The organism is Shewanella sp. H8, assembly GCF_040285065.1.
GTDB lineage: Bacteria > Pseudomonadota > Gammaproteobacteria > Enterobacterales > Shewanellaceae > Shewanella > Shewanella polaris.
Genome location: NZ_CP157213.1, coordinates 1 through 57,671, shown reverse-complemented (window position 1 = coordinate 57,671; position 57,671 = coordinate 1). Strand labels below are relative to the sequence as shown.

Annotated in this window: 43 protein-coding genes, 1 tRNA gene and 3 rRNA genes (1 of these 47 running past the window's edge); 20 read left to right on the top strand and 27 right to left on the bottom strand. The window is 41.0% G+C overall.

Going from position 1 to position 57,671, the window contains the following annotated elements; all coding sequences use genetic code 11:
- From ABIS04_RS00235 to hemN, 3 genes are all read left to right on the top strand, one after another.
- Window positions 1-1,191, top strand: partial view of a metal transporter gene (locus ABIS04_RS00235; RefSeq protein ID WP_350432200.1) — the 3' portion only. Its footprint begins 372 nt before the window's first position; only the last 1,191 of its 1,563 coding nucleotides appear in the window; its start codon lies off the left edge, out of view; it ends in the stop codon at window positions 1,189-1,191.
- A gap of 54 nt (window positions 1,192-1,245) precedes the next feature.
- Window positions 1,246-1,995: an NRDE family protein gene (locus ABIS04_RS00230; protein WP_350432198.1), complete on the top strand. Its 750-nt coding sequence runs from the start codon at window positions 1,246-1,248 to the stop codon at window positions 1,993-1,995.
- A gap of 214 nt (window positions 1,996-2,209) precedes the next feature.
- Window positions 2,210-3,586 carry an oxygen-independent coproporphyrinogen III oxidase gene (gene hemN, locus ABIS04_RS00225; protein ID WP_350432196.1) on the top strand — a complete coding sequence of 459 codons (1,377 nt, stop codon included), beginning with the start codon at window positions 2,210-2,212 and terminating at the stop codon, window positions 3,584-3,586.
- A 70-nt stretch (window positions 3,587-3,656) separates the two neighbouring features.
- On the opposite strand, the gene add is transcribed toward hemN, so the two are convergent.
- On the bottom strand, window positions 3,657-4,658 hold the full coding sequence (gene add, locus ABIS04_RS00220; RefSeq protein WP_350432194.1) for an adenosine deaminase: 1,002 nt from the start codon (window positions 4,656-4,658) through the stop codon (window positions 3,657-3,659).
- Between the two features lie 214 nt (window positions 4,659-4,872).
- On the opposite strand from add, the gene ABIS04_RS00215 reads away from it, so the two are divergent.
- Together ABIS04_RS00215 and ABIS04_RS00210 are read left to right on the top strand one after the other, a co-directional pair.
- Window positions 4,873-6,681, top strand: coding sequence for a DUF885 domain-containing protein (locus ABIS04_RS00215; RefSeq protein WP_350432192.1), 1,809 nt, complete (start codon window positions 4,873-4,875; stop codon window positions 6,679-6,681).
- Between the two features lie 60 nt (window positions 6,682-6,741).
- Window positions 6,742-7,716 carry an alpha/beta fold hydrolase gene (locus tag ABIS04_RS00210; RefSeq protein WP_350432190.1) on the top strand — a complete coding sequence of 325 codons (975 nt, stop codon included), beginning with the start codon at window positions 6,742-6,744 and terminating at the stop codon, window positions 7,714-7,716.
- Here ABIS04_RS00210 and ABIS04_RS00205 read toward each other — a convergent pair.
- From ABIS04_RS00205 to ABIS04_RS00185, 5 genes are all read right to left on the bottom strand, one after another.
- Window positions 7,682-10,165, bottom strand: coding sequence for an EAL domain-containing protein (locus ABIS04_RS00205; RefSeq protein WP_350432188.1), 2,484 nt, complete (start codon window positions 10,163-10,165; stop codon window positions 7,682-7,684). The genes ABIS04_RS00210 and ABIS04_RS00205 overlap by 35 nt on opposite strands.
- A 1,108-nt stretch (window positions 10,166-11,273) precedes the next feature.
- A tRNA-Asp gene (locus ABIS04_RS00200) sits at window positions 11,274-11,350 on the bottom strand.
- 105 nt (window positions 11,351-11,455) lie between these two features.
- Window positions 11,456-11,571: ribosomal RNA gene (gene rrf / locus ABIS04_RS00195) — 5S ribosomal RNA — on the bottom strand.
- Between the two features lie 134 nt (window positions 11,572-11,705).
- Window positions 11,706-14,609 (bottom strand): 23S ribosomal RNA (locus ABIS04_RS00190).
- A 383-nt stretch (window positions 14,610-14,992) separates the two neighbouring features.
- Window positions 14,993-16,552 (bottom strand): 16S ribosomal RNA (locus ABIS04_RS00185).
- Together the 16S, 23S and 5S rRNA genes with 1 tRNA gene alongside form the textbook arrangement of a ribosomal RNA operon.
- A 561-nt stretch (window positions 16,553-17,113) precedes the next feature.
- Here ABIS04_RS00185 and ABIS04_RS00180 point away from each other — a divergent pair.
- A complete protein-coding gene (locus ABIS04_RS00180; RefSeq protein WP_350432186.1) occupies window positions 17,114-17,659 on the top strand; it encodes a gamma carbonic anhydrase family protein in 546 nt (181 codons plus the stop codon).
- Between the two features lie 415 nt (window positions 17,660-18,074).
- Here the strand turns inward: ABIS04_RS00180 and ABIS04_RS00175 are convergent, their stop codons facing one another.
- From ABIS04_RS00175 to ABIS04_RS00160, 4 genes are read right to left on the bottom strand one after another with little or no spacing between them, the layout of a single operon-like run.
- Window positions 18,075-18,332, bottom strand: a complete 258-nt coding sequence (locus tag ABIS04_RS00175; RefSeq protein ID WP_137224043.1) for a DUF1488 domain-containing protein — start codon at window positions 18,330-18,332, stop codon at window positions 18,075-18,077.
- Window positions 18,332-19,165 carry a shikimate dehydrogenase gene (gene aroE, locus ABIS04_RS00170; protein WP_350432184.1) on the bottom strand — a complete coding sequence of 278 codons (834 nt, stop codon included), beginning with the start codon at window positions 19,163-19,165 and terminating at the stop codon, window positions 18,332-18,334. Before aroE ends, ABIS04_RS00175 begins: the two co-directional genes overlap by 1 nt.
- Before the next feature lie 56 nt (window positions 19,166-19,221).
- Window positions 19,222-20,448: an amidohydrolase family protein gene (locus ABIS04_RS00165; protein ID WP_371833656.1), complete on the bottom strand. Its 1,227-nt coding sequence runs from the start codon at window positions 20,446-20,448 to the stop codon at window positions 19,222-19,224.
- Window positions 20,449-20,480: 32 nt separating this feature from the next.
- Window positions 20,481-21,863, bottom strand: a complete 1,383-nt coding sequence (locus ABIS04_RS00160; protein WP_350432181.1) for an amidohydrolase — start codon at window positions 21,861-21,863, stop codon at window positions 20,481-20,483.
- Between the two features lie 159 nt (window positions 21,864-22,022).
- On the opposite strand from ABIS04_RS00160, the gene ABIS04_RS00155 reads away from it, so the two are divergent.
- Window positions 22,023-22,457, top strand: coding sequence for a group II truncated hemoglobin (locus ABIS04_RS00155; protein WP_137227376.1), 435 nt, complete (start codon window positions 22,023-22,025; stop codon window positions 22,455-22,457).
- A 24-nt stretch (window positions 22,458-22,481) separates the two neighbouring features.
- Here the strand turns inward: ABIS04_RS00155 and hemF are convergent, their stop codons facing one another.
- The 6 genes from hemF to ABIS04_RS00125 form a co-directional block, all read right to left on the bottom strand.
- The gene (hemF, locus tag ABIS04_RS00150) at window positions 22,482-23,414 is read right to left on the bottom strand and encodes an oxygen-dependent coproporphyrinogen oxidase (protein WP_350432179.1); all 933 of its coding nucleotides are present in this window, start codon (window positions 23,412-23,414) and stop codon (window positions 22,482-22,484) included.
- Between the two features lie 4 nt (window positions 23,415-23,418).
- On the bottom strand, window positions 23,419-23,985 hold the full coding sequence (locus ABIS04_RS00145) for an L-threonylcarbamoyladenylate synthase (protein ID WP_140232875.1): 567 nt from the start codon (window positions 23,983-23,985) through the stop codon (window positions 23,419-23,421).
- A 37-nt stretch (window positions 23,986-24,022) separates the two neighbouring features.
- Complete coding sequence (locus ABIS04_RS00140) at window positions 24,023-24,586, bottom strand: topoisomerase DNA-binding C4 zinc finger domain-containing protein (RefSeq protein ID WP_137224055.1); 564 nt, start codon at window positions 24,584-24,586, stop codon at window positions 24,023-24,025.
- 59 nt (window positions 24,587-24,645) lie between these two features.
- Entirely contained in the window at window positions 24,646-25,119 is a 474-nt protein-coding gene (locus ABIS04_RS00135; protein ID WP_140232873.1) for a DUF494 family protein, read from the bottom strand.
- A 2-nt stretch (window positions 25,120-25,121) separates the two neighbouring features.
- Window positions 25,122-26,138 (bottom strand): DNA-processing protein DprA, encoded by a 1,017-nt coding sequence (gene dprA / locus ABIS04_RS00130; protein ID WP_137224059.1) that lies wholly within the window; start codon window positions 26,136-26,138, stop codon window positions 25,122-25,124.
- Between the two features lie 83 nt (window positions 26,139-26,221).
- A complete protein-coding gene (locus ABIS04_RS00125) occupies window positions 26,222-27,328 on the bottom strand; it encodes a LysM domain-containing protein (protein WP_350432178.1) in 1,107 nt (368 codons plus the stop codon).
- A gap of 126 nt (window positions 27,329-27,454) precedes the next feature.
- Here ABIS04_RS00125 and def point away from each other — a divergent pair, with 126 nt between their 5' ends.
- Genes def through ABIS04_RS00100 form a run of 5 tightly spaced genes read left to right on the top strand, consistent with a single transcriptional unit; the run spans window position 27,455 to window position 33,092 of the window.
- Window positions 27,455-27,967, top strand: coding sequence for a peptide deformylase (gene def / locus ABIS04_RS00120; RefSeq protein WP_350432177.1), 513 nt, complete (start codon window positions 27,455-27,457; stop codon window positions 27,965-27,967).
- A gap of 8 nt (window positions 27,968-27,975) precedes the next feature.
- On the top strand, window positions 27,976-28,932 hold the full coding sequence (fmt, locus tag ABIS04_RS00115) for a methionyl-tRNA formyltransferase (protein ID WP_350432176.1): 957 nt from the start codon (window positions 27,976-27,978) through the stop codon (window positions 28,930-28,932).
- Window position 28,933: 1 nt separating this feature from the next.
- Entirely contained in the window at window positions 28,934-30,217 is a 1,284-nt protein-coding gene (rsmB, locus tag ABIS04_RS00110; RefSeq protein WP_350432175.1) for a 16S rRNA (cytosine(967)-C(5))-methyltransferase RsmB, read from the top strand.
- Window positions 30,218-30,233: 16 nt separating this feature from the next.
- Window positions 30,234-31,643, top strand: a complete 1,410-nt coding sequence (gene trkA, locus ABIS04_RS00105; protein WP_350432174.1) for a Trk system potassium transporter TrkA — start codon at window positions 30,234-30,236, stop codon at window positions 31,641-31,643.
- 6 nt (window positions 31,644-31,649) lie between these two features.
- Complete coding sequence (locus ABIS04_RS00100; protein ID WP_350432173.1) at window positions 31,650-33,092, top strand: TrkH family potassium uptake protein; 1,443 nt, start codon at window positions 31,650-31,652, stop codon at window positions 33,090-33,092.
- Between the two features lie 179 nt (window positions 33,093-33,271).
- Here ABIS04_RS00100 and hemG (ABIS04_RS00095) read toward each other — a convergent pair whose 3' ends face one another.
- Window positions 33,272-33,817: a menaquinone-dependent protoporphyrinogen IX dehydrogenase gene (gene hemG, locus ABIS04_RS00095; RefSeq protein ID WP_137224074.1), complete on the bottom strand. Its 546-nt coding sequence runs from the start codon at window positions 33,815-33,817 to the stop codon at window positions 33,272-33,274.
- Window positions 33,818-34,017: 200 nt separating this feature from the next.
- On the opposite strand from hemG (ABIS04_RS00095), the gene ABIS04_RS00090 reads away from it, so the two are divergent.
- Complete coding sequence (locus ABIS04_RS00090) at window positions 34,018-34,323, top strand: metalloregulator ArsR/SmtB family transcription factor (protein WP_011635510.1); 306 nt, start codon at window positions 34,018-34,020, stop codon at window positions 34,321-34,323.
- A 276-nt stretch (window positions 34,324-34,599) separates the two neighbouring features.
- Here the strand turns inward: ABIS04_RS00090 and hemG (ABIS04_RS00085) are convergent, their stop codons facing one another.
- From hemG (ABIS04_RS00085) to pepQ, 4 genes are all read right to left on the bottom strand, one after another.
- A complete protein-coding gene (gene hemG / locus ABIS04_RS00085) occupies window positions 34,600-35,130 on the bottom strand; it encodes a menaquinone-dependent protoporphyrinogen IX dehydrogenase (protein ID WP_137224076.1) in 531 nt (176 codons plus the stop codon).
- The gene (locus tag ABIS04_RS00080; RefSeq protein ID WP_140232863.1) at window positions 35,130-36,587 is read right to left on the bottom strand and encodes a TrkH family potassium uptake protein; all 1,458 of its coding nucleotides are present in this window, start codon (window positions 36,585-36,587) and stop codon (window positions 35,130-35,132) included. The genes hemG (ABIS04_RS00085) and ABIS04_RS00080 overlap by 1 nt, the downstream gene beginning before the upstream one ends.
- Window positions 36,588-36,660: 73 nt before the next feature.
- A complete protein-coding gene (locus ABIS04_RS00075; protein WP_350432171.1) occupies window positions 36,661-37,275 on the bottom strand; it encodes a YigZ family protein in 615 nt (204 codons plus the stop codon).
- Window positions 37,268-38,587 carry a Xaa-Pro dipeptidase gene (gene pepQ / locus ABIS04_RS00070; RefSeq protein ID WP_350432170.1) on the bottom strand — a complete coding sequence of 440 codons (1,320 nt, stop codon included), beginning with the start codon at window positions 38,585-38,587 and terminating at the stop codon, window positions 37,268-37,270. Before pepQ ends, ABIS04_RS00075 begins: the two co-directional genes overlap by 8 nt.
- A gap of 235 nt (window positions 38,588-38,822) precedes the next feature.
- On the opposite strand from pepQ, the gene fadB reads away from it, so the two are divergent.
- From fadB to ABIS04_RS00045, 5 genes are all read left to right on the top strand, one after another.
- Window positions 38,823-40,973, top strand: coding sequence for a fatty acid oxidation complex subunit alpha FadB (gene fadB / locus ABIS04_RS00065; RefSeq protein ID WP_350432168.1), 2,151 nt, complete (start codon window positions 38,823-38,825; stop codon window positions 40,971-40,973).
- Window positions 40,974-40,995: 22 nt separating this feature from the next.
- Window positions 40,996-42,159 carry an acetyl-CoA C-acyltransferase FadA gene (gene fadA, locus ABIS04_RS00060; RefSeq protein ID WP_350432167.1) on the top strand — a complete coding sequence of 388 codons (1,164 nt, stop codon included), beginning with the start codon at window positions 40,996-40,998 and terminating at the stop codon, window positions 42,157-42,159.
- A gap of 245 nt (window positions 42,160-42,404) precedes the next feature.
- Complete coding sequence (gene tusA, locus ABIS04_RS00055) at window positions 42,405-42,650, top strand: sulfurtransferase TusA (protein ID WP_137224084.1); 246 nt, start codon at window positions 42,405-42,407, stop codon at window positions 42,648-42,650.
- A gap of 3 nt (window positions 42,651-42,653) precedes the next feature.
- Window positions 42,654-43,097, top strand: a complete 444-nt coding sequence (locus ABIS04_RS00050; protein WP_350432166.1) for an MOSC domain-containing protein — start codon at window positions 42,654-42,656, stop codon at window positions 43,095-43,097.
- A gap of 293 nt (window positions 43,098-43,390) precedes the next feature.
- Entirely contained in the window at window positions 43,391-46,573 is a 3,183-nt protein-coding gene (locus ABIS04_RS00045; protein WP_350432165.1) for an amidohydrolase family protein, read from the top strand.
- A 61-nt stretch (window positions 46,574-46,634) separates the two neighbouring features.
- Here the strand turns inward: ABIS04_RS00045 and ABIS04_RS00040 are convergent, their stop codons facing one another.
- Entirely contained in the window at window positions 46,635-47,198 is a 564-nt protein-coding gene (locus tag ABIS04_RS00040; RefSeq protein ID WP_350432163.1) for a DNA-3-methyladenine glycosylase I, read from the bottom strand.
- A 112-nt stretch (window positions 47,199-47,310) separates the two neighbouring features.
- Here ABIS04_RS00040 and glyQ point away from each other — a divergent pair, with 112 nt between their 5' ends.
- On the top strand, window positions 47,311-48,216 hold the full coding sequence (glyQ, locus tag ABIS04_RS00035; RefSeq protein WP_350432162.1) for a glycine--tRNA ligase subunit alpha: 906 nt from the start codon (window positions 47,311-47,313) through the stop codon (window positions 48,214-48,216).
- A gap of 9 nt (window positions 48,217-48,225) precedes the next feature.
- Window positions 48,226-50,310, top strand: a complete 2,085-nt coding sequence (gene glyS / locus ABIS04_RS00030) for a glycine--tRNA ligase subunit beta (protein ID WP_140232845.1) — start codon at window positions 48,226-48,228, stop codon at window positions 50,308-50,310.
- Window positions 50,311-50,395: 85 nt separating this feature from the next.
- Here the strand turns inward: glyS and ABIS04_RS00025 are convergent, their stop codons facing one another.
- The 5 genes from ABIS04_RS00025 to dnaA form a co-directional block, all read right to left on the bottom strand.
- Entirely contained in the window at window positions 50,396-51,442 is a 1,047-nt protein-coding gene (locus ABIS04_RS00025) for an HDOD domain-containing protein (protein ID WP_137224096.1), read from the bottom strand.
- A 116-nt stretch (window positions 51,443-51,558) separates the two neighbouring features.
- Window positions 51,559-53,976, bottom strand: a complete 2,418-nt coding sequence (gene gyrB / locus ABIS04_RS00020; protein WP_137224098.1) for a DNA topoisomerase (ATP-hydrolyzing) subunit B — start codon at window positions 53,974-53,976, stop codon at window positions 51,559-51,561.
- A gap of 15 nt (window positions 53,977-53,991) precedes the next feature.
- Window positions 53,992-55,074, bottom strand: coding sequence for a DNA replication/repair protein RecF (gene recF / locus ABIS04_RS00015; protein ID WP_137224100.1), 1,083 nt, complete (start codon window positions 55,072-55,074; stop codon window positions 53,992-53,994).
- Between the two features lie 91 nt (window positions 55,075-55,165).
- On the bottom strand, window positions 55,166-56,266 hold the full coding sequence (gene dnaN / locus ABIS04_RS00010; RefSeq protein WP_140232841.1) for a DNA polymerase III subunit beta: 1,101 nt from the start codon (window positions 56,264-56,266) through the stop codon (window positions 55,166-55,168).
- A gap of 19 nt (window positions 56,267-56,285) precedes the next feature.
- Window positions 56,286-57,671 (bottom strand): chromosomal replication initiator protein DnaA, encoded by a 1,386-nt coding sequence (gene dnaA / locus ABIS04_RS00005; RefSeq protein ID WP_137224104.1) that lies wholly within the window; start codon window positions 57,669-57,671, stop codon window positions 56,286-56,288.

Genomic DNA, 57,671 nt, shown 5'->3' with positions numbered 1-57,671 from the left:
ATGCATCGTTTACCGGTTGGTGTTGCTATTTGGTGGTTACTCAAGCCTCAAATTGGTACCCGATGGACCAGTGTTGTGCTCGCCGCGATGATGATATTAACGAGTATCGGTTACTTTGCTGGCGAACATTTATTGTCTCAGTTAAGTATTGAAAACACCGTTTACTTACAAGCTTTTGTAACGGGTTCTATTTTGCATGTGGTATTACATCAGCCTCATGTTCATCCCCAAGAAGATAAACAAGGTAAATATCAATATCAGGCAGGTATTGGCAGTTTATTTGGTTTAGGATTATTAGCACTGCTATTACTAATGGAAACTGGCGGCCACGAACATGCTCATCCAGAACATGGTTCAGAACAATTCGTCAGCTGGTTATTAACCATTTCACCCATATTACTAGGTAGTTATTTTATTGCTACTACCAGGTTTGCATTGGGATTAAGGCCTTCCAATACTTCCTTAGGACAACTTTGGCTTCAACGTTTAGCAGGTCCTGAAGCATTGTTAATTTCCTTATTGTTGCTAGGTCCTTGGTTTGCGCTTTATCAATCAATCGGTTTATTGGCCATTGGGTTATTAATGACATTGACTCAAGTCAATCTGACAGACCCACAACCAACGCTATCAGGATCAGCATGGCGTTTCGGTTTTAACCAATTAGTCGATCGTAGTGCTCCGTGGATTATTCTTAGCTTAGTATTAGCAAACCTCATCGGTCACCCGTCGGTTCCCTTAGAAAATCCGGCATTACAGGTGTTTATCTTATTATTGGTATTTTTACCGATGCGCTTTTGCAGCCTAGGCACCGTTATTTTAGCGCTTGCTTTGGCTTATAGTGGTTGGAGCCAAATAGCTGTCGCCTTTACTTTATTAGCCGCCCCAGTACTTAATATTGGTCAATTAAAATTAATGAACTGGAAACAAGGACTCATGTTAGGCGGTATTTTATTTGTAGGCTTAATGGTGGCAGATCAATTAACACTGGTCTCATCATTCACAGTGCAACTGCCTGAATCGGTCAATATCATTGGTTTAGTGGCGATTACCTTATTATTTGGTGCCAGCTTACTCCGTCTTGGGCCGAGGAAGTTTTTAAGCCGTTTGATGGTCAACTTAAAATCAACCCAGCATAATCATGATCACGCCCAAGATTCAGAAATAAAGGCTGCACATAACCATCATCACTGATAGCTCACCAATTAATGATGGTTGGTTAAGCCACGATATTAAAGGGGAAGAGAAATGTGTATTTTATTTATTGCCGTAGAAGCACACCCTGATTACCCCTTAATCGTTTGCGCTAACCGCGATGAATTTCACCATAGAGCAACAGCCCCAGCCTATCGTTGGACAACGACACCGGCTATTTATGCAGGGCAAGACAAACAAGCAGGCGGCACTTGGTTAGGGATTAATGAACAAGGCCAGTTTGCAGGACTAACTAACATCCGGGTAACTGAACAGCAAGATGGTGTGCGCAGTCGAGGCGAATTAGTCGTCGATGCGCTCACTAAGCAACAAATCAATAGCCAATGGTTAATTGAACACTCGGTAAATTACAATCCATTTAATTTGGTCTTTGAACAACACAATCAAATGTTTTGCTTTAACAGCAAAACATTAACGACTACCCAGCTTAAGCCTGGGTTTCATGCTGTAAGCAATGGCGCCTTAGATGATATATGGCCTAAAATGGCTAAAGGCCAGCAACAGCTACAAAGCTATATCAAGCAGATGAAATCACCTTGCATAGACCGATTACTTGATATTATGCATGATACCTCTCAACCAAAAGATCAAGATTTACCTCAAACAGGCATTAGCCTTGAATGGGAACGACGTCTATCCTCTATTTTTATTCAACATGAAGAATACGGCACCCGCTCAACCAGCATAGTATTGAAACATCGAAGTGGTAAGGTGCAATTTACTGAAGTGAGATACGATGGCAAGGCACGTAATTTAGGTATGCAACAATTTACGATTAACTGATTGCCAGTTTTGCCAATATGATTTGCGCACTACTTTCGTACAGCATAACAAACTGTGACTTACTCCTCATTCCAAGCAACATTTCATATAAGACACAGCTAAAGTGTATTTATTCCAGTAGGCAACATTCATTTTTACAACCTAGATCAAGGTTATTTGGTTATGAACATTGCATACTTCGGTTGTTGCTAATTTACCCCCTGGAGGACACGCCTTGAAGCAGCCCACTCAGATTAGTTGGGATCAGTCGATGATCGAAAAATACAATTACAGCGGTCCCCGTTATACTTCTTACCCGACTGCATTAGAATTTGACGATGCCTTTACTGAACAAGATTTACTGACATCAATTAAAAATAGTAAATCCGATAAACTATCGTTATATGTACATATCCCTTTTTGCGCCAAGCTTTGTTACTACTGTGGCTGTAATAAAATTATTACTCGCCATTCACATAAAGCGGATCAATATATTGAGTATCTGGCCACTGAAATTATTAAACGTGCCCCATTATTCAAAAATTACACCGTAACCCAAATGCATTGGGGCGGAGGAACACCCACTTTTTTAAGTCCTGAACAAATTCTTAAATTAACCACTCTAATTAAAGAGCATTTTAATTTTGCAGAGGTGGGTGAATACTCAATTGAAGTTGACCCTCGAGAAATCGAGCTAAGTATGCTTGACACCTTAAAAGAAGCTGGGTTTAACCGAGTATCTATTGGCGTGCAAGACTTCAATAAAGAAGTGCAAATTGCCGTAAATCGTGAACAAGACGAGCAATTTATTTTCGACTTAATTGCTCGAGCAAAAGAACTAGGTTTTGTGTCGACAAATGTTGATTTAATTTATGGTTTACCACTACAGACACCAGAAACCTTTGCGAAAACGATTGCGCGCATTATTGAACTGTCGCCAGATCGCTTGTCTGTCTTTAACTATGCACATTTACCATCACGTTTTGCTGCACAGCGTAAAATTAAAGAACATGATATGCCTGCTCCACAACAGAAATTAGATATGCTGCGCCAAACGATAGAATCGTTAACAGATGCTGGCTATCAATTTATTGGTATGGATCACTTTGCTAAACCTAATGATGAATTAGCCAAGTTACAAAATGCCGGTAAATTACATCGTAATTTCCAAGGCTATACCACCCAAGAAGAGTGTGATTTACTGGGTTTAGGGGTATCTTCAATTAGTCAAATTGGCGATTGTTATGCTCAGAATCAAAAAGATATTCGCCCTTATTATGAATCTATTGATGCCAATGGACATGCACTATGGAAAGGTTGTAGCTTAAATCATGATGACGAAATTCGTCGTGCAGTGATTAAGCAAATTATCTGCCATTTTGATTTAGACATGAACAAAATTGAACAAAAATTCGATATTAATTTTGATGAATATTTTGCTGAAGATCTTAAGCTGTTACAGACATTCATTAATGATAAATTAGTTGATATCACAGATCGTAAACTAACGGTTAGCACGACCGGTCGTCTACTGATTCGTAATATCTGTATGTGTTTTGATGTCTATTATCGTCAAAAAGCCCGTCAACAACAGTTTTCAAGAGTGATCTAGTCCACTAGTTATTGAGCACCACATACAAAAATAGCCAGCATTTGCTGGCTATTTTATTTACTAATATAAGCTATTTACTTAGCTTTTTAGCATATAGCGCTTTACGGTCACTGTCTGATATAAAAGCCATTTCAACACCATTACGTTGTAATGTTGCTAGTTGAGCATCACTGAAGCCCATCTCGTTTTTAACAACTCGATATTCATGGGCAATATCAATCGCACTCACGCCTGGATCATCAGTATTTAAGCCAATCAATACACCTGCATCCATAAATTTATCTAGCGGATGTACATCATAATTTGCGACTGTAGATGTATGTAAATTACTGGTTGGACATGACTCAATACCAATACGATGCTGTGCAAGATATTCCATTAACTTAGGGTCGTGGATAGCATTAACACCATGACCTATTCGCGTTGCACCTAATACGTTGATGGCTTGCCACATACTTTCTGCGCCAGCAGCTTCACCGGCATGAGCGGTGACTTGTAACCCAGCATCTCGCACTCGTTTAAAGTGTTCGGAAAACAAATCGCCAGGAAACCCAAGTTCATCGCCAGCTAAGTCCATCGCGACAATGCTGTCACGATAAGCCAGAATCCCTTCAAGTTCTAAACGACATTTTTCTTGGCCAAATGATCGCGACATAATACCAATAAGATTAATCTTAATATCATACTCTTTCACTCCAGCACGGACACCGTCAATAACCGCTTCAACAACCCCTTCAATCGGCAGGTTATGATTCATCGCCATGTAATAAGGACTGAAGCGCAATTCTGCGTAATCTAACCCTTGTGCAGCAGCATCGACAACATTTTCGTAGGCAACACGCTTCACTGCGTCAAGATCTGCTAATACAGCAACCATCCAATCCAGTTTCTTTAAAAAATCCACTAGGCTATTTTCTTTACCTTGGATCTGCACGAATGGTGCAAGCTCTTCTAAAGAATTAGCAGGTAATTTAATGCCATGTTGATGGCCTAATTCCCAAATAGTTTTTACATTAACATTACCGTCTAAATGCCGATGCAAATCAACCAGCGGAATAGTTGGATCTATCATAATTAACCCCTATAAACTTACCCTGCCATTTGTATGGTTTTGTTGGTCAGAGAATAAATTTCAGTTTAACATGTATTTAAATAAATTTTGATGACCTATATTTTTATGGGATCTAACACACTAAAAATACATATTAATTCGTGATGTGTTTTTTGTACTGAAATCGGGCATACTCTAATGCTGATAAAACCGATAAAGTAATAAAGGACTATCGATGCGCTTGCTGCTTCTAACAACCCTGATAATCTTAAATATAACGGCTTGTAATAGTCATACAAATACATCTCAGATTGATAAGCCTAGTACAAGCCAACAAACGCAAATCAATAGCAATTTACAAGCTATCATAGATCAGAGTTGGGCTGTCAATCTCGCATACTCTCCAGAGTTAGCTGCCAACTTGGGTGATGCTTCAGCGGCCGGAAAACTTGATGATTTATCAGTTGAAGCATTAGCGAAAAAAAATCAACAGACTCTCAACATTCTAAATAAACTTAAACAGCTTGATCGAAAGCACTTGTCTAAGTCCGATGTCATCAACGCCACAATATTGCAAGATCAGCTCCAAAATACAGTCGACATGTATCGTTTTCACGATCATTATTTACCGATAACAGCAGAAAGTGGTTTTCATGCCTATATTGCTTCTATTGCCAAAGGCCGCTTTAAAAATGTTGAAGATTACCAGAATTATTTAGCCAAGCTTAAGCAATTACCACGTTATTTTTCGCAACAAACATACTGGCTCAAGCAAGGTTTAGCCAGTGGAATAACGCCAGCAAAAATCACTTTAAAAGGTTTTGAAGACAGCATTAGTGCTTTTATTGTCCCGACAGAAGATAGCGGCTACTTTACTCCATTTACCCATTATCCAGATTATTTTAGTACCGTAGAAAAAACAGCATTAACTCAACAAGGTCTATCAATAATAGAGCAAACCGTATTGCCACTGTATCAACAATTCTATGATTTTATGACTCAGGAATATATTCCAAATGCACGTATCCAGATTGCAGCATCGTCTTTACCTGATGGTTCTAAGTTTTATCAAAACAGAGTGGAATATTACACCACACTGCCTATGACAGCAGAAGAAGTCCATCAACTTGGATTACAAGAAGTTGATCGTATAAAAACGGAAATGGAACAAGTTATTAAAGAAGTGAATTTTAAAGGTAGTTTTGCCGATTTTTTAAGATTTTTACGCACTGACCCGCAGTTTTATCCCAAAACAGCCGATGAATTACTGAAAGAAGCAGCATTTATTGCAAAAAAAGCCGATGCAATCTTGCCTAAGTATTTTGGGAAATTACCAAGAACACCTTATGGTATCGCACCTGTGCCAGCAGAAATAGCACCTAAATACACCACTGGGCGTTATTCTGGTTCAAACCGTGATGATGAACCCGGCTATTACTGGGTTAATACCTATGCCTTAGACAAAAGACCTTTGTATGAGCTTGAAGCGTTAACATTACACGAAGCGGTTCCCGGCCATCATTTACAAATTTCACTGAATAAGGAACTTACTGATTTACCTAACTTTAGGCGTTACAGTTATATCTCAGCATTCGGTGAAGGCTGGGGATTATATTCCGAATATTTAGGTTTGGAAGCTGGGTTTTATAAAGACCCATACAGTAACTTTGGCCGGTTAACTTATGAAATGTGGCGTGCGGCTCGCTTAGTCGTTGACACAGGAATGCACGCTAAAGGTTGGAGTCGACAACAAGCAATCGACTTTATGGCCAGTAATACCGCACTTTCAATGCACAACGTCACGACTGAAATAGATCGTTATATTTCATGGCCTGGTCAAGCACTATCATACAAAATTGGTGAATTAACCATAAAACGCTTACGCGCTAAAGCGGAGACGGCACTAGGACAAAATTTCGATATCAGACAATTCCATGATGCCATTTTAGAGAATGGATCAATTCCGATGTCAGTACTAGAGCAAATGGTTGATGAGTTTATTATTCGTCAACAAAAAATAATAAACGATGAAAGTAACGTATAGTAGTTTGATTAATACTTAAGCATAAATAATTTTAAGATTTTAACAATTTGGCATACAAGAATGCATTTCATGAAATTTTCATCAGAATTAAAGCTTGATACTGTTGAACAGCAATGTTTTTGGCAACAAGTACAGCAATCAAGTTTTTGTGCCTATGACGGTATAAATATTGCCTATGCAATGATCCAACATCCAAATAGTCAACGCGCCATAGTGATTAGTAATGGCAGGGTAGAATCCTATATCAAGTACCAAGAGTTGATGTTTGATTTATACCAACAAGGATTTAGTGTTTACGCTTTAGATCACCGAGGTCAAGGCTTATCCGACAGGCTAACGCATAATCCTCATCAGGGTTATGTTAATAAGTTTACTGATTACACTGCAGATTTTACTCAATTTATTGATCAAATAGTATTGCAACAGCAACATGATGAGTTATGTCTAATTGCCCACTCTATGGGCTGTGCCATCGCCAGTGATTACCTTAATCAATATCCTCACACATTTACTGCTGCGGTTTTTTCTGCCCCAATGTTTGGTATTAAACTACCGATTGCAAAATCAGTGATACGTTGGTTAGCAAAAAAATTAGATAATAATCGTCTCGAAGCAGGCAAAATCCACAGTAAGTTTGTGTTAGGTGGAACACAATACCAACCAGATAGCTTTAGGAGTAATCGGCTCACTCACAGCCAACAACGTTACCAATATTATCGAGATTTATTCGACAAAACACCCGCAGTGCAATTAGGGTCGCCAACTAATCATTGGTTACTTGAGGCTATGTCTGCAGCAGAGAAAAGTATCAACTATGCTAAATACAGTGAAACACCGATACTCATTTTACAAGCTGAAAAAGACTGTATCGTTTCTAATGAGGCACAAAACCAAGCGTTAAGTATCAATTGCCATAAAGTGGTCATTGAAGGAGCATCTCATGAAGTCTTCATCGAAAGCGATACCATGCGTAATCTAGCACTGTCTTATACTATTGATTTTATCGCACGACACTCAAAGATAGCTGCGTTTTAATTAATTGTATTATATCGTCCCGCTCTAAGGGGCGGCTAATAATATAACCTTGGAACCAAGTGCACTTAGCATGTGTCAATAAATTGAGTTGCTGTTTATTTTCCACCTGTTTCGCGACAACAGGAAAATGTAAGTTAGTAGCAAACTCAACAACGGCAGCAGCAATGTTAAAGATTTCCGGATTAAACTCAATATCCTCCAGATAGACAGCGGCTAACTTCACCTGTGAAAAACCAACTCCTTGTAATAGATGTACGGCACAAGACCCACCGCCAAAATTATCCATTGCAATATTGACTCCATACCGCTGTAATTCAGCAATTTTATTTCTTGCTACCTTAGCGTTGACAGCAAATACATCTTCAGCTAATTCAAATTGAAACAGTTTAGGTGATATTTGTGCTTTATTAATTCGATTAATAATCACATTTGTATAATGCTCTTGATGAAAATGACGTGAGGATACATTTAATGACATCAGAGGTACTGTTTCATTTTGTAGTTGAAGCTGTTGAATCAAATCACAAACTTGGTCCAGTGCCCAAAGTTCTAATTCAAAAATACAGTCAGATAATTCTGCAGATTCAATAAACTTCCGTGGACTTATATATCCATGTTGCGGATGATACCAACGCATTAATACTTCTACGCTATTGAGTTGTCCAGCCTGATCAACGACGGGTTGATACATAAGTGACATCTGGTCGTTATCAATTGCAAGCTTTAACTCATTTTGTAATTTGAATGGTTGAATCTGATCCTTATCTAATTCGGCTTGATAGATGGCACAACCATTAGATCGGCTGTCTTTGGCTTGCTCTAAAGCACTATCAACACGAGCTAGCAATATTTGAGGTTCTAATGACTCTATACCATCAAAAATCACTAGACCAATTCTGGCTGATATTGACAAGTTTTGATCTGAAATCATAAAGCTACGACCAATTAATTGCCTCACTTCACTCGCCAAAGCTAACGCTCGTTTATTGGCTTGATCTATGTCATGACCAAAATTCTTAGCTAAAATAACAAATTCGTCAGCCCCCAGTCTAGCAACAAGACCAGCACTGGAGAATGTCCCTGAAAGCCTGGCAGCTATTTGCATTAACAGTCGATCACCTAATTGATGACCCAAGGCATCATTAATTAACTTAAAGTTATCCAAGTTTATCATTAACAGCGCTGAAAACTGGCCAGTCTTACGGCTAAACACTTGTAAGTCATATAGCTCATCCGCAAGAACTTCGCGATTAATTAAATCGGTAAGTCCATTACTGCTTGGTTTTTCATTAGTAATATTCTGATTTTTAACATCACCAGAAACATCTGTTACTGTTCCGATAATCCGTAATGGTCGACCAGACTCATCCCACTCTACTATTTTCCCTCGATCTAAAATCCAAATAAAACGTCCATCTTTATGTCGCAAACGGTGAACACTTTCATAATACTCGTGTTGATTATTAATATAATTTTGTAAAGTATTTAAAACTTGTGCCTTATCATCACGATGTAGTCGAGATTCCCACACGGAATAGTCATTATCAAGCTCATAAGGTTTATAACCTAATATGTCTTTCCAGCGATCAGAAACAAACACATCTCCTGTAGCAATACACCAATCCCAAATTCCATTACGAGCACCTTCAACAGCAAAAAGCCAACGTTGTTCAGCATCGTTGAGACGTTTTTTACTTCGAGATAAACGGCCATTTACCTGATTAAGATAATCACGTAAATTAATCAATTCAGTGGAAGCACATATTATATCGGTATTAAAATCTGGTGAATCAATATTTTTTGCAGCTAAGCTTAATTGTGTTAAAGGCCTAATAAGTAGGTAGTGCAACATGACACAAAATAGTGACAACAATAAAGCGCCTATCCCCCAAACTTTCATGAAGCGCTTTAAAAGACTGTCGACAGCTTCCGATAGAGTATTAGCAATGTCATACTCTAAATAAATCAGCTCAACTGAGTTAGAGTAACTATAATTAAAGTTTGAATTTAGAGGGTAATAAACTTGGATAGATAAACGATCGAAATTTACCTTTAGGTACGGTTTATTGCTGGTAATGACACTTCTATGCAAACTGGCAGAATAGCCTTCCAACACATTCGTCGCATTACTTTCGCGCCAAATAATATGATTCGCGAAGCGAATTTTACTTTCGGCATCAAGTATGACGTACACCATCATATTTTGGTCTGTTGAAACTAAAGCCACTTCCTGTTCAAGTCGTTCATAATCTTGAGTTAACATCGATGATTCAACTACATGACGCATTCTGAACAAGTCTTTCTGGATTTGTTCTGACTGTCTGGATGCAAGTTGTTCATTGATTTCTGCATGCTCATAGACATACTCCCCACATACCAAACCAAGGTAAAGGATAAAGATAGATACAGGTACGAGAATAGACAAAGAGAGTGTTGGCAAACGAGGCAAAATAAACCCACCAAATTAAATATACAAAGATATGCTAACTGTAATCTTATCAATAAGTAAAGGAATAGTTATGAAAGCTAATCGCATAAAGAACATCAAAATGTAGTATTTATGAATAGCGATAAAATAATCTAAGCATTTCAAAATGTGATAAGACTACTTTACCTTGTTTAGCTTAGGAGTGTAATTTTATTTACATATACTATATGGCTGATTCAAGCGTTGATCGCTATATTTACGTGATATAAATAGCACTAATAATTGTCCAATTTCACTTATCCCATACGCATGAAAGATAATTGTAGATGATTTCTCTTAAACATAATCAGACAATTAACCATATTTGGCAATTTTTAAAATGCTGCAATTCATCGATTGACTAAAACACTTCCTCTTAAGTATTACTTATTTATTGAGAGTAATGAAGTAATGGAGTAATGGAGTAATGGTCAATAATTATATTTTGTTGATCTATCAAAGCGATTTCTAATGATAGCCCCCCCACAATTGTACTTAATAATTAACAGACATTGATAGTGTAAATAGTATGACTGGAATGATTATTTATAACTGATTTGTGGCGTCATTTGTTACCATTTTTATGTGTATTAGGTAACAAAGGTAATTGGTATTATTAACTAATTCAAATTTTGATAACCAAACACCCTCGCATGATTGCAGAAACTTTCAGTGAACGGCGCATATCAGATAAATATAAAACCTTGATGTACAAGGTAGACCACGATAATTTAGTCATAAATTTAAATCGCTATGATGGAAATAACTGACGTTCTATCCAACTGATTTGTTCCATGATGTGAAACAAATAATCTCGTCTATCTAATAGCAAGGCTTCGATTTGACTGGTGGATGCTAACCTACATCTGTCCAACATACGAGATGGGCCACTTTGTGTACCATTTCGTTGTTGCATTGTGGAATAACCATTCTTTTAACAATGCACCTCAAACTGAAAACCTGAGTGATTCTGATTGATTGAGCACATAATGAATGGAACTTGTATAACGGAAAATTAATAAGCTAAGCTGTTATCTTGTTTATTGCAGATACAAAAAAGCCTCGTCTAATGACGAGGCTTCGATGTAATTGGCGGAGCGGACGGGACTCGAACCCGCGACCCCCGGCGTGACAGGCCGGTATTCTAACCAACTGAACTACCGCTCCTTTAGCAAATTGCTTACGCACGATGCTAAATGCTTTTTAAGTCGCTAACATGTCATGGCTAGGAGACTCGCTTCATATTGAAGCTACTCTTTCGAGTTATTAGGCGCCTGGAAATGACCTACTCTCACATGGGGAGACCCCACACTACCATCGGCGATACTGTGTTTCACTTCTGAGTTCGGAATGGGATCAGGTGGTGCCACAGCTCTATGGTTTCCAGACAAATTTTGCTTATCTAACGCATTCTTTTTTATGCATTAAATAATAATTCGGAAAGCTGATTGCTTTTTGAGTCTCTCACACTGTCTAAGCGCTCTATTCTAACACTAAGGTCAGTAAAACCCATCTGGGTTGTATGGTTAAGCCTCACGGGTCATTAGTACAAGTTAGCTCAACGCCTCACAACGCTTACACACCTTGCCTATCAACGTAGTAGTCTCCTACGGCCCTTTAGAGAGCTTAAAGCTCTAGGGATGACTCATCTTAGGACTCGCTTCCCGCTTAGATGCTTTCAGCGGTTATCGATTCCGAACGTAGCTACCGGGCAATGCTATTGGCATAACAACCCGAACACCAGCGGTTCGTCCACTCCGGTCCTCTCGTACTAGGAGCAGCTTCCTTCAATCATCCAACGCCCACGGCAGATAGGGACCGAACTGTCTCACGACGTTCTGAACCCAGCTCGCGTACCACTTTAAATGGCGAACAGCCATACCCTTGGGACCGACTTCAGCCCCAGGATGTGATGAGCCGACATCGAGGTGCCAAACACCGCCGTCGATATGAACTCTTGGGCGGTATCAGCCTGTTATCCCCGGAGTACCTTTTATCCGTTGAGCGATGGCCCTTCATTTCAGAACCACCGGATCACTATGACCTACTTTCGTACCTGCTCGACGTGTATGTCTCGCAGTTAAGCTGGCTTATGCCATTGCACTAACCGTACGATGTCCGACCGTACTTAGCCAACCTTCGTGCTCCTCCGTTACTCTTTGGGAGGAGACCGCCCCAGTCAAACTACCCACCAGGCACTGTCCCGAACCCCGATAAGGGGCCGCGGTTAGAACATCAAAACTACAAGGGTGGTATTTCAAGATTGACTCCACTCAGACTAGCGTCCAAGCTTCAAAGTCTCCCACCTATCCTACACATGTAGGTTCAATGTTCAGTGCCAAGCTATAGTAAAGGTTCACGGGGTCTTTCCGTCTAGCCGCGGGTATACGGCATCTTCACCGCAATTTCAACTTCACTGAGTCTCGGCTGGAGACAGCGTGGCCATCATTACGCCATTCGTGCAGGTCGGAACTTACCCGACAAGGAATTTCGCTACCTTAGGACCGTTATAGTTACGGCCGCCGTTTACCGGGGCTTCGATCATGAGCTTCTCCGAAGATAACCCAATCAATTAACCTTCCGGCACCGGGCAGGCGTCATACCGTATACGTCATCTTGCGATTTTGCACAGTACTGTGTTTTTGATAAACAGTTGCAGCCACCTGGTATCTGCGACTGCCGTCAGCTTAGGGAGCAAGTCCCATCACCGACAGCAGCGTACCTTCTCCCGAAGTTACGGTACCATTTTGCCTAGTTCCTTCAGCCGAGTTCTCTCAAGCGCCTTGGTATTCTCTACCCGACCACCTGTGTCGGTTTGGGGTACGATTTCTACTAACCTGAAGCTTAGAAGATTTTCCTGGAAGCATGGCATCAACTACTTCATCACCTTAGTGACTCGTCATCAGCTCTCAACCTGTACATTTAAGTACGTATTCCCGGATTTGCCTAAGAATACAGCCTACTACCTTAAACGCGGACTACCAACGCCGCGCTAGCCTAGCCTTCTCCGTCTCTCCATCGCAGTTAGCAGAAGTACAGAAATATTAATCTGTTTCCCATCGATTACGCCTTTCGGCCTCACCTTAGGGGTCGACTCACCCTGCCCCGATTAACGTTGGACAGGAACCCTTGGTCTTTCGGCGAGGGAGTTTTTCACTCCCTTTATCGTTACTCATGTCAGCATTCGCACTTCTGATACGTCCAGTGTGGGTTACCCCTTCACCTTCAACCGCTTACAGAACGCTCCTCTACCGCGCACACCTAATGGCATGCACCCGTAGCTTCGGTGGTATGTTTAGCCCCGTTAAATCTTCCGCGCAGGCCGACTCGACTAGTGAGCTATTACGCTTTCTTTAAATGATGGCTGCTTCTAAGCCAACATCCTAGCTGTCTAAGCCTTCCCACATCGTTTCCCACTTAACATACACTTTGGGACCTTAGCTGACGGTCTGGGTTGTTTCCCTTTTGACAACGGACGTTAGCACCCGCTGTCTGTCTCCCGAGTAGTACTCATTGGTATTCGGAGTTTGCAAAGGGTTGGTAAGTCGGGATGACCCCCTAGCCTTAACAGTGCTCTACCCCCAATGGTATTCGCTCGAGGCGCTACCTAAATAGCTTTCGAGGAGAACCAGATATCTCCGAGTTTGATTGGCCTTTCACCCCCAGCCACAAGTCATCCGCTCATTTTTCAACATAAGTCGGTTCGGTCCTCCAGTTGATGTTACTCAACCTTCAACCTGCCCATGGCTAGATCACTCGGTTTCGGGTCTACGCCTTGCAACTAAACGCGCAGTTAACACTCGGTTTCCCTACGGCTCCGCTATTCGCTTAACCTCGCTACAAAACGTAAGTCGCTGACCCATTATACAAAAGGTACGCAGTCACGGTCTCAAGAACCGCTCCCACTGCTTGTACGTACACGGTTTCAGGTTCTATTTCACTCCCCTCACAGGGGTTCTTTTCGCCTTTCCCTCACGGTACTGGTTCACTATCGGTCAGTCAGGAGTATTTAGCCTGGAGGATGGTCCCCCCATATTCAAACAGGATGTCACGTGTCCCGCCTTACTCGTTTTCATCTATGGTTAGTTTTCATGTACGGGGCTATCACCCTGTGCCGCTGAGCTTTCCAACTCATTCCACTAACACCCCATAGACTTAAGGGCTAATCCCCGTTCGCTCGCCGCTACTAGGGGAATCTCGGTTGATTTCTTTTCCTCCGGGTACTTAGATGTTTCAGTTCCCCGGGTTTGCCTCACTACACTATGTATTCATGTAGTGATAACAGCTTATGCTGCTGGGTTTCCCCATTCGGATATCGTTAGCTCAAATGCTTATTACTAGCTCGCCAACGCTTTTCGCAAGTTATTACGTCCTTCATCGCCTCTGACTGCCAAGGCATCCACCGTATACGCTTAGTCACTTAACCATACAACCCAAATGAGTTTCACTTTCGTGAACCACCTGCGTTATATCGCAACTAGCTGGTTTTTACTTGTCTCACCTCCAGGGTAGGAAGTGGGACTCGCCTTAGTTTTTAGAATATTCAAGACACTTAAACAGTGTTTTGAGAACTCAAGATACTGATGCTTTCGCATCAGTATTATTTTTCGCACTAACGTAATCACATCAACAACAACGAATCGTCATCAATGCGCCTTTAGTTAGTACTATCAGCTTTCCAAATTGTTAAAGAACAACACTTAACCGGCTCGCGGTGTGTTTCACTCTCCTTCCGAAGAAGGTAACAAGTAATCTGTGTGAACACTCACATGCATCGCTGCACTTTAGGTATTGAGTTAGTCGTATAGGTAAGGAGGTGATCCAGCCCCAGGTTCCCCTAGGGCTACCTTGTTACGACTTCACCCCAGTCATGAACCACAAAGTGGTGAGCGTTCTCCCGAAGGTTAAACTACCCACTTCTTTTGCAGCCCACTCCCATGGTGTGACGGGCGGTGTGTACAAGGCCCGGGAACGTATTCACCGTAGCATTCTGATCTACGATTACTAGCGATTCCGACGACTTCATGGAGTCGAGTTGCAGACTCCAATCCGGACTACGACGTACTTTGTGAGATTAGCTCCACCTCGCGGCTTTGCAACCCTCTGTATACGCCATTGTAGCACGTGTGTAGCCCTACTCGTAAGGGCCATGATGACTTGACGTCGTCCCCACCTTCCTCCGGTTTATCACCGGCAGTCTCCCTAGAGTTCCCACCATTACGTGCTGGCAAATAAGGATAGGGGTTGCGCTCGTTGCGGGACTTAACCCAACATTTCACAACACGAGCTGACGACAGCCATGCAGCACCTGTCTCACAGTTCCCGAAGGCACACCAGAATCTCTTCCGGCTTCTGTGGATGTCAAGAGTAGGTAAGGTTCTTCGCGTTGCATCGAATTAAACCACATGCTCCACCGCTTGTGCGGGCCCCCGTCAATTCATTTGAGTTTTAACCTTGCGGCCGTACTCCCCAGGCGGTCTACTTAATGCGTTAGCTTGGGAGCCCAGTGACTAAGTCACACCAAACTCCGAGTAGACATCGTTTACGGCGTGGACTACCAGGGTATCTAATCCTGTTTGCTCCCCACGCTTTCGTACATGAGCGTCAGTCTTTGTCCAGGGGGCCGCCTTCGCCACCGGTATTCCTTCAGATCTCTACGCATTTCACCGCTACACCTGAAATTCTACCCCCCTCTACAAGACTCTAGTTCACCAGTTCTAAATGCAATTCCCAGGTTGAGCCCGGGGATTTCACATCTAGCTTAATGAACCGCCTGCGTACGCTTTACGCCCAGTAATTCCGATTAACGCTCGGACCCCTCGTATTACCGCGGCTGCTGGCACGAAGTTAGCCGGTCCTTCTTCTGTAGGTAACGTCACAGCAGCGTGCTATTAACACGCTACCTTTCCTCCCTACTGAAAGTGCTTTACAACCCGAAGGCCTTCTTCACACACGCGGCATGGCTGCATCAGGGTTTCCCCCATTGTGCAATATTCCCCACTGCTGCTGCCTCCCGTAGGAGTCTAGGGTCTGGGCCGTGTCTCAGTCCCAGTGTGGCTGATCATCCTCTCAGAACAGCTAGGGATCGTCGCCTTGGTGAGCCATTACCTCACCAACTAGCTAATCCCACCTAGGTTCATCCAATCGCGAAAGGCCCGAAGGTCCCCTCCTTTCCCCCGTAGGGCGTATGCGGTATTAGCAGTCGTTTCCAACTGTTATCCCCCTCGACTGGGCAGATCCCTAGGCATTACTCACCCGTCCGCCGCTCGTCAGCAAAGAAAGCAAGCTTCCTCTCTGTTACCGCTCGACTTGCATGTGTTAGGCCTGCCGCCAGCGTTCAATCTGAGCCATGATCAAACTCTTCAATTAAAGTTTTTTGAAATATTCGGTTAGGAATATTTCGGCTCAATGAATTCTGATTTACACCTTATAAACTCGGAAGAATCTATAAAATGCTTGTTACATATTGCTATGAACATTCATCGTTGCATTGAGTTGAAATTTTTTGATTGCCAACATTCCGAAGAACAGAAGACAATTTCGAATAACTCAATACCTGTGAATGTCCACACAGATTTCTTGTTTAAATTGTTAAAGAGCGATGATACCGATTTTTCAGGTATCGCCATAAGACGCTAGGTCGTCGGCTTGGGAGGCGTATTTTACGCGTTCCGATTGCTGCGTCAAGTGTTTTTTCAAACTTTCTTTTCGCTGCTGAACTCAGTGTTTTGAAGCACTTAATTCAACCTAACCCGGTGACCGCTTGCGCTGTCTGCCGTGTCAGTGGATGCGCATTATAGGCAACACAAGATTTAGTGCAACCCCTTTTTTAAGGTTATTTGTTATTCTAGGCTTGTTTGCGGATAATTTAGCCTGACCAGCTAGTTTTTAAGCATTATACTGTCCCAAACAACGAATATAAGGATTGTTATGTCTACGAATGTAAGAACTTACCAAGGAATACACCCCGATTTAGCCGATAACGTCTATGTTGATGAGTCTGCAGTGCTTGTTGGTGATATAAAATTAGACCGTGATGCGAGTATTTGGCCATTAGTGGCAGCTCGCGGCGATGTGAATAAAATCCGTATCGGTAAACGCAGTAATGTCCAAGACGGCAGTATATTGCATGTAACCCGTAAATCAGCAGCAAATCCTGATGGCCATCCATTGATCATCGGTGATGACGTAACTATAGGTCATAAAGCAATGTTGCATGGCTGTAAGGTTGGTCATCGGGTGTTAATAGGTATGGGATCTATATTGCTTGATGGTGCAGTTGTAGAGGATGACGTGATTTTGGGTGCAGGTTCATTAGTGCCACCGAATAAGGTTTTGCAAAGTGGTTACTTATATGTAGGCAGCCCATGCAAACAAGTTCGGCTTTTAACAGCCGCAGAGCGCTCTTTTTTACCTCAGTCTTCTGACAATTATGTCCGTTTAAAAAATGAATATTTAGTGGATTTACAGCAGTAATCGTAATGTAGAATCGCACGATGGACCAATTCCACATTGGTTCATTTGCTTTAAACCTTGTCAAATGTATCCATCTATACATACCTTGAAAAAATTAACACCATGCTTCTAATGACTGATATTAATAGATAGTCATTAAACGCACTATAGTTCTAAATTTTTGCTGGCACATTAAGGCCACGATGAGTTTGTGGCTTTATGTTATGACCCAATAGAGACTTTAGAGCAGCAAATTAAGTTATTGGAATAAACTTTAACAGCATACTCACCGGCCATTCGATTTAACTATGGTTTTCACAATATGATCAAGATTTGACAATTGTATTTAGAAAAGTAGATAACAACATGTACTCTTAAAAACGACAAAAAGGTTGAAACCAACAGCACCTCAAACAAGTCGATAGTATTAAATCTGTTATTTAATACTAATATCGCCCTTGCCATTAAACTGCTCTTGCTCAATCAAGAGTTCTGCTTTGTCTTCTAGGTCAAAACGACACTTTTCAAACATATTTATAACGTTATTTTCACTCACTAGTTGATCATCACAAAGTTCGCTAATAACAGCAAAGCTAGCAAAGCAATTAATATTCATCCCCTGTTGTTGAGCAATAAACCTTACTTGATTTGTTTCAACATAGAGTTGGTCACTAAAAATGACGCTTTGATTCATTAGTCTGATGCCTCTTGTGCCAATAACTCTCGTAATTTACGCATTACAGGTCCTTTATCAGGGGTGACACCTCTCCATAGCTTAAAACTTTCCGCAGCTTGACCAACCAACATCCCTAACCCATCTGCGGTTTTACGAGCATGCCGCTCTTGCGCCCATTGATTGAATACCGTGGTATCTTGACTGTAGGTCATATCGTAACAATCTGTGGTTTCATCGACGATAACGTTAGGTAAAGTAATGAGCTGCCCGGATAGTCCTGCTGAGGTGGAGTTAATAACTAAATCAAATGGCGATAGTAATTTTTCAATGGGTTGAGCAAAAAAATTGCCGTATTCATTAAATAAGTCTTGGAGTTGCTCTGCTTTTTCATGAGTCCGATTACAGATAATCAACTGAGCCACATTGTGCTGCAATATAGGTAAAATACAACCTCTTGCCGCGCCACCAGCACCCACCAATAAAACTCGCTTACCTTTTAGTGAACCAAACAGCATTTCTAAATCGTTCACCAAACCAACACCATCTGTGTTGTCACCACCAATTTTACCATCAGGTAAATTAAACAAGGTGTTGACTGCGCCAGCGAGTTTAGCGATTTCACTGAGCTCGTCGCACATAGCAAATGCTTGCTCTTTAAAGGGTGCAGTGACATTGGCACCTTTTCCGCCATCGGCAAAGAATGCCGTTAGCGAAGTTTCAAATTGATCAACAGGGGCGAGAATGGCTTCATAGCTTAAGTCTTGCTGAGTTTGCTTAGCAAACTCAGTATGAATAAATGGCGACTTACTTTGCGCTATTGGGTTACCAAATACAGCATACTTATCTGTCATTCGCTTCATCTCTTGGTTAACGATTTAGGGATACATCCCACATCCATCGTGAGATGTTAACGGCTATATGCTTTTGGCATAGCTGTTTTTTGTAAATAGCGATCACGTAGTTTGTCTTGACGGCTGTCAGTACTTTGCTCTTCACCCGCTATCCACATCTTTTGTACTTTACTACTAAACTCGAAAGGGTCGCCACTCCATAAAACTAAATCAGCAGGTTTCCCCACGGCTATCTGTCCTGAATCTAAATGAAAAATATCAGCAACATTTGCTGTCACAGCAGCCAGTGCATCATCATAATCCATCCCATTAGCAACGGCATTTCCGGCACTAAAACGTAGAGCATAAATACTATGACTATCACCAGGCAAGGCAATGGCTACTTTCACTCCGGCTTTAGTTAGTTTACCTGCATTTTCAAGTGAGTTATGTAATGAATCAAAACTTTCTGGCAAGTTACGCATGCTGTCGATAACCACTGGGATGTTCGCTTTCGCTAACTGATCTGCCACTATTATGGCATCGGCTGCATTAACCAAAATGAGATCAAGGCCAAATTCCTGTTTAAGCTTAATTAAATGCAATATATCACTGGCACGGTCGACTGAAACGATTAATGATTTCTCGCCCGCAAGCACTGCGTTAACAACACTGTCTTCCCGACTAGGTTTATCCTTGGCTTTAGCGGTCTTTGGTGTTTTTTTAACTTGGGCTTTTTTAGCATCTTCGAGCTTATTAATTAATTGTTGCATCCCAGTCGCACGAGACCCCTCTTTCGAGGCTCCCAAAGCAACCACCAATCCCGTATTAGCGGCCAGTAGGCTGTCCCAATTACCACTTAAATCCACTGTAAAAGTCTGTCCCGAAAAAATGCCTTCGCCACCACCAGATGATACGATGTTACGGGTTATACCACCTTTGCGAGCAAATGGTACGGTAGAAGCTTTGGGGTTATAAGCTAAGCTGGGGTCAAAAATAATACCTGCTTCTTTTTCATAAGCATCACGTGAAGCAGATACGGCACCGATCTCTACTAACCCCAAGTCATTCATACTAGCAATAAAGCCTGGTGTTAATATTGCGCCTTTTGCATCAATAATGGTATCGGCTGTGGGTAATTGAGGATTAATGGCCACAATCGTACCGTCTTCTATCACAACTGTGGCATCTGTTAATACACCTTGATCAGTCACTGTATGCACGGTTGCATGAATAATGGCTACACTTTCAGCTTGAGCAGAACAACTTAACGCAAGGCTGAATGACAAGCTTAATGCAATCACGGATTTATTGAATAGTGTCATTATCTTGCTCCTTATTGCTGACCTAACATAAAGTCACTTTGTGCCTGATAGGCTGGGTCTTTGCGGTCATACACTTTTGCACCGTCGATAAACACTTGTTCCGCTTGAGCATAAACACTAAACGGGTTGGTATTCCACACCACTAAATCGGCATTTTTACCTTGCTCAAGAGAGCCGGTTTTATCGCTAATCCCCAATGATTTTGCCGCATTAGCGGTAAGCCAACCAATCACATGTTCTTCTTTCAAATCAAATCCGTTTTCATTAGCGCTATTCATTATTTTGGCAGTTTCTTGATTTAAGCGTTGAATCGTTACACCTGAATCAGAGTGTACTATTGCGCAAGAATTTTTAACCGCATCAACCATTGCAACATTTTCAAGTACCATGTCGTACGCTTCTAATTTAAAGCCCCACCAATCTGGCCACATAGCGGCACAGTTACCATTTTCAGCCAGTAGATCTGCAATTTTATAGCCTTCAACGGCATGGTGGAATGTACCTGCGTGATAACCAAACTCTTTGCCTAAGTCGATCATCATTGCCATCTCTTCAGCTTTATAACAATGATTGTGAATAAGGATGTCACCTTCAAGCACGCCTTTTAATGTGTCTTTCATCAAGTCTCGCTCAGGTGCGATAGGGTTTTTACCTGCAGCGTAATCTGCATTATATTTATCCCAAGCCCGTTTGTATTCTGTGGCTTGAATAAACGCAGTACGGTAACCCGCCATATTGCCCATACGTGTCATGGGCAATTCGTTACGACTTCCATAAAGGTTTTTAGGGTTTTCACCGCAGGCCATTTTTAAACCATAAGGGGCGTTAGGAAATTTCATCGCTTGCATTGTTGTGGCTGGAACATTTTTTAATGTCACGCCGCGTCCACCAATAAGGTTAGCCGAACCAGGTAAGATTTGTAACGTCGTAATGCCGCCTTCACGGGCACGATTAAAACCAGGATCTTGCGGCCATACACTATGTTCTGCCCATACTTCAGCAGTAACAGGATTAGTCATTTCATTACCGTCATTATGTGACTCGGCGTTCGGGCTTGGATATACACCTAAGTGCGAATGTACATCAATAATACCCGGAGTAATCCACTTGCCTTTAGCATTAATAACCACAGCACCTTCAGCAACTAACTGTTTTCCTACAGCACTAATTTTACCGTCTTTAATTAACACATCAGCCTCATCAATACGTTTACCTGTACCGGTTAACACAATGGCATTTTTAAGTAGCGTGGTTGAATTGGGCAGCACATGGTAAGTACTTGGATACGGGTTGGCATTGATTGTAATTTTTTGATCTTGTTGTTCTGCAGGGCTACAACCTATAACTGCGGTTGAAAAAGCTACAGCAACCAATGAATGCATCAGTTTTACCATTGGGATCTCCTTTGTTATTTGACCTCCAATCTAACTAAGATAATTATTAAAATACAGACTAATCGTTAAATAGTTGGTATCAAAATGTTAACAAAAAAGAATCACTGTAACGGTAATGATTTAGATATAATGAAGCCGATATTCTTAATGGCAGATAATATGAACTGGTTACGTAAATTATTCACCAAACCTCAAGCTGATATTAGTAGAGACACAAGCCAATCTAATGCCTACGACATTATTGGTGGAGATAAAGTCATCCGCGCAATTGCTCATGACTTCTACCAACAAATGCAACAACGCCCTGAAGCCCAAGCATTATTAGCCATACATCGATCGCCAATTGCAGATTCAGAACAAAAACTGTATGAATTTTTAAGCGGTTGGTTAGGTGGGCCGCAACTGTATCAACAAAAATATGGTCATCCAGCTTTGCGCGCGAGACACATGCCCTTTGCGATTGATGAGTCGATGCGAGAACAATGGTTAATGTGTATGCGTGCAGCCATTAAAAACACGATAAAAAAGCCTGAACATCAACAAGTGATTATTCAGGCTATTTCGACCCTAGCAGACAACATGCGTAACCGATGACTCAATACAACAGCGTACTAAGTACTAGAATTTAGCTAACCAGTCTTGTGGTTTTAAGTAGATGTCATACAATTCAGCTTCAGGGCTATCCTCTTCTGGAGCATATCCATATTCCCAGCGCACCAATGGCGGCATCGACATTAAAATAGATTCAGTGCGCCCCCCCGTTTGTAAGCCAAACAAGGTACCTCGGTCGTAAACCAAGTTAAACTCAACATAACGGCCACGACGATAAAGTTGGAATTGACGTTCATCATCACCAAATACCAATTCTTTGTTGCGATCGACTATTGGCTCATAAGCTTCAATAAAACCATTACCAACCGCTTGCATAAACTCAAAACTACGTTCAAAACCAGGTTTGTTTAAATCATCAAAAAAGAGTCCACCTACACCACGCGTTTCATTACGGTGAGGTAAGAAGAAGTACTCATCACACCATTTTTTGTATTTAGGATAAACTTCTTCGCCAAATGGATCGCAAATATCTTTAGCCATTTGATGCCAGCTGATCACATCTTCTTTAAATGGATAGTATGGCGTTAAATCGAATCCACCACCAAACCACCACACAGGGTCGGCCCCTTCTTTATGAGCAATAAAAAAACGCACATTGGCATGGGTTGTAGGAATATAGGGATTATTAGGGTGGATAACTAAAGATACACCCATTGCCTCAAAACTACGGCCAGCCAATTCAGGACGATGCGCAGTGGCCGAGGCAGGCATAGCATCACCCATCACATGTGAAAAATTAACTCCAGCTTGTTCAAATACCTTGCCTTGGGTTAATACCCGACTAGTACCACCACCGCCTTCTTCACGCTCCCATGAATCAGCTTTAAAAGTAGCTTTGCCATCGAGTAGCTCTAAACGCTGACAAATATTTTGCTGCAATACGAGTAAAAATGATTTTACTTTTTGTGCGTCAGGCACTTGAGAAAGATTGTTTGACATAATATTAACTTCCAGTACGAAGGATCTGACCACTGCGGGCATCTATAATAGTTGATGGCTGACGTTGTTCGCCCAGCTGACCTAAAATCAATGCCTCAATTTTATCGCTAAAATCAGTGATGATATGTTGCGCATCGACTACTGGTAACTCACCAGCTAAATTGGCACTTGTCGATACTAAAGGTTTATTGAGAGTATTGCACAACTCACGCACGACGGGATGAGCTGAGACACGCACGGCGATAGAGTCAAACTCACCACACAGTAATTTAGATACATGCGCTTTAATAGGCATGATAAACGTAAATGGTCCAGGCCATTTAGATTGCACAAACTGCAATTGCTCCCATGTTAGTTGAGTGATATCAATATAAGGAACAAGTTGCTCCAAAGAACTGGCAACTAAAATTAACCCTTTTTGCCAAGGACGCTGTTTAACTGCTAACAATTTTTCGATAGCACTGTCGTTGTCAGGATCACATCCTAAACCAAATACAGCTTCAGTAGGATAAGCAATCACTCCACCTTGGTTTATAACGGCGGCGACAGCAGATGGCTGCAATTGCAACATTAAATTCCCTTGCATCAAATTAATTTTAAAACGAAAACTATAAAGCTCGCTTATATTTACAGGATTTTTGCGGACACTCGACTCGACTACCAGCCGCCCCTTTTCGTTCTACTAAAATTCCGAAGCCACAATCAGGGCAAGCTTCATTATATGGAGGATAGTTTACGATAAACTTACATTTTGGGTAGGCACTGCAAGCAAAAAAAGTTTTCCCATATCGACTGGTTCGAGACTCAAGGTGGCCTTTAGCGCACTGAGGACAGGTAATCTGTTCAGCTTGATTAGTATTATCGTGTTTTTCAATATGGGTACATTCAGGATAATGCGTACAACCGATAAAAATACCAAAACGCCCCGATTTAACCGCCAGTTCATTACCACATTTAGGGCACACTGAACCGCTGATGACTTGAGTTTCTATCGACTCATGTTGCACTAATGGACGAGTATAATCACATGTTGGATAATTATTACAACCGACAAAGCCACCATGCTTACTATGTCTAACCGACAACTCAGATCCACAAGCAGGACAAAGCTCAAACTCTTTATCTAATGCATGCTCGTGGACATTAAACAGCTGTGGATCAATTTTCGACATGGTGTTCTCAATAAATAATATTTTAGAGTCCTAAAAAAGGAGGCCAAGCCTCCTTTTTATTATGAGTGTAATCGCCCTTCTGGCTGCTCGAAGATTAAATCTTCCATTTGCTCATAAGCAGACTCATTTCCAGGCACATTAAATAGTACCATTAATACCACCCATTTAAGATCTTCTAACACCAATGTTGGCTCATCTAACTCCATGACACGGTCAATGACCATTTCGCGAGTTTCAACACTGAGCACTTGGATCTGTTCTAAAAACAGTAAAAAACCACGGCTCTCAACATCTAATTTAGCCATTTCCGCTTTGGTATAGATACGGAATGAATGTTGTGCATGATTGCACAAGTACGGTTTATCGCTTTCTTGTAGATCAGCAAGGTGCTCTAACCAAGAAAGTGCTTTTATAATATCTACTTGATGAAAACCCGCACGAGTTAACTCTTTAGTGAGTTCATCTTCATCAACTAATAGTTCAATTTCACTATGAACATAATTTTCAAATAAATACATGAGGATATCAAACATGGCTAACTCCTCTTTAGTCTGACGTAACCACCGGGCACTGCTGCAACCCACCCTTGTAACTCGAGTTCAAGCATTTGTATTAACACCAGATCTATTGTCTTCCCACTATCCTCAACCACAGCATCTATGGCTGTCGTTTCATATCCTACACTAGCTAACAGTGGAGGAAATGGCAAATTACAAACTTCATTATCCTGTATATGGTGCCGTTGATGCAATTGTTCAAGGTGATAATCCGATAAACAGCCTAATTCTTCTATTATATCGGCAGCAGACTCGACAAGTTTTGCTCCATTTTTAATTAAATCATGGCAGCCTTGGCTATAACCGCCTAATACAGACCCCGGAACAGCAAACACCTCACGGTTTTGCTCCATAGCCAGCCGAGCACTAATTAATGAGCCACTTTTACGACTTGCCTCAACGACTACGGTACCTAAACTTAAGCCGCTGACAATACGATTACGTCGAGGAAAGTTACCAGAGAAAGGCCCGATATTTGGCCAATACTCACTGATGACACAACCCGTATTGATAATATTGTGATACAAATTTTGATGACGTTTAGGGTAAATACACTCGGCCCCAGTGCCAAGAACCGCAATTGTCTTACCATTCGCGTTTATTGCCGCTTTATGTGCAGCACCATCAATGCCAGTCGCCATACCACTAGTAATAGCAAAGCCTTGGTTGGCTAACTGATAAGCTAGATCGGCTGTCATATCTAAGCCACCACGAGAGGCATTACGGCTGCCAACCACCGCTATACTAGGCAAAACTAGGGACAATATCTGACCTTTAACAAATAACACTGGTGGCGGATCGGTAATCTGAGAAAGTAATGGAGGATAAAGGGGATCAGAAAGAGTCACAATATAGTGATTTGGTTGCGAATCAAGCCATGCTAAGGCTTGCTCCACTTTGTTAAAGTCTATATGGCACTTAGCCAACAGGTTTGCCGGCAAGGGCAAAGCCTGTGGTTCAAACTCTAAACGTTGACGAATTTCTTCAACGTCCATCTGAGTTAATAATTGTTGAACCCGGGCCGGTCCTAGCCCAGATACTGCACAAACAACTAGCCAGTCGACCAGTTTATCTGAAATTATTCACCTTTAATCGTTAATGGCTCTGGTTTAGACAACTTATCACCCACTCGAACAGGGCGGCCACTAAACATAATCAATCCTAAACTAGTTTTATCAAACACTTTAAAGACCATTAAATTACCATGGAAAACATCAGGCATTTTATAAGCCGTCTCTTCTGAAAACTGTGCAAGGACTTTATCGTAAGTTGAACTATCAAGGGGACGGACAGGATTACCATCGTTATCAATGACAATGTTTTCACCATCGCGGAACATTGAAAAAACATGACCAGTCTTGACACCATCATCTGCACCACGATCAATATATACCACGTCAAGTTTACCCGCTTCACGAATATTGCCTATGGTAGCAATAATTGAGGTAGGCACACTTAAGTCTGCTGCTTTAGGAATAAAATATGCCGACATTAACGCTTCATCTTCAACAGGTGTCACATGATAGCCACCTTTGGTTTCGCGTAAACTGCTGAGCAGTTCAACTTTCGACACAGTCCCAGACTCAATAACTCGGCCAGTTGACGCTAAAATAATTTCTCGGCCTAATAACTCACCACTCTCAGGGGAGAAAAACTCACGGCCAGTTTGGTAAATAGCAACTTTAAGGCCTTGTTCAAGCATTGCATTAACATATACAACGTCATTGACGACATGATGAATCGAAGGACTCTCACCGCTCATAACAATTGGCTGCCCATCTAACCATCCAGGATCAACCACCCTATTCTGTACCAAATAGGGCTTAATTAAGGCAAGATCTACAGCTGGAACAGGGCCATTTTTCGATATAACACGACCTTCAGGGCTCTTTTTGATGTGTTGCTTAACCACTAAACGAGGTTGACCATCAATAAATTCCAAAGTCAGTCGATCACCGGGATAAATTAAATGCGGATTCGCAATTAATGGATTATTTCCCCACAATTTAGGCCAACGCCAGGGATCATTTAAAAAATAGCCAGAAATATCCCATAACGTATCGCCTTTTTTAACGATATACGTATCTGGATGACCAACTTTCAGTGTTAATGTATCCGCACTAGCCAAAGAAAAATTTAAACATAGAAAAACAAGTAATAATAAGCGTTTCATGGTGAAATCCATGTTGTTTAGCTCTTTATTAGAGCTTTTTACTGTTATTGATAGCCCGTAAGGATTAAAATTACCCTAATTACAATTGCCAGTATAGCTTTCTGGCTGAAATTTGACAGACTTGTTAAGAGTTTATATATGCCAATACTTAATGTTTTACGATTTCCAGATGAGCGTTTACGTACTATAGCTCAACCAGTAACGGATTTTGGTCCGCAACTACAAACACAAATAGATAACATGCTCGAGACCATGTACCTAGAAAAAGGTATTGGCCTAGCCGCCACGCAAGTCGATTTTCATCAGCGACTTATTGTGATGGATTTACAAGATGAAGTTGATCGTCCAATCGTTTTTATTAATCCTCAAATAATGGCCAGTAGTGGCGACTTGGCAAATGAAGAAGGTTGCCTTTCAGTACCGGGAATTTACGCCAAAGTTGATCGTGCAGAATATGTCACTTTAAAAGCGTTAGATCGCCATGGTAATGAATTTACTGTTGAAGCTGACGAGTTATTTGCCATTTGTATTCAGCATGAAATTGATCACCTTAATGGCAAGTTATTTGTCGATTATTTATCGCCATTAAAACGCCAGCGCATTAAAACTAAGCTTGAAAAAGAAGCTCGTTTAGATGCTAGAGAAGCATAGGAAGTCATTTGAAACCGTTAAAAATAATCTTTGCCGGTACTCCGGATTTCGCGGCTAGACATTTACAAGCACTCATCGATTCTGAACATGATGTAGTAGCCACTTATACTCAACCAGATAGACCCGCAGGACGAGGCAAGAAACTCACAGCTAGTCCAGTAAAGACCTTGGCTTTAGAGCATGATATTGCGGTATTTCAACCAGCATCATTACGTAAAGAAGAGGCTCAGGCTGAGTTAGCACACCTTAATGCAGATATTATGGTGGTAGTGGCTTATGGATTGATTTTACCGAAGATAGTGCTTGATACTCCGCGTTTAGGTTGTATTAATGTTCACGGTTCAATTTTACCTCGTTGGCGCGGAGCGGCTCCTATACAAAGAGCATTATGGGCTGGAGATGCCGAAACGGGTGTCACCATTATGCAAATGGATATAGGCCTAGATACTGGCGATATGCTATTAAAAACATTTCTACCTATCGACAATACTGACACTTCAGCAAGTCTTTATGAAAAGTTGGCAGTTCAAGGCCCACAAGCATTAATTCAGGCCTTATCAGGATTGAGCGAAGGGACCTTAATCGCTAAAAAGCAAGATGAAACACTCGCAAATTACGCAGAGAAACTTTCAAAAGAAGAAGCTCGTCTTGATTGGCATAAAAGTGCTAAGCAATTATGGCAAGACATCCGTGCGTTCAATCCTTGGCCAGTCAGTTATTTTGAACATCAACAAAGTACCATTAAAGTTTGGCAAGCAGATTATTCCGATGAGATATGCACCGAGTCACCGGGAACGATTATTGCTGCAACTAAACAAGGTATTGAAGTTGCGACAGCGGACGGCAAGTTAATTATTCAAACCATGCAACTGCCTAACAAAAAGCCCCTTAATGTGGCTGACATTCTTAATGCTCGTAGTGATTGGTTCGCTGCTGGTGTGTGTTTAAACCAAGAGGCTAACTAGCATGAATGTGCGCGCACTGGCAGCTAAAGCGATTTATGAAGTACTCGAAAAAGGTACGTCATTATCAGTAGCGCTACCCGATCAACAACAACACTTAGAAAACGGCAAAGACAAAGCCTTACTGGCAGAGTTATGTTACGGCGTAATGCGTCAATTACCACAGCTAGACAAATGTGTAAGCGACTGCCTAGCTAAACCGTTTAAAGGTAAGCAGCGAATATTGCATCAACTATTGATTGTTGGTTGTTACCAACTTTACTTTACTCGCATTCCTGCACATGCCGCTATTTCTGAAACAGCGGAAGCCTGCAGACAGTTACGTTTCGATGGTTTGGTCAAAGTGGTCAATGGTGTATTGCGTAATATTCAGCGCCAAGATGCCGCATTAAATACCGACTCAGATACATTACGTTTTAATACTCCGGCTTGGTTTATTAAGCGTTTACAACAAGCGTATCCAGAAAGCTGGCAAGCCATTATCGAACAAAGCCACCAGCGTCCACCAATGTGGCTCCGAAACAATCAACAATCACAAACACGTGAGGTCTATTTAGCAGCACTAGCCCAACATGATATTCAAACCCAAGTTGGTTTAAGCCAAGATGCTATATTGCTCGAAAGCGCAAAAGATGTCGCAGCGTTACCAGACTTTATGGAAGGCGCAGCATCTGTGCAAGATGGCGCAGCACAATGGGCAGCAACCTTACTTGCACCAACAGCAGATGAACTTATTTTAGATGCTTGTGCTGCCCCCGGTGGTAAAAGTTGTCATTTAATCGAATTGGCTCCGAGCATAAAGCTTGTCGCAGTTGATTTTGATGAAAAACGTCTTGCGCGAGTGCAACAAAACCTAGACAGGTTGCATTTAAAAGCGCAGCTTATTCACGGCGACGCAGCGGATATTCCATCATGGTGGCAAGGACAGCAATTTGATCGGATATTACTTGATGCGCCTTGCTCTGCCACAGGGGTAATTCGCCGTCATCCAGACATAAAATGGTTACGTAAAAATAGCGACATTGAAGAGTTAGCCAACTTACAAAAACAGATACTCGATCATTGCTGGCAATGGCTTAAACCGGGTGGCACTTTATTATATGCAACCTGTTCTATCTTGCCCCAAGAAAATAGCCAGCAAGTTAAACAGTTTCTAGCTCGGACGCCTGATGCGAGTTTAGTACCGATAGAGCAACAAACTCAACGCGATGATATCGGTTGGCAAATTTTGCCAGGGCAAAATAATATGGACGGCTTTTATTACGCGCGCCTAGTTAAAGCACTTTAAGGATGTACTTCAAGCCATGAAAATTATTATTTTAGGCGCAGGGCAAGTGGGTGGCACATTAGCTGAAAACTTGGTCGGTGAAAATAACGACATCACACTCGTCGACAGTGATAGAGCTCGATTAAGACTGTTGCAGGACAAATTTGATTTGCGTGTTGTTGTCGGTCATGGCGCCCATCCAAGTGTATTAAAAGAAGCAGGAGCAGAAGATGCAGACATGCTCATTGCAGTAACCAACAGTGATGAATGCAACATGTCAGCATGCCAAATCGCTTACAGCTTGTTTGGTACACCAACAAAAATTGCTCGTATTCGCTCAGAAGCTTATTTGGAACTTCAAGATAAGCTTTTTATCAGTAGCGAGATAAAAAGCGGTGATGCTAAGCCCCGTGGCGGTTTTATTATTGATGAACTCATCGCACCAGAACAGTTAGTAACCACTTACATACAAAGATTAGTTGAATACCCAGGAGCACTTCAAGTACTTGAATTTGCAAAAGGAAAACTCAGCCTTGTGGCAGTTAAAGCTTATTACGGTGGTCCATTAGTCGGTAATGCGTTAGCGACATTACGTGAACATATGCCGAATATTGATACCCGGGTCGCGGCTATTTTTAGACAAGGCCGACCTATTATGCCGCGCGGCACCACGATTATTGAAGCTGATGATGAAGTATTTTTCGTCGCCGATAGTCGTCATATTCGTGCTGTAATGAGTGAAATGCAAAAACTGGATAATTCGTACCGCAATATCATGATTGCTGGTGGCGGTAATATTGGTTTTGGTCTTGCCCAAAAGCTGCAAAGCACCCATTCGGTGAAATTGATTGAGCATCGTCAAGAACGCGCTGAGTTACTGTCGGAAAAACTGGAAAAAACTACAGTGTTTTGTGGCGATGCTTCAGACCAAGAATTATTACTTGAAGAACATATAGATCAAACAGATGTATTTATCGCCGTCACTAATGATGATGAAGCCAATATTATGTCAGCCCTGCTCGCTAAGCGCATGGGAGCCAAAAAAGTCATGGTGTTGATCCAACGTGAAGCCTATATCGATATTGTGCAAGAGGCTAACATTGATATTGCCATATCCCCTCAGCAAGCCACTATTTCAGCATTATTGACCCATATTCGCCAAGGTGATATTTGTAATGTTTATTCATTACGACGCGGTGCGGCTGAGGCGATTGAAGCTATCGCCCATGGTGACTCAAGCACTTCGAAAGTCGTGGGTAAAAAAATTGGTGAAATTAAATTACCACCGGGTACGACCATTGGTGCCATTGTACGTAATGATGAAGTATTAATGGGCCATGACAAAACAGTAATTGAGCAAGGTGACCATGTTATTTTATTTTTAGTGAATAAGAAATTTGTCGGCGATGTAGAAAAGTTGTTCCAACCTAGTGCGTTTTTCTTCTAATTTACAATGTTTAACGCAAAACAGATTGTTTTCATTCTCGGCATTTTCCTCTCAATATTGACAGGGTTTATGTTAATACCAATGGGTTTTGCACTATTTTATAGTGAAGAAACCATTGGTGATTTTATGATATCTGGTTTATTTACTGGATTGATTGCTATTTTATGTATTCAAAATGGCCGTAATCGTCATTTTAACCTCAATATCCGTGATATGTATTTGCTCACCAGTATCACTTGGTTTGTTGTCAGTCTATTTGCCGCACTACCCTTTACTCTTTATCACGGTATTAATTATACCGATGCCTTTTTTGAAACAATGTCAGGTATCACCACAACAGGTTCAACGGTATTATCCGGTTTAGACTCCATGGACCATAGCATTTTAATCTGGCGTTCATTATTACAATGGCTTGGTGGTATTGGTTTTATTGTAATGGCGGTAGCCATCCTACCGTTTTTGAATGTGGGAGGAATGCGTTTATTTAGAACAGAATCATCCGACTGGAGCGACAAAACAACTCCTAGAACCCAGCATATGGCCAAACACTTATTCCTTATTTATGTCGTATTAACGCTGTTGTGCGCATTGTCCTATCACTTTGCTGGCATGCATTGGTTTGAAGCAATTAATCATGCAATGACGACATTATCAACTGGAGGATACTCAACCTCAGATCGCTCGATGGCGGCCTTTTCTCATTCGGCGCATTGGGTTGGTATCGTATTTATGTTGGCTGGCGGGTTGCCGTTACTGATGTTTGTGCAAGCTATTCAACAGCGCAGTTTACGTATATGGAATGATCAACAAGTAAAAGGCTTTTTAACCTTTGTATTACTGGTGTCATTTTCATTGGCATGTTGGTTATGGCAACACCAAAGCATAGATTTTTTAGATGCATTTAGATTATCCAGCTTTAATGTGATTTCAGTTATCACAACCACAGGTTATGGATTAACGGATTATCAAACTTGGGGTGCTGTCGCTAGTGTAGTATTTTTGTTTTTAATGTTTATAGGCAGTTGCTCAGGCTCAACCTCTGGCGGGATAAAAATATTTCGCTTTCAAATTGCTTTCTCAATAATGCGTCAGCAAATTAAACAACAATTTCATCCTAATGGTGTGTTTAAAGACAAATATAATGGCCATAGCATTCGAAATGACATTGTCCGCTCAATCATGGCTTTTTTTATGTTGATGGTTATCGTTATATTAACTCTTTCGATTATATTGGTACTAACCGGATTAGATCCTATGACCAGCTTTACTGGTGCTATTACAGCAGTAGCCAATGTAGGACCAGGCCTTGGTCCAATTATAGGTCCAGCCGGAAATTTTGCTCCCCTTCCCGATATTGCTAAATGGGCATTGGCATTAGGAATGTTATTGGGGCGCTTAGAAATACTGACTGTTGCAGTGTTATTTCATCCTAAGTTCTGGCATTTTTAATATCGATATATAGTGATATTTATTTGATACATATAGACTTTACTACTAAAAACAACAAAGATAATATATTAAAAACCAGTTACGTAAGTAAGCGGCTAGGAGAATTAAGTACTAAGGATAAATGTTGATTCCCCCTGACACAGATCATTTATCAGGAGGTTGAGTTGGTACAACAGCGACTACGCAGGTACAGCCGTCGCTAATTCGACAATATGATCACCGTAAACCTTTACATCTTCCCAGTCGGTATAATCAATAATTGCGGTGGGGTCAGTAGGACCATCAGTCATTTTCATGATAAGACGGATCATAAAACTGTCATACCAAGGCCATGAAGGATAATCGACTTTACCAGCAATAATTTTAACATCCTGCGGTTTCCACTCTGACAAGGTTAAAAACTTTTGCAAATAGGTATTATTTTCTGGAATTCGTTTTTCTGGTTTACGAGCCACAACGCTAACGCAAAAAAAACTATTTGGTATTTGTGATAAATGCTGCTTGTTTTCGCGAACAAACTTAAATACTGATTTATGATATGAGCCATATAACACACAAGCACCTAACGCAACGGCTTGGTATTTAGACCATTCAATAGTCGCTTTATCTTGAATATTAACAACATCACAATGATTACCTTTGGATTCAATTTGCTGTGCAATTACTCGGCTAATATGTGCCGTATGACCACCTCGGGAATAATATAACACTAAAATATTGGCCATTTTTTAATTCTCATTATTGGATAATTTGTCTCATTTTGGCAATAAAAGCGATTTTAAACCCCTGCAATGATCACAAATTAGAAATAGCTCATATATTTAATAGTTAAAATTGAGATCTCTGTGATGCAGCAGTATGATGATACAAGAAATTTAATAGCACTCACCCTCTACGTAATTACAGGTCATATATAAGGACACTCATGAAGCAAGATATTGACGTTGCAACAATGCTAAATAATGCAGAAACGGCAGCACAATGGCTAAAAGCCATTGCCAATCCTTACCGCTTAATGATTTTATGTTTATTGTTAGAACAAGAACTAAGTGTCACTGAGTTAAATGAAACGGTTCCTTTGAGCCAATCGGCATTATCACAACATTTAGCGGTATTACGCACCCAAGATTTGGTTAACACTCGCAAGAGTTCACAAGTGGTTTATTACACCCTGAAAAATGAGCAAGTCACTGAAGTTATTTCTATTCTTCATCGCCGCTACTGTGCTTAAACAACACTGAAGTTTAGGCCGCTACATTGGCCGTTAACAAGCTCTGGGATAATAAATGTTTATCAAACTACCATCATCCCGTTACCCTTGGTTGGTTTGATTTGCAAAAAATCTGTTATTAACACGTAAAAGTGCTTGGTTCGCACAACAAATGGTAACTTTGATATTACAGGTGTTAAATAAAGCCACTTTACCGAGTTGTCCCTACTGTTATACCGAGAAGGGATTAATCGTGTTAACTAAAAACGCATTAAATTTACTACAAATATGATGAGGTTATTTTTGCGCTGCGATTTGTTTAGCGAACTCGTCTACTTTACCCCAATCCGTAAACTCGAACGTTCCCTGAGTATCTGTCGGTCCTTTCGTCATCCACATGATAAATCGAATCATGAACTTATCAACAAAACGATAACGAGGATAATCAATCTTGCCCGCAAACACGCCTAATAGCTTAGGTTTCCAAGCCGATAATCCTAAAAACTTTTGCATATATGGATTGGTTTCTGGAGTATTTTTTTCAGGCTTTCTTGCGACGACATTGACGGTAAAAAAACTATTTAACTTGGTATCGAGTATCGCTTGGTGTTGCTCAACAAACTTGAACAATTCAGGTCGATGTTTGCCGTATCGAATACTGGCACCTATAACCACTTTGTCCACAGAAGCTAAATCATTAACATCAGCAGCCGCTAAATTAACTACACTTACTTGCTCACCTTGTTCAGTTAGTACTTGCTTAATTTTCTGACAAATTGCCAGTGTCTGACCATCAACCGTTGAATATAAAATAACTGTATTTAACATTAATTTTTCCAAAACGTAGGAGTGAATAATACCAGTAAGGTGAATACTTCTAATCGACCAAATAGCATTGCCATTACCAGTACCCACTTAGCGCCGTCTGTAATACTGGCATAATTAGAGGCGACGTCCCCGAGTCCTGGTCCCAAGTTATTTAAACTTGCTGCGGTCGCACTAAATGCTGTGATGGCATCCATATCCATGGCCATTAATATCACCATACACACAACAAACACCAACGCATAGGCAGAAAAGAAACCCCAAACGGCATCAATAACTCTATCTGGCAATGCCATTGTTCCAATTCGAATCGAATACATTGCTTTAGGATGGATTAATCGTTTCATTTCACGTGAACCTTGCAAGATAAGCAAAATTAAGCGAATCACTTTCATACCACCACCAGTAGAACCAGCGCAACCACCAATAAAGCTAGAAAAAATTAATAGAATAGGTAAGAACAACGGCCAAGAATGGAAGCTTTCAGTACCAAACCCCGCAGTTGTTGAAATAGAAACGACTTGAAAAAAAGCATAATCGAGGGTTTTCTCTGGAGAATCATAAATACCAGACTGATATAAAGTCGTAAAACAAATTGCCGTAAGCAACAGCTGAACAGCAATTAACACCTTAAATTCGGCGTCTTTCAAATAGACTTTAACGTTAATACCGCGGCGAGTAAATGCGGCAAAATGTAAGCTAAAATTAACCGCTGCAATCAACAAGAAAACCGCACAAATAACGTTAATCAGCGGACTTTCAAAATAACCTATACTGGCATCGTGGGTGGAAAAGCCACCAATAGCAATGGTCGAAAATGAATGGCAAATAGCATCAAATGCATCCATGCCAGCAAAATAAAATGCCAATGCACAAGCGGTAGTAAGTAAAAAGTAGATGTACCATAACGCTTTCGCTGTTTCGGCTATTCGCGGCGTAACCTTGGTATCTTTCACTGGCCCAGGTACTTCTGCTTTATAGAGTTGCATACCACCAATACCCAGTAGCGGTAAAATAGCTACAGCCAGTACGATAATACCCATCCCCCCCATCCATTGTAGTAAATGGCGATAAAACAATATTGACTTAGGGAGGTCATCTAACCCAACGATGACCGTTGCTCCCGTTGTTGTTAAGGCCGAAAACGATTCAAAAAAACTATCAGTCCAACTTAAATCTGGGTTATTAGAAAAAATAAATGGCAGTGCACCAATTGATCCTAGTACTGTCCAAAACAGCACTACAATCAAGAAGCCTTCGCGAGTTCTAAGATCACCTTTTTCATGACGGTTGGGATACCATAATAAAAAGCCTAAAAAAATACTGACAGAAAAGGCCTGAATAAAGGCGGTACCGCCACCATCTTTATATAAGATAGCCACTAATGCTGATGGCAACATGGTGATTGAAAATAATCCCATCAGCAAACCGGTGATTCTAATAATTGTTTTATATTGCATTAAGGATTCTGTTTAAGTTGTACTGCGTCGAATTTAACAATTAAGTGACATTTTGGCATAAGTTGGTCATAGCTCAAACTGTAAACTTTACTTGTAGCTGACCTTGGGTCAGCGTCGCTAATGCTTGATTAAAAGCCAGATGATGCGATTTAGCCAATTCAAAGTGTATTTCTACAATCTCGGAAAATACTTTATCAACAATCTCACCATCATGCAGAGCCACTAAATACTCAACATCTGTTAGTTGGGAATAATGACACACTAAGCTTACAGGGTACCTTATATGCTTAACTTGAGTTTGTATTTGAGTTAATCCTTGCTTTATACCCGAGGTATAAGCACGCACTAAACCACCAACGCCCAATTTAGTACCACCAAAATAACGCACTACAATAACCCCTAGCTCGCCAATGTTTGCGCCTTGTAAGCACGCTAGCATGGGTTTGCCAGCGCTACCTGATGGTTCACCATCGTCACTGGCGCCCATGTCAATGGTATTTTCAGGGCTACCAGCAACAAATGCATAGCAATAATGGCTTGCTCCTGGGTATTGCTGTTTCATATTGGTAAGTACTAACTTCATATTACTAGGATGCGGGCAATGAAATAACAAAGAGATAAAGCGGCTATGCTTTATCTCTTCTTCTATCAATATGTTAGCTTGTGGTATTAAATATGACTCAATCAACTAAACCAGACTCTCTTGTCATATTTTCATTACGATTATGATGAACAATGACATTGTCTTCGATACGAATACCACCAAATGGGCGAAGCTCATCAATAGCATTCCAATTAATCGCTTGTTTAGCTGATATTGATAATTGTTCAAGTAAGGTATCAATAATGTATAAACCGGGTTCAATCGTTAATACTTGATTTGGTGCTAACACCCGAGTACAACGCAAAAATGGGTGATCGCCTGGTGCAGCAATATTGGTACCACGTTCATCATGAGCATATCCCCCCATATCATGAACTTGAAGCCCTAGCATGTGCCCTAATCCATGAGGGAAAAATGCTCGAGTAATACCTTGCTCAATTAACTGCTCAATACTGCCTTTTGCAATATCAAAATTAATTAGTAATTGTGCAATATGTTGATGAGTCGCAATATGCAAGTCGGTGTATTTAACTCCGGGTTTCATAGTATCAATAATGGCTAACTGTACCTTATTGAGTGCGGCAATTAACTCACAGAAACGGTTTTTTTCAAATGCATAAGTTCGAGTGATATCGGCAGCATATCCGTGATAGCTAGCCCCTGCATCGATAAGAAACGATAAACGTTGTACAGGATTTACATGTTCTAAAGCAGTGTAATGCAAAATGGCCGCATTTTGGTTTAAAGCCACAATGTTGCCATAAGGTACTTCGTTTTCACCCTGACCAATTTCAAGTAAGTACTGCTGTTGGATTTCAAATTCAGTCGCACCATTATAAAAGGCATTTTTAGCGGCTAAATGGCCCTTTACCGCAATTTGGTTGGCTCGGCGCATACACTCAAGCTCATACTGAGTTTTATCTGCACGGTGATAATGTAAATAGTTCATTACCGCATCCGGATTCCGAGCGGTAAAACCTAATATATCAGCCACGTCTAAATGCTCACCTATATAAGCCCATGATGTCAGACTTTTAGGCAAATAGTCAGCAATACGATCAGGCTTAGTCAGTAACTGAATATCAAAATGTTCAGTCCAAAAAGCTTGTGGTACGTCGTTGACTTTATGCCAAAAGTCGACGGGACGATAAAAAACTAAAGTCGGTTTATCTTGGCCATTCGCAATTAGCCAACAATTAGCTGTATCCAAAATAGGTAACCAAGCTTTAAATTGTGGGTTCACTTTAAAGGGATAGTTTAAGTCATCTAAAAATTGTCGATGAGGTTGTCCCGAGTGAATCACTAAACCCGATATATTTTCACGTTGGCAAATTTCAGCAACACGACGATTTAGCTCACCGATGTGTGCATGATATAAATGGGCTAACTGATCCATTGACTATCCCTTTTCATAAATATTAACTTATTGAGTCTATCACAAAGATAAAAACTCCTCGCTAAATGACAAAAAATTAAACGGCCGTTTAAATTGGGTGTTGTAATTTGTCTCATTTAGTCGCACACTGATATTTAGTTGGTCAAGAGATGGCCTAAACTACTGTGATTCAAGCTTGATAACTGCACAGTAAATAAGATGTGGAAGTCGCTTTTAAGCAATAAGGAAGCAAGCAATGATCTACCAAAGCCCTACTATTCAGGTTGAGTTACTTGAAGATAATATTGCCAAGTTGTGTTTTAACGCACAAGGTTCGGTAAATAAATTTGACAGAGAAACTCTAGCCTCACTTGATGCAGCCTTAGATAGCATCAAACAAAACACCAAGGTTAAAGCCTTAATGCTGACATCAGCAAAAAGCACCTTTATCGTTGGCGCAGACATCACCGAATTTTTAAGTTTATTTAAGCAAGATGATGCAACACTGCTCACATGGGTTGAACAAGCCAATGCAGTATTCAACAAACTTGAAGATTTACCTTTTCCAACTATCTCTGCCGTTAACGGTTTTGCTCTTGGTGGTGGTTTCGAAACTATTTTAGCCACTGACTTACGTGTTGTTGATACCAATACACGTATTGGATTACCTGAAACCAAACTAGGTATCATTCCTGGCTTCGGTGGCACAGTGCGTTTACCTAGAATTATCGGCGCTGATAATGCACTTGAGTGGATTACCTCAGGTAAAGATCAACGACCAGCAGACGCATTAAAAGTTGGCGCTATTGATGCCGTTGTAGCTCCAGAAGATTTAGAAGCTTCAGCAATTCAAATGTTGAAAGAAGCACTTGATGGCAGCATCGATTGGCAAGCTCGTCGTACCCTAAAGCAATCACCATTAATGCTACCTAAACTAGAAGCCTTGATGTGTTTTAGCACCGCTAAGGGGATGGTATTCTCTGTTGCAGGCAAACATTATCCAGCACCTATGGCTGCTGTGAATGTTGTTGAACAAGCTGCAGGTTTAGGTCGTGATGATGCATTAAAAGTGGAAGCTCAGGCTTTCATTAAATTAGCTAAAACAGAAGTTGCCCAGGCATTAATTGGTATTTTCTTAAATGACCAGTACGTTAAAGCTAAAGCAAAGAAAGCGGGTAAATTGGCTCACGATGTTAACCAAGCAGCTGTATTGGGTGCTGGTATAATGGGTGGTGGTATTGCATACCAAAGTGCAAGTAAAGGCACGCCAATCGTGATGAAAGACATCGCGCAACCTGCACTTGATTTAGGTTTAAATGAAGCGGCGAAGATACTGACAGTTCAAGTAGCTCGTGGACGTTCTACGCCAGAAAAAATGGCAAAAGTTCTCAACCACATCACTCCTTCACTCGATTATGCTGCCATTAAAAATAGCGATATTGTAGTAGAAGCGGTTGTTGAACATCCAAAAGTGAAAGCAACAGTGCTAGCTGAAGTTGAACAATATGTATCTGAAGATGCCATTATTGCATCAAACACTTCAACTATCTCAATCAACTTATTGGCTAAAAGCCTTAAGAAACCTGAACGCTTCTGCGGTATGCACTTCTTTAATCCAGTGCACAAAATGCCATTAGTTGAAATTATCCGTGGTGAGCACAGCTCTGAAGAAACCATTGCAACCGTTGTTGCGTATGCAAGCAAAATGGGTAAAACCCCAATTGTAGTAAACGATTGTCCGGGCTTCTTCGTTAACCGCGTATTGTTCCCATACTTTGCAGGCTTTAGTGGTCTACTCGCAGAAGGCGCTGATTTTGCGGCTGTCGATAAAGTCATGGAAAAACAGTTTGGCTGGCCAATGGGTCCGGCTTACTTACTTGACGTAGTTGGTTTAGATACCGGTCATCATGCACAAGCAGTAATGGCAGAAGGCTTCCCTGATCGCATGGGTAAAAACGGCAAAGACGCGATTGATATAATGTTTGAAAATAAGCGTCTAGGCCAGAAGAATGCCAAAGGTTTCTATGCTTATTCTGTTGACCGTCGTGGTAAGCCGAAAAAAGACATTGATCCAGTAAGCTATGAATTATTAAGCGCTGAGTTCGGTGAATTAAAAGCATTCGAGTCAGATGACATCATCGCTCGTTGTATGATCCCGATGATCATCGAAACAGTTCGTTGTTTAGAAGAAGGCATTATTGCATCACCTGCTGAAGGCGATATGGGTCTAGTTTACGGTATTGGTTTCCCTCCATTCCGTGGCGGTGTATTCCGTTACTTAGACACCATGGGCGTAGCAAACTTTGTTGCCCTAGCAGACAAATATGCACACCTTGGTGGTTTATATCAAGTAACCGATGCGATGCGTGAACTTGCAGCCAACAACGGTAGTTACTACCAAGCCTAATCAGTGGGAAAGGAATTAAATCATGAAACAAGCTGTTATCGTAGACTGCATTCGTACCCCAATGGGCCGTTCTAAGGCTGGGGTATTTAGAAATGTACGTGCAGAAACATTGTCTGCAGAATTAATGAAAGCTCTGATGGTGCGTAATCCACAACTAGATCCTAACGACATTGAAGATGTTATTTGGGGTTGTGTGCAGCAAACCCTTGAACAAGGTTTTAACATTGCGCGTAATGCATCATTAATCGCTGGTATTCCAAAAACGGCAGGTGCAGTTACCGTAAACCGTTTATGTGGTTCATCAATGGACGCTCTTCACCAAGCGGCTCGTGCAATTATGACGGGCCAAGGTGACACCTTCATTATTGGTGGGGTTGAGCACATGGGTAGCGTACCTATGAGCCACGGTGTTGATTTCCATCCCGGCATGTCAAAGCGTGTAGCAAGAGCATCTGGAATGATGGGCTTAACCGCTGAAATGTTAGGTAAAATGTATGGTATAACTCGTGAACAACAAGATGCATTTGCAGTACGCTCTCATCAGCGTGCCCATGCCGCTACAGTTGAAGGTCGTTTCGCCAAAGAGATTTGGGGAATCGAAGGTCACGATGCAAAAGGTGCCTTGATAAAAGTGTTGACCGACGAGGTTATTCGTCCTGAAACATCACTTGAATCACTTGCGACTTTACGCCCTGCATTCGACCCAGTTAATGGTACCGTTACGGCGGGAACATCTTCTGCATTGTCAGATGGTGCTTCTGCAATGTTGGTTATGGAAGAATCTAAAGCTCGCGCCTTAGGTTTACCAATTCGTGCACGTATTCGCTCTATGGCCGTTGCTGGTTGTGATGCTGCAATTATGGGTTATGGTCCAGTACCAGCAACCCAAAAAGCATTAGCTCGCGCAGGTTTATCGGTTGCCGATTTAGACCTTATTGAATTAAACGAAGCCTTCGCAGCACAGTCATTACCTTGTGTTAAAGATCTTGGCTTGCAAGATGTCATCGATGAAAAGATTAACCTTAACGGTGGCGCAATTGCATTAGGTCATCCATTAGGTTGTTCTGGTTCGCGTATTTCGACAACACTGATAAACTTAATGGAAGAAAAAGATGCAACACTTGGTCTTGCCACTATGTGTATTGGTTTAGGTCAAGGTATCGCAACTGTATTCGAACGCGTTTAATGGTTATAAAACCAAGCTGATACTTTTCATTTATATCAACTGAGTTGAAAAAAACGAGCCATAAGGCTCGTTTTTTATTTTTTTAATTTGTCTACTTTGGCTAATGTTCCACGTGAAACATGTTTTATGGAAAATAAAAAATCAATTAAAAACTAAAATAACATTAAGAGTGAAGCAAACTTGGCAAGATTAAATGACAAGAGTAACATTAGCGATAATTAGATTAGTAATATAGATAGCATTCAATGACCGATATTTATACTCAAGCACAACATCACTTAGATGCTCTTGGCCTACGCTGCCCAGAGCCCGTTATGATGATCCGCAAAACGGTACGAAAAATGGCTGATGGAGAAGTATTACTTGTCATTGCTGATGACCCTGCAACGACTCGAGATATTCCGAGTTTTTGTGAATTTATGGATCACACGTTAATTGCCAGTGATACCAGCAAAACCCCTTACCAGTACTTGCTTAAAAAAGGATTGTAATTAATGACAATTACATTGGACGCTATCGCATATAAAACAGCAAAGCGCGGCATAATGAAACCAGCCTTTTGTGCCAATGTAACATTAGAGCGAGGTGTCGAAAATGATGTTTTTGGCCGACCAAGTAAACGTCAAGTGACCGTGATGTCAAAACAACAATGGCTAATGGCCTGTCAGCAAATTAATACAAACCTTGACTGGTTAACTCGTAGAGCAAATTTATTAATTAGTGGTTATGAATTTAGTGCCACTGATCTAGGTAAAATTATTGAGATTGGATCAGAATTGCAGTTACAGATTACAGGCGAAACTGATCCGTGCAACAAAATGGAACTAGCTCATCCCGGCCTAGAGCAAGCATTAATGCCAGATTGGCGTGGCGGTGTCACCTGCCGCGTGATTCGAACTGGATTAATACAACTAGATGACTCAGTAAAAATAGATTAGTAAAACCGATAAATCATTTTCGTTTAAGCCTTTCATAATAAAATCTAACACTATAGCACTCATTGTCTATTAATCGATAACAGACATATGTGTTAACGTCTGTCATTAATTGATACAGATTTGTTGTACACCTTATCGGTAATTTATGCGATAAAGGAACTATTCAAACCGACAAACGCAGTAAAGCCAAATACTCTTTAGGTCATCTAATCAGGCAAAATGACATTTCCTAAACGGGTATTGGGCTTGATTAAATCCACTGAAAATAAAAACGACAACGGATAATCTACTCTATGTTGACTCAAAAACTCACTCCACTTTACACGGCAATGGCACTTACTCTAGGTATGTCTAGCTTTGCCTATGCCGAAGATGACAAAGTTAAATGGCACGTAAATGCTCCAGAAAATGCGCCATTAAGTAAAATTGATATCAATGTAACCGAAGGCACATGGATGAACGTCAATGTATCGCCAGATGGTGAACACATTGTATTTGATTTATTAGGTGATATTTATCAAATACCGATAGCAGGAGGCGAAGCCAAACCACTGGCAAAAGGTATAGCTTGGCAAATGCAGCCAGTATATAGCCCAGACGGTAAGTATATAGCTTTCACCTCTGATGAAGATGGCGGCGACAATATCTGGATAATGAATGCCGATGGTACCAATCCACACCCTATCACTGCTGAAACATTCCGTTTACTGAACAGCCCGGCCTGGAGTCCTGATTCACAGTATTTAGTGGCACGTAAACATTTTACCGGCACCCGCAGCCTCGGAGCTGGTGAGGTGTGGATGTTTCACGTTGCTGGTGGTGAAGGAGTTAAACTAACAGAGCGCCCTAACGAACAAAAAGATTTGGGTGAACCGGCCTACTCGCCAGATGGTAGATATATCTACTTTAGCCAAGATGCGACCCCGGGCAAGACCTTTCATTACTCAAAAGATTCTGTCAAAGGTATTTATAAAATTAAGCGCTATGACACCCAAACGGGCGATATTGAAGTATTAATTGAAGGAACTGGTGGTGCTATCCGCCCAACACCAAGCCCTGATGGCAAAACGCTTGCTTACATCAAACGTGATGGATTCCAATCGACACTATATTCACTGGATTTAAAGTCTGGTGAAGAAACTAAGCTGTATGACAAACTCGATCGTGATATGCAAGAAACCTGGGCAATTCATGGCGTGTATCCAACAATGTCTTGGACCAAAGACAATAAGCACATCGTATTTTGGGCTAAAGGTAAAATTAATAAACTTGATGTCGACAGTAAAAAAATATCTGACATTCCATTCAGTGTTAAATCTCAAAGAGATATTCAGCCATCAGTCCGCTTTACTCAAAACTTAGATCAAGATGAATTTGATGTAAAAATGCTGCGTATGGCACAAGTATCACCTGACGGCGAAAGAGTGATATTTGAAGCCTTAGGTAAAATTTGGATTCGTGATGTTAAAGATGGTAAACATAAACGATTAACCCGTTTAGATGATGACATCAATGAGCTGTTTCCACAGTGGTCACGCGACGGTAAAGACATTGTATTCACTACCTGGAATGATCAACAGCAAGGTACTGTCAGTGTCGTTAGTGCTGGAGGTAGTAAAGCCAAGGTATTGACCAACGAGCCCGGCAAATATGTCGAACCGACCTTTTCGCCTGATGGCGAATATATTGTTTATAGAAAGGCTCGCGGTGGATACATGACACCACGCACTTGGTCACAAGAACCCGGTTTATATAAAGTGGATGTCAAAGGCAGAAAAAGTACTAAGCTCTCTGCCAGTGGTCACCAACCACAATTTGGCGCTGATTCAGACCGTGTTTATTTTATGGATTTCAATAAAACACCAGAGTTTGCTTCTATCGGCATGAATGGTTTTGAAAAGCGTACTCATTACACCAGCGACCATGCTACCGAGTTTCGTTTATCTCCAAACGGTGAACACTTGGCTTTTGCAGAGCGCTTTAGAGTGTATGTCACTCCTTTTGCTAAACATGGTGAAACCGTCGCTATAGGACCTAAAGCAACCAACTTACCAATAACTCAACTAAGTGCTCGTGCAGGTGAAAGCATTAGTTGGAACGGAAAAAACAACCAACTATATTGGACATTGGGCCCAGATTTATATCAAGCTGATGTCGATACTCAATATGCAAAAGCTGAAACCAAGGTCGATCCTAAAATCACTTCAATTGGTTTTAAAAATAAAGTCGATGTTCCACGTGGAACAGTGGTATTTAGCGGCGGTAAAGTAATCACTATGGAAAATGACCATGTCATTGAAAATGGTGTCGTTATCGTTACAGACAATAAAATTGTCAGTGTTGGTGATGCTAATACCGTTATACCTAAAAATGCCCAAGTTATCGATATTAGCGGTAAAACCATTATGCCAGGATTATTTGATGCCCATGCACATGGCGGCCAAGCAGATGATGAAATTATTCCACAACAAAACTGGGCCTTATATTCAGGCCTGTCACTTGGGGTAACGTCTATTCACGACCCATCAAATGACACTACCGAAATTTTTGCAGCTTCTGAACAACAAAAAGCAGGCAACATTGTTGGTCCGCGAATTTTCTCAACAGGCACTATTTTATATGGAGCCAACTTACCAGGTTATACTTCGCATGTAGATTCACTGGATGATGCAAAGTTCCACTTAGAGCGTCTTAAAAAAGTAGGTGCATTTAGCGTTAAAAGTTATAACCAGCCACGCCGAGATCAACGTCAACAGATTATTGCAGCGGCGCGTGAACTCGAAATGATGGTTGTGCCTGAAGGTGGAAGTTTACTGCAGCACAATTTATCCATGATAGCGGATGGGCATACAACAGTAGAACATTCGTTACCTGCTGCTTCAATTTACAACGACATTAAACAATTCTGGAGCCAAACAGAAGTTCACTACACACCAACTTTAGTTGTCGCTTATGGTGGTATTTCCGGCGAGAATTACTGGTATGACAAAACGGATGTATGGGCTCACCCTCGCCTAAGCATGTATGTTCCACACGATATTTTAGATGCGCGTTCAATGCGACGCATTACTGCGCCTGATGAACATTACAATCATTTTAATGTTGCCCGCGTAGCTAATGAGTTAAACAAAATAGGCGTTAAACCTAATATTGGTGCTCATGGTCAGCGCGAGGGATTAGCTGCGCATTGGGAGATGTGGATGTTTGCTCAAGGCGGCATGAGTAATATGGAAGTTTTAAAAACAGCAACTATTAACCCTGCTACTACCTTTGGTATGGACCATCAACTAGGTTCTATTAAAGTCGGTAAATTAGCAGACTTAATTGTGATTGATGGAGATCCATTAACCGATATCAGAACGACAGATAAGGTCACTTACACCATGGTCAATGGTAAGCTATTTAATTCTGAAACCATGAATCAACTCAATGGTGATAAACATAAGCGTCAGCCTTTTTTCTTTGAAAAAATTTAACGGTTAAGTTAAGCCAATAAAAAGGGTGTTCCACGTGGAACACCCTTTTTTATGCTTAAAATCAATACTGACCGTAACAATGGCAATCAGTTGTATGGTCATTCACCATGCCCACAGCTTGCATAAAGGCATAACAAATTGTCGGGCCAACAAAATTAAAACCAAGCTTTTTTAACGCTTTAGACATAGCTTCAGACTCGGGTGTTTGTGCAGGTACTTGGCTTAAATACTCGAATTGATTAACGATAGGTGAGCCACCAACAAAATCCCATAAAAAAATAGAAAAATCATTACCCTGCTCTACAAATACCATATACGCTTTAGCATTTTTGATGATCGAGTTAATTTTAAGGCGGTTACGCACAATGCCTGGCTCAAGCATTAATGCTTCAACCTTATCTTGATCAAACTCAGCAATAACACTTGGTTCAAAACCGAAAAACAGTTGCTCGTAGTTTTTTTGCTTTTTTAAAATGGTAAGCCAAGATAAACCGGCTTGCTGCCCATCTAAACAGAGTTTGGCAAAAAGATGTTTAGCATCAAAATCAGGCCGTCCCCAAACGGTATCATGGTAATGCTGATATAAAGGATCTTCACTTACCCAGCCACATCGGTTAACTTGCATGGTACGGTTCCATTAACGTTTTTATGAATACGTTAAAAAATAACCTACATCTGCCTTGCTCTACAAGGTATAATCACTACCATTTTCTATTAATAGCCTGACAGTAGTAGACATGACGACGAAACACGACGTAAAGACATTTCAGGGTTTCATACTAACCCTTCAGGAATATTGGGCGCAGCAAGGTTGCGCAATTGTTCAACCTCTCGATATGGAAGTTGGTGCTGGTACTTTTCACCCGCAGACGTTCTTACGTTCATTAGGCCCAGAGCCAATGAGCAGTGCATACGTGCAACCGTCTCGCCGTCCTACTGATGGACGTTATGGTGAAAACCCTAACCGTTTACAACATTACTACCAATTCCAAGTAGTGCTAAAACCATCTCCAGATAACATTCAAGAGCTTTATTTAGGCTCACTTGAAGCGCTTGGCATTGACACGTTAGTGCATGACATTCGTTTTGTTGAAGATAACTGGGAATCGCCAACATTAGGTGCTTGGGGCTTAGGTTGGGAAATTTGGCTAAACGGTATGGAAGTAAGTCAGTTCACTTACTTCCAGCAAGTTGGTGGTATTGAATGTAGTCCCGTTACAGGTGAAATCACCTACGGACTTGAACGTTTAGCCATGTATATACAAGAAGTAGACAGTGTTTATGACCTTGTATGGACAGATGGCCCATTAGGTCGTGTGACTTACGGTGATATTTTTCATCAAAATGAAGTAGAACAATCCACCTATAACTTCGAACATGCCGATGTCGACTTTATGTTCATCCTATTCGATCAATGTGAAAAAATGTGCATGCACTTACTTTCACTAGAAAAACCGTTACCACTGCCAGCTTACGAGCAAGTAATGAAAGCATCGCATGCTTTTAATCTACTTGATGCTCGCCATGCAATATCAGTCACCGAACGTCAGCGTTATATTCTCCGCGTTCGTACTATGGCCAAAGGCGTAGCAGAATCTTATTATCAAGCACGTGAAGCGCTTGGCTTCCCATTGTGTAAGTAGAGGTAACGAATGAATTTTGAAAACTTACTCATTGAGATTGGTACTGAAGAGTTACCACCAAAATCATTACGCACTTTGGCTGAATCATTTTTAGCTAACTTTACCGATGAATTAACCAAAGCAGATTTACCTTTTGAATCTGCAGTTTGGTATGCCGCGCCTCGTCGTTTAGCCATTAACATTATTGGCTTAGCGCAAGCACAGGCAGATAAAATTGTTGAAAAACGCGGTCCTGCGGTAAGTTCAGCATTTGATGCAGATGGTAACCCGACTAAAGCAGCACAAGGTTGGGCTCGTGGCAATGGTATTACCGTTGAACAAGCTGAACGTTTAGTGACAGACAAAGGTGAATGGTTAGTTCACCAAGCTAAAGTGGTTGGCGTAGAAACTAAAAGCTTAATTGCTGACATGGCACAACGCGCACTCGATAAATTGCCTATTCCAAAACCAATGCGTTGGGGCAATAATAAAACTCAATTTATCCGCCCTGTTCACACGGTTACCATTCTACTCGGTAGCGAATTAATTGACGCTGAATTATTAAGCATTAAGTCTGCACGAATCATTCGTGGACACCGCTTTATGGGTAAAGCTAGTTTTGAACTAGACCATGCTGACAATTATTTAAGCGCACTGAAAGAGCAAGGCAAAGTGCTTGCTGATTATGAATTACGTAAATCACTGATTAAAGCTGATGCAGAAGCTGCTGCGACTAAATTAGGCGGTGTAGCAGATATTCAGGATGATCTATTAGAAGAGGTTGCTTCACTGGTTGAATGGCCTGTGGTATTAACGGCTAACTTTGAAGAAAAGTTTTTAGATGTTCCTTCGGAAGCCTTAGTTTACACCATGAAAGGTGACCAAAAGTACTTCCCAGTATTTGATAAAGCTGGCAAATTATTGCCTAACTTTATCTTTGTCACCAACATAGAATCTAAAGACCCGCAGCAGATTATTTCAGGTAACGAAAAAGTGGTTCGTCCACGTTTAGCTGACGCTGAGTTCTTCTTTAATACCGATAAAAAGCAAACGCTTGAATCTCGTATAGCCAGTTTAGAGACCGTTGTTTTTCAAAAACAACTTGGTACGTTAAAAGCACGCGTTGAACGTATTTCAGCGTTAGCAGGTTTCATTGCAACTCAATTGAATAACCACAACGTAGACACCAACAGTGTTGACGCTAGCCGTGCTGGTTTATTGTCTAAAACAGACCTTATGACGAACATGGTGATGGAGTTTACAGATACTCAAGGCACAATGGGCATGCACTACGCACGCTTAGACGGCGAAACAGAAGCCGTTGCAATTGCACTTGAAGAACAGTACAAGCCTAAATTTTCTGGTGATACTGTACCAACGGCTACAGTGTCATGTGCTGTTGCACTAGCAGAAAAATTAGATACGTTAGTCGGTATTTTTGGCATTGGCCAGGCACCAAAAGGTGCAGCAGACCCATTTGCACTTCGCCGCGCGGCTATCGGTATTTTACGCATTATTGTTGAAAACAATTTGCCACTAGACTTAGTTGACCTTATTGCTAAAGCGCAGGCATTACACGCGGACAATGTCAGTAACGCCAATACTGCCGATGACGTGCTTGAGTTCTTAATGGCCCGTTTCCGCAGCTGGTATCACGATAAAGGCATTCAAGTTGACGTAATTTTGGCTGTACTTGCTCGTCGTCCAACACGTCCTGCTGATTTTAACAGCCGTGTTAAAGCCGTATCACATTTCCGTAGTTTAGAAGCCTCTACCGCCCTTGCTGCTGCAAATAAACGCGTTTCTAATATCTTGGCTAAGGTTGAAGGTAAATTGCCTGAAAACATCAACCAAGCGCTATTAACGGAAACAGCAGAGAAAGCCTTGGCAGATAAACTTGTTCAATTGCAGCCTTTGTTAGCACCATTATTTGCAAACGCAGATTACCAACAAGCATTAACCTTATTGGCAGACTTACGTGAAAGCGTCGATCAGTTCTTTGAAGATGTGATGGTAATGGCTGATGATGAAGCATTAAAAAATAACCGTTTAGCGTTATTAACCAATCTTCGTGAACAGTTCTTGCACGTTGCTGATATTTCACTACTGCAGTAATGAATACTAACCAAAGTAAAAAAAGCGCCTTTTAGGCGCTTTTTTATTATTAAAAAAACTACAAAAATTAATAACAGAATAATATCTAGAAATTGATGAGTTGTTGATGCAATTCGATAAACTGTTCTTCGCTAAACTCTACTTGAGCTAATAAAAGGGCTAAAGCTGGTTTAGGTAATTTATCCGCTTGCAGCAACATCGAACATTCACTAATAATATTGGCTTTCCAAATCAGCAATGCCATATCATCGTCAGGTTTAATATTAGTATTAGCAAGTAACGTTAGCGGTGTTTCAAAGTGTCGAGGTAATTGCCAATGACGAGCAAGAAGCGCACTTAAGGTTAACGACTTAGTGGTCATTACCTGCTTAAAAAGCATTGAGTTAGGTTGCTCTCCAGGTTCAGCTTGATAAAAAGAGTCCACCAGCATTTTAAAAATCGCAATTTTCCCTACATCATGCAGTAATCCCAAAAGAAATGAGCTATCTCGTTGATCTGGACTCGATAACTCACTGGCTAAAAAAGCGACCTGCATTGAATGACGCCAAATTTCAGCGCCAAAACGCCTGAAATAAATCGGTTTTATATCAATTAACTCTCGCGCTAAACACACTGTAATAAATTGTCTTAGTTGTTGCCTGCCAACTTGAACTAATGCTTGTTTAATACTATTAACATCACTATCAGATCGTTTAAACGCGGGGGAATTACACAGCTTGAGCACGTCCACACACAACAAAGGATCTTGTTCAATAAGTTGAATTAGCTCTTGGGTTTTAATCCCGTCATCGCTAAGTTTTTTATCGAGCTCGAGTATTTTACTCGGTAGCTTTAAAACATTTTCCGCAATTGCTTGTGGTGAACTTAATGCCTGTTCAATATTTTGCATTACGTTACGTTCAAGGTTATTAGCAATACCTGTAGTCGTTGTGGATGGCGTTGCAAATAATAAACTATAAAATAAAGCCGATAAATCTAACTGTGATTCAACAGCTTGCTTTTCTGTTACCTCAATGACTGGTGCTTGTTGCTTAGCTTGTTGACGTTTTTCTACTGCGGTGACACCTGTAAATTTGGCTTGTTCATTGCGGTCACGAATATTAAATAACCTTTTAAAGAAATCTGTCACCACGATTGAAAGCCTTATGAGATCTTGTACCAATCAAATTAATTGATACTTTCTTTATAACCATAGCAATAAAAACAAAAATGGGCGCCCTGAGGCGCCCATTATTTATCTAAAATGTCTTATACATCTAAGTTTGCGACATTCAGAGCATTGGTTTCAATAAACTCACGACGTGGTTCAACTTGATCGCCCATTAAGCAGGTGAATAATTGATCTGCAGCAACCGCATCATCAATAGTAACTCGTAACATACGACGTGATTCTGGATCCATTGTAGTTTCCCACAATTGCTCGGGGTTCATTTCACCCAATCCTTTATAACGTTGAATATACAAACCACGTTTAGCTTCGCTAATCGTCCAATCTAGTGCTTCTAAGAAGCTTTCAACTTCTTTAACTCGTTCGCCACGTTGTACATAACCACCTTCTTCAATCATACCGTGCAATGCCGCACCTAACTTGGCAATACGGTGGTAATCAGCTGAATTGAAAAAGTCATAACCAAATAAATAGTTAGTATCAATACCATGCTTACGGATCGTCACGCTAGGAGTGTAAACTTTACGCTCAGGATCAAGCATGACATTGGCAGTAAAAATAATACCACTGCTTTCACGCTCAACTAAATCAGCAATAAAAGTATTACACCATGTGAGCATTTGTGCTTCATCACTCAACATCTCTGCTGTCACTTCTGGGTGATATAGCATGCGGTCGAGTAAGTTAGCAGGGAAACGTTTTTCTAAGCGCGTAATAATACGTTCAACTTCACGGTACTGCGCCACTAAACGCTCTAAAGGTTCACCAGACATACCTAGAGCACCAGGGCTTGGATAAACATTGGTACCATCGAGTGCTTGAGTGGTTAAATACTCAGTCAATGCAGGTTCATCTTTCAAATACTGCTCTTGTTTACCTTTCTTCACTTTGAAAAGAGGAGGCTGAGCAATATAGATATAACCACGCTCAATAAGCTCAGGCATTTGACGGAAGAAGAAGGTCAATAGCAAGGTACGAATGTGCGATCCATCGACATCAGCATCGGTCATGATGATGATGTTGTGATAACGAGTTTTATCTGGATTGTATTCATCGCGACCAATACCACAACCTAATGCAGTAATCAGCGTTGCCACTTCTTGTGAAGATAACATCTTGTCAAAACGCGCTTTTTCTACGTTTAAAATCTTACCTTTTAGCGGAAGAATCGCTTGGTTTTTACGGTTACGTCCCTGCTTAGCTGATCCACCAGCAGAGTCCCCTTCCACTATGTATATTTCAGAAAGGCCAGGATCTTTTTCTTGGCAATCAGCAAGTTTTCCTGGTAAACCACCTAAATCTAACGCGCCTTTACGACGAGTCATTTCACGCGCTTTACGTGCAGCTTCACGCGCACGGGATGCATCAACAATTTTACCAACAATTAATTTAGCATCTGCTGGGTTTTCTAATAGGTAATCGTTTAACTGCTCACCCATTGTTTGTTCAACTGCACTTTTCACTTCACTAGATACTAGTTTATCTTTAGTTTGTGAACTGAACTTAGGATCAGGAACTTTTACCGAAATAACTGCCGTTAAGCCTTCTCGCGCATCATCGCCAGTAGCATTAGTTTTACCTTTTTTGTTAAATCCTTCACGTTCCATGTAGTTATTCAAGTTACGCGTTAGAGCACCACGGAAACCGGCTAAGTGAGTACCACCATCGCGTTGTGGAATATTATTGGTAAAACAAAAAATATTTTCTTGGTAACCGTCATTCCATTGCATTGCCACTTCTACGGTAATGCCGTCATCTCTTTCTTGAGAAAAATGAAATACGTCTTTATTAATTGGAGTTTTGTTACGGTTTAAGTAATCAACAAAGGCACTAATACCACCTTCGTACTTAAAGAATTCATCTTTATTTTCAATCTCGTCAACCAAGCGAATGCCCACTCCTGAGTTCAGGAATGATAGTTCACGTACGCGTTTGGCCAAAATTTCAAAATGGAATTCAACGTCAGTAAACGTATCTGTGCTTGGCCAAAAACGAAGTTCGGTACCTGTTTTAACCGAATCACCAATTTCTTTAATGGGTGCATCTGGTATACCGTGAGTATAAAACTGCTCGTATATTTTACCGGCACGACGAATGGTTAACTGCAGTTTTTTCGATAAAGCATTAACTACCGATACACCCACACCATGAAGGCCACCGGAGACTTTATAAGAGTTATCATCGAACTTACCACCAGCATGAAGTATCGTCATAATAACTTCTGCAGCGGAGATCCCTTCTTCTTCATGTATCGAAACAGGAATACCACGACCATCATCTTTTACTGAGACAGAACCATCGGAATGAATGGTAATGGTGATTTCACTACAATGGCCGGCTAAAGCTTCATCGATAGAGTTATCAACCACTTCGAATACCATGTGATGAAGACCTGTGCCATCATCAGTATCACCAATGTACATACCAGGTCTCTTACGGACTGCATCAAGGCCTTTTAATACCTTGATACTCGAAGAATCGTAACTATTCTCTGACATATTTATCTCTCATTGTTATTCAATAACCGTTACTTGCCCTTGTTCCACATGAAACATCTTGCTTGGAGGGCTAGATAACGAATCGACTATTGCTAGCGGATCGATAGCAGTGACAAAAATTTGTGCACCGGTTTCGGTTAACTGCTTTAGCAATAGCTGCCTATGCTGTGCATCCAACTCTGACGGTAAATCGTCAACCAGATAAATACTATTTTTATCTAGCTGTTGTTTGAGCAACTTTCCCTGTGCAATACGCAGTGCACAGACTAATAATTTTAATTGTCCACGGGACAACGCATCTTGCGCTGGTAAAGTGCCCACACGCAAACGTAAGTCTGCTTTATGGGGGCCACTGCCCGTATTTCCAGTGGCTAAATCTCTTGAGTATTGGTTTTCAAGTAATTGGGAATAATCCGTTTTACTGTCCCATCCTCGAGTAAAAGAGACCTTAATATCAATCTGAGGTAAAAACACTCCGATTATACCCTTAAGTAGCACATTTAACGAGTCTACATATTGATTTCGTATCTCGGTAACCTGTTCAGCATACCGTACCAACTCCTTATCCCAAAATTGTATTTGGCTATAGGGAGCTTGATTTCTAAGTAATTGATTGCGTTGTTTTAAAACCTTTCTAGTATTGACCCAAGCTTGATAAAAATGTGGCTCAGAATGAAATGCCCCCCAATCGATAAATTGACGTCGAGCTTTAGGCCCCTCGAACAATAAAGAAAAACTTTCTGGAGTAATAACTTGGATAGGTAAAGTTTCGGCTAACGTTGATAGGCGCTTCACTTTTTCACCATCAATTTTAACTTCTATCTCACCACTTCGATGGCGACGTAAGCCAATTTTACAGTCTGTATCTGCTGTAATTGAATGTGCGAATAAAGTAAGTTTATCGTCATCATGGTTAATGACACGCTGTGATAAGTGGCTTCGAAATGAGCGCCCCATACCCAAAAAGTAAATAGCTTCGAGGATACTGGTTTTGCCACTGCCATTTTGGCCGTAAATCAAGTTTAAGCCATCGCAAGGCTGCAATGACGCAGAGGTAATATTGCGGAATGAACCAATGGTAATACGCGATAAACTCATGAAAACCTATTGTGATAAATGCAGTTAATAATCCTATACAGACAAATAAGGTGCCTTACAGCACCTTAATAAACAATAAGCAGATAAACCGTTACAGACGCATTGGCATCACTACATACATAGAATCTTCTTCTTTGTGGTTCTCTATCAAAGCACTAGAATTACCATCAATTAAGGTAATACGCACTTCATCGCTGGCTAAGTTATTTAGCACATCAAGAAGATAACTAACGTTAAAACCAATTTCTAAAGCTTCAGAGTTATAATCAACATCAATAATCTCTTCTGCTTCTTCTTGCTCGGGATTATTGGCAGTTATTTTCAATAAACCAGGCTCGAGCTGAATACGTACTCCACGGAATTTTTCATTCGACAGAATAGAAGCACGAGTCAATGCCTGTTTTAGCTGGTTACGACTGGCTATGACGACTTTATTGCCACCCTTAGGTAATACACGTCGGTAATCAGGGAAACGACCATCAACAAGTTTACTGGTAAACACGGCTGAACTAGTTATGGCTCGAATGGCATTATCACCAATGGCAATTGTAATGTCTTGATCATCACTGTCGAGCAAGCGCGCCATTTCAACAACACCTTTACGAGGCACAATGACTTGTTTTTCAGGTAATGAAATATCAATAGTACGATGGCTTAATGCTAAACGGTGACCATCGGTGGCAATTGCACGTAATACATTACCTTCTGTTTCAAATAACAAACCGTTGAGATAATAGCGAACATCTTGGTTAGCCATTGAAAACTGAGTAGAATCAATAATCGATTTCAACACACCTTGCTTTAAGTTAAATTCAATATCTGCTTGAAACTCTTCAACGTTAGGGTAATCTTCGGCGGGTAATGTTGCCAATGAAAAACGGCTGCGACCTGAACGCAATAACCATTTATTGTCTTGTTGTTCGACTTTTAATTCACTTTGCTCTGGTAATGATTTAACAATATCCAATAGTTTTTTAGCCGGAACAGTAGTACGACCAACAACAATATCTCCATGAATTGCCGCTTGACCGACCAACTCAACTTCTAAATCAGTACCTGTAAGCTTAAGTGAGGACTCACTAACTTCAACGAGCAAGTTGGCTAAAATAGGTAAATTGTGTCTGCGCTCTACTGCGCCGCACACTAGCTGCAATGGCTTTAATAGGGCATCCCTATCAATTGAAAATTTCATCGTGTCTACATTCCCTGAATTACGAAGACAAAGTTCTAATCAAGTTAGCATAATCTTCTTTAATGTCATGACTTTCTTCGCGTAATTGCGCGATTTTACGGCATGCATGTAAGACTGTCGTGTGGTCTCGACCACCAAAAGCATCACCAATTTCCGGTAAGCTTTGGTTTGTAAGTTCTTTAGATAGCGCCATTGCCACTTGTCTAGGTCTAGCGACACTACGAGATCGACGCTTAGACAGCATATCTGCCATTTTTATTTTGTAGTACTCAGCAACCGTTTTCTGAATATTATCTATAGTGACTAATTTTTCTTGCAGTGCCAAGAGATCTCTTAATGCTTCACGCACAAAATCGATAGTGATCGGACGGCCAGTAAAGTTGGCATTAGCAATCACACGGTTTAGTGCACCTTCTAATTCACGTACGTTTGAACGTAAACGCTTGGCAATAAAGAATGCCACTTCATCAGGTAAATTAATGCCACTTTCTTGTGCCTTACGCATTAAAATCGCCACGCGGGTTTCTAACTCTGGTGGCTCAATAGCAACCGTTAAACCCCAACCAAAACGCGATTTCAAGCGATCTTCTACCCCGTCGATCTCTTTTGGATAACGGTCAGAAGTTAAAATAATTTGATGATTGCCTTCAAGTAATGCATTAAAGGTATGGAAAAACTCTTCTTGTGAACGATCTTTATTGGCAAAAAATTGAATATCATCAATAAATAATGCATCTACGCTACGGTAATAACGCTTAAATTCTTCAATGGCATTATTTTGTAACGCTTTCACCATGTCCTGAACAAATCGTTCAGAATGCATGTACACCACTTTAGCATTGGGATTATTTTTAATAATCCCATTACCAACTGCATGTAATAAATGTGTTTTACCTAAACCGGTGCCACCATATAAAAATAATGGATTATAAGCACCACCTGGGTTTTCAGATACTTGTAACGCCGCCGCTTTACCTAATTGGTTCGATTTACCTTCAACAAAGTTATCGAACTGGTATGTAGGATTAATATTGCTACGGTGATTGGCATTAATAATGGGTTCGGCCTGAGTATTAAAAGATGTCGTTCCTACTTGGGCTTTTGTTTGACGATTAACAGGCTTAGCAGCTACTGGAGCGGGTGCAACAGGACGTGCAGAAGGACGGCTACCAATATCAAAACGTAACATAGGTGCATTACTGCCCATTTGTTCAGTAAAAAATTGATTAATGATATTAATGTATTTATCGCGTACCCAATCGAGCACAAAACGATTTGGCGCATACAAAACCAATGTATCACCATCCATTTCAGCCTGTAACGGACGGATCCACATACTGAACTGCTGCGCTGATAACTCGTCTTGCAGTCTGCCGATACATTGTTGCCAAAGTGAAACCGCCAC

Excerpts from the sequence above, each read along its gene's own strand:
- recF (WP_137224100.1), bottom strand. The coding sequence starts at position 55,074 with ATGAGTTTATCGCGTATTACCATTGGTTCATTCCGCAATATTACCTCT.
- ABIS04_RS00100 (WP_350432173.1), top strand. The coding sequence starts at position 31,650 with ATGTTTAACGCAAAACAGATTGTTTTCATTCTCGGCATTTTCCTCTCA.
- fadA (WP_350432167.1), top strand. The coding sequence starts at position 40,996 with ATGAAACAAGCTGTTATCGTAGACTGCATTCGTACCCCAATGGGCCGT.
- ABIS04_RS00040 (WP_350432163.1), bottom strand. The coding sequence starts at position 47,198 with ATGCAAGTTAACCGATGTGGCTGGGTAAGTGAAGATCCTTTATATCAG.
- ABIS04_RS00180 (WP_350432186.1), top strand. The coding sequence starts at position 17,114 with ATGTCTACGAATGTAAGAACTTACCAAGGAATACACCCCGATTTAGCC.
- ABIS04_RS00045 (WP_350432165.1), top strand. The coding sequence starts at position 43,391 with ATGTTGACTCAAAAACTCACTCCACTTTACACGGCAATGGCACTTACT.
- ABIS04_RS00080 (WP_140232863.1), bottom strand. The coding sequence starts at position 36,587 with ATGCAATATAAAACAATTATTAGAATCACCGGTTTGCTGATGGGATTA.
- ABIS04_RS00050 (WP_350432166.1), top strand. The coding sequence starts at position 42,654 with ATGACAATTACATTGGACGCTATCGCATATAAAACAGCAAAGCGCGGC.
- ABIS04_RS00175 (WP_137224043.1), bottom strand. The coding sequence starts at position 18,332 with ATGAATCAAAGCGTCATTTTTAGTGACCAACTCTATGTTGAAACAAAT.
- glyQ (WP_350432162.1), top strand. The coding sequence starts at position 47,311 with ATGACGACGAAACACGACGTAAAGACATTTCAGGGTTTCATACTAACC.
- hemG (WP_137224074.1), bottom strand. The coding sequence starts at position 33,817 with ATGGCCAATATTTTAGTGTTATATTATTCCCGAGGTGGTCATACGGCA.
- ABIS04_RS00145 (WP_140232875.1), bottom strand. The coding sequence starts at position 23,985 with ATGTTGCAATTGCAGCCATCTGCTGTCGCCGCCGTTATAAACCAAGGT.
- ABIS04_RS00135 (WP_140232873.1), bottom strand. The coding sequence starts at position 25,119 with ATGTTTGATATCCTCATGTATTTATTTGAAAATTATGTTCATAGTGAA.
- rsmB (WP_350432175.1), top strand. The coding sequence starts at position 28,934 with ATGAATGTGCGCGCACTGGCAGCTAAAGCGATTTATGAAGTACTCGAA.
- hemF (WP_350432179.1), bottom strand. The coding sequence starts at position 23,414 with ATGTCAAACAATCTTTCTCAAGTGCCTGACGCACAAAAAGTAAAATCA.
- tusA (WP_137224084.1), top strand. The coding sequence starts at position 42,405 with ATGACCGATATTTATACTCAAGCACAACATCACTTAGATGCTCTTGGC.
- aroE (WP_350432184.1), bottom strand. The coding sequence starts at position 19,165 with ATGACAGATAAGTATGCTGTATTTGGTAACCCAATAGCGCAAAGTAAG.
- trkA (WP_350432174.1), top strand. The coding sequence starts at position 30,234 with ATGAAAATTATTATTTTAGGCGCAGGGCAAGTGGGTGGCACATTAGCT.
- ABIS04_RS00140 (WP_137224055.1), bottom strand. The coding sequence starts at position 24,586 with ATGTCGAAAATTGATCCACAGCTGTTTAATGTCCACGAGCATGCATTA.
- add (WP_350432194.1), bottom strand. The coding sequence starts at position 4,658 with ATGATAGATCCAACTATTCCGCTGGTTGATTTGCATCGGCATTTAGAC.
- ABIS04_RS00230 (WP_350432198.1), top strand. The coding sequence starts at position 1,246 with ATGTGTATTTTATTTATTGCCGTAGAAGCACACCCTGATTACCCCTTA.
- ABIS04_RS00215 (WP_350432192.1), top strand. The coding sequence starts at position 4,873 with ATGCGCTTGCTGCTTCTAACAACCCTGATAATCTTAAATATAACGGCT.
- pepQ (WP_350432170.1), bottom strand. The coding sequence starts at position 38,587 with ATGGATCAGTTAGCCCATTTATATCATGCACACATCGGTGAGCTAAAT.
- ABIS04_RS00090 (WP_011635510.1), top strand. The coding sequence starts at position 34,018 with ATGAAGCAAGATATTGACGTTGCAACAATGCTAAATAATGCAGAAACG.
- ABIS04_RS00160 (WP_350432181.1), bottom strand. The coding sequence starts at position 21,863 with ATGGTAAAACTGATGCATTCATTGGTTGCTGTAGCTTTTTCAACCGCA.
- dprA (WP_137224059.1), bottom strand. The coding sequence starts at position 26,138 with ATGGACGTTGAAGAAATTCGTCAACGTTTAGAGTTTGAACCACAGGCT.
- glyS (WP_140232845.1), top strand. The coding sequence starts at position 48,226 with ATGAATTTTGAAAACTTACTCATTGAGATTGGTACTGAAGAGTTACCA.
- ABIS04_RS00125 (WP_350432178.1), bottom strand. The coding sequence starts at position 27,328 with ATGGATTTCACCATGAAACGCTTATTATTACTTGTTTTTCTATGTTTA.
- gyrB (WP_137224098.1), bottom strand. The coding sequence starts at position 53,976 with ATGTCAGAGAATAGTTACGATTCTTCGAGTATCAAGGTATTAAAAGGC.
- dnaN (WP_140232841.1), bottom strand. The coding sequence starts at position 56,266 with ATGAAATTTTCAATTGATAGGGATGCCCTATTAAAGCCATTGCAGCTA.
- fadB (WP_350432168.1), top strand. The coding sequence starts at position 38,823 with ATGATCTACCAAAGCCCTACTATTCAGGTTGAGTTACTTGAAGATAAT.
- ABIS04_RS00155 (WP_137227376.1), top strand. The coding sequence starts at position 22,023 with ATGAACTGGTTACGTAAATTATTCACCAAACCTCAAGCTGATATTAGT.
- hemG (WP_137224076.1), bottom strand. The coding sequence starts at position 35,130 with ATGTTAAATACAGTTATTTTATATTCAACGGTTGATGGTCAGACACTG.
- def (WP_350432177.1), top strand. The coding sequence starts at position 27,455 with ATGCCAATACTTAATGTTTTACGATTTCCAGATGAGCGTTTACGTACT.
- ABIS04_RS00210 (WP_350432190.1), top strand. The coding sequence starts at position 6,742 with ATGCATTTCATGAAATTTTCATCAGAATTAAAGCTTGATACTGTTGAA.